We start from the raw sequence: 54,633 nt of genomic DNA, 5'->3' as shown, positions 1-54,633 counted from the left end.
AATACGACCATCGTCAACACCAGCCTGCCGTCCAATTTCCACAGTAGCCTGAGCTACGACGCCAATGACGTCTATCTCGACCTGACCTTGAATTTCGAGATTCTGTCCGGCCTCAACGGCAACCAGCAGCGCGTCGGCGACGCGCTGACCAATGTCTTCAACGCCAATGGCGGCATCGCCGCGGTCTACGCCACGCTGACGGCGGGCGGGCTGACGCAGGCCTCCGGCGAGTCGGCAACAGGTTCGCAGCAGATGACGTTCAACGCGATGAACCAGTTCATGGGACTGCTCACCGATCCCGCCGCGCAGCGTGACGGCGGGCCGGGTTCGGCCGGTGGCGCTGCCGGATTCGTCGAGGAGGATCAGGCCAGCGCCTACGCCGTACGCAAACGCGCCGACGCATTCGCGATGATGACAAAAGCCCGGCCGCAGACCTTTGCGCAACGCTGGAGCGTGTGGGCCGCGGGCTTCGGCGGGTCGCAGTCGACCGACGGCAACGCGGTGGTCGGCTCGAATGGAGCGACCAGCCGCATCGCCGGCACCGTGATCGGAGCCGACTATCTGTTCTCACCGCACACGTTGCTCGGCTTCGCGCTTGCCGGTGGCGGCACCGGCTTCGGCGTGAACGGCCTCGGGTCGGGCCGCTCCGACCTGTTCCAGGCCGCCGCCTATCTGCGACACACGAGCGGGCCGGCTTATCTGTCGGCGGCGCTGGCCTATGGCTGGCAGGACATCACGACCGATCGCACTGTGACGATTGCAGGCGCCGATCGCCTGCGCGCCGAGTTCGACGTCAATGCGTATTCCGGCCGTCTCGAGGGCGGCTATCGCCATGTCGGGCCATGGATCGGCGGGATCGGCGTCACGCCCTACGGCGCGGTGCAGTTCACGACGCTGGATCTGCCCGCCTATGCCGAGCAGGCCGTTGCCGGATCCGCCGCCTTCGCCTTGCGCTTCGCCGCCAGGAACGTCACGGACACCCGCGGCGAGCTTGGCTTGCGTACCGATAAATCCTTCGCCATGCAGGCTGGCGTGCTGACACTGCGCGGCCGCCTTGCGTGGGCGCATGATTTCAATCCGGACCGTTCGATTGCAGTGACCTTCCAAGCGTTGCCTGGCGCAAGCTTCGTCGTCAACGGCGCCGCGCAGGCCCGCTATTCCGGGCTCACCACGGCTTCCGTGGACATGAGCTGGCTGAACGGCTGGTCCGCGGCGGCGACGTTTGAGGGTGAATTTTCGGACGTCACCCGCAGCTACGCAGGCAAGGGCAGCGTTCGCTACGCCTGGTGAGCCGCCTCACGCATCCAGTGTGAAGCCGACGCGCAGCGTCACCTGGTAGTGACGGACCGTGCCGTTCTCGATGTGGCCACGCGTCTGCGTCACCTCGAACCATTTCATTTCGCGAATGGTTTTGGCGGCGCGGCTGATCGCGTTCTTGATCGCATCATCGATCGATGTGTCGGACGATCCAACGAGTTCCAGGATCTTGTAGACATGGTCTTTCTCGGCTGCGGGCATGTTCAGTCCTCCCTTGGCTCCGCTGCGACAGGCAGGACATCGTGCCTGCCGTGGAACGCCGACGCAGCGGGATCAATCTGAACGAGCGCCGGCGGTTTGGGTTCCATGATGCGGCTAACCCGCAGGCGCCGGCCGCGATGGGCGCTCACGCCCGGCGGCGTGACCGGATGTTGCGGAGGACCGGACGGGCTATTCCGGCAGGCGCGCCGGAGCGACGGCGGCCAGGCGTGTCGCGGTAACCGGCTGCGCGTTGCGCCAAAGCATTCGCAGCAGCATCGCAAGCAGTGCGATGAGGGCGATGCCGGCGATAGCGGGCTTGAAGCGCTCGTCGAGGCCGGCCGCAAGGCCGATCGATTGCAGCAGGCCGTAAGCGCCGGCCAGCATCACGAGCCCGTACATGATGCTGCGTTCACCAGGGCTGGTCACTTTGGGCAGATCGGGAAGGAGCAGCGCCAGGCCGATTCCCACGATGGGCAGATCGTAGTCATAAGCATAGGGGCTGATCATCACCGAGACGGTCGCCGCGACGCCGAGCGTGAAGGACGGAGGCATCCCACGGGCGATGCAAGTCACGACCGCAACGAGTGCCAGTCCGGCGACGGTGACCTGCCCCCAGAACGCGGCGCTGGCGGGGACGCCGGCATTGAATAGCGCCGCGTAGGCCGAGATCATTCGAAACAGGGGATACAAGCCCTGTTCCAGAAAGCCCGCCGACTCCCTGATCGCGCCCTGCCACGCGATCCAGATATGCGACCCGAAAGCCACGGTGCAGAGCAGGGAGCTCACGAGCACGACAATGGCGGCCGTGACGATCGTTGCCCAGCGGCGGGTCGCCAGCAGATACACACCGACCGCAATGGCGAGGTGCGGCTTGACGACCATGGCGCCGAGCGCGAGGCCTGCGAAAACCTTGCGTTTCTGCAGGTTGATGCAGACGAGCCCGATCAGCGCACCCGTGAGAAAGCCGTTTTGTCCGCAGCCGATCGTGGTCGCCATGGCTGGAAACAGCACGACGAGGGCCTGTGCGAAGTGCTCTCGCGCAATCGCGCGCAGCGTCATCAGATAGGCGGTGAGCGTCGCGGCGGTGAACACGAAATAGGCCGCCCAGGTGGGCAGGAATGCGAAGGGGGCCAGCAACAGGTCGAACTGTGGCGGGTAGGTCCACGGCATGAAACCGGTCGCGCCGCCTGACATCCCCGCCTGCATCTTCATGAACGCCGCGAATCGATAGGTCAGGTCGAGATCACCGAGCCAGACCCGCTGTGCGACGAGGTGAAAGGCAGCGAAATCGGGCACCTCGTGGCCGTGCCAGAAGCCCCACCTGAAGAACCAGTAGGTCTTGAAGCCCACGATGGCCGCAAGCGTCGCGAGAAGGCAGCGCACATACGTCGCTCGCCTTCCTGGCGAGGACTGAATTTGCTCCAGCGTCTTCGCGAGCACGCGTTCACTACCTCTGGCGACAGGGCGGCATCGCCGCCGATCCGCGCGCGAGATTGCCGCCTTAGTCTTAAGGGACGGTAACGAACCGGAAAGGATTTTGGCGGCTACCCGACATGCGCCGGCGGCGAGTCGGAAGCCAGCCACGCTGCGCGGTTGTGCCGGGAAGACACGATCTCCGGCAGATTCCCGTGCGATATCGAAATGTCCCTCCGAATTCGCCGGATCGCGTCGCGCAGCCCGCTTGTCCGCGGAGACGCGGAGGGGCTAGCTTGAATATCCTTCCTGCAGCTTCGAAGTGCGGTGATGAACGATCGTTGGGCGAAGGGTATTTTGATCACGATCGGTCTGTTGGCCGTGGCAGCACCCGTTGCCGCGCAGGACGATCTTCATGCCGCGCCCGGCATGATGTCGCTGCAAGTGACGACCGATCCTTCCATGATCGAATGTCGCAAGCTGGAGACGGTCAATCCCGACGCGCTCACGTTCCTGCCGCTGCGCCGGACGTTCAACGACGATTTCGACGATCATCCGCTCGCGAACGGACGCTGGGTGCCGCACTACGCCGGCGGCGCAGTCTGGCCGGAAGCGCGCTATTGGGGCGGCGACGGCTCCGACTTCAAGCGCAAGACCAGCGCCAATGGCGAGCAGCAGATCTATGTCGATCCGCGCTACGCCGGCCGCGCCGCGACGCCACTGGGGCTCGATCCGTTCAGGGTGAGGGACGGCGTGCTCTCGATCGTCGCCAGCCGCACGCCGCCGGAATTGAAGCCGGTGCTGTTCAACAACGAGTACGTCTCGGGAATCCTCACGACCCAGGGTACGTTCGCGCAGAAGCACGGCTATTTCGAAATCCGTGCCAAGGTACCGGTCGGCCACGCGGTATGGCCGGCGTTCTGGATGCTGGCGGACGATGGCGGCTGGCCTCCGGAGGTGGACGTGCTGGAAGGCCGCGGCGAGCGGCCGGGCGATCTCGTGATGACGACGCATTGGAGGATTCCGTCGACCCAGAAGATCCAGTCCTGCGGCTTCGACTTCGCGGTCGGCGACGCCTCGCACGCATTCCACAATTACGGTGTGCTGTGGGAGGAGGATCGTCTGGTCTATTTCATCGACCGCAGGCCGGTCTCCGACATCAAGGTGCCGATCGGCTTCGATGATCCCATGTACATGATCGTCAATCTCGCGATCGGCTCAAAGTTCTTTCCCGGCGTCGGTGCCGTCGATGCGCAATCGCCGCCGACGGTCGCATTCGAGATCGACCGGATTTCCGCCTATCAGATCGATAGGGAGCAGGCCCAGAGATAGGGACGGCTGACGAACTCTCTCGGCGGCGGCGCGCAAAGCGATCAAAGCGTAAGTGTGCTGGGACCCAATTAGCCGTCATATTAACCGAAAAAGCTCAATGATTTCGGTAGCCGCGGGAGCCCCTGCTGCCGGACGCCCGCCGGAATCCGGTTAAGGCCGTCGAGTTCGGATGTTGGGCCGGAGCAACTCTGCGCCGATTCAGACTGGTGCTGGATCGCAAGTCAAATTCAGCGCCACCGTGGTGAGAGACGCTTCGTTGCCCGCGAAATTGTGCGCCCAAGCGCATGACCCTCGGCCGAACTGATGTCGATTCGGTACGCCCAGCGCACCTTCGTTTGGCCAGTCCGACATTCGAAAAGATATATTATTCATATTGTTTTTAGACCTGAAGCGCTTATAAAGATGTACTTGAAATAGATCTTATTGCGCTGGTCATAGCAGAAGCGCGGCGGAAGGCAGGCCGATGACTCACGTCGTCACCGATAACTGCATCAAATGCAAGTACATGGACTGCGTCGAGGTATGCCCCGTCGATTGCTTCTATGTCGGCGAGAACATGCTCGTCATTCACCCCGATGAGTGCATTGATTGCGGCGTCTGCGTACCGGAGTGCCCGGCCGAAGCGATCTTTCCGGACAGCGATGTTCCGCCGAACTCACATTGGCTCGGTCTCAACCAAAAGCTTTCGGGTCTTTGGCCGAACATCGTCAAGAAGGGCGAACCGCCACATGACGCCGATGCCTGGAACGGCGTTCCCAACAAGTTTGCCGACCATTTTAGCCCGAAGCCGGATGAGCGCCTTGAGCTTCGATCTGTCGCCGAGGTCGCCGGCGGTGATCAATCAGACGTTGGTGCGACCAAAGGAGAAGACTAGGAATGTCCAGTGCAAACGCAAACGCTTCAATCATCGATGTACGCGAGCTTCCGCCAGCGCAGCGCCACCAGAAGATCTTCCAGCTCGTCAACGAACTCGCCGTGGGCCGATCGTTCACTCTCGTGAACGATCATGACCCGAAGCCGCTCTACTACCAATTGGAAGCGGAGTATCCGAAGCAATTCTCCTGGACCTATGTCGAGAGCGGTCCCGCCGTATGGCGCGTCGAGATCGGAAAACTCGCCAAGGCGGCCTGAAGGGCGCCGCGCGCACGGGGGCGAGACCATATCGCCTCGCTCCCGCGCAATTTCGAGGAAAGTCATGTTCGGCGCATCGCTGTCCAGATGGACGATGAGCTATTTTGCGGCCGCACTCTGTGCGCTGCTCGGCGCCGAGGTGCTGATGGCTGCTGGCGTCGGCTTTCCGAGCCAGCCGCTAGCTGCGCCACTGACCCTCGTTCTCGTTCACCTCGTTGCGATCGGCTGGCTCAGCCTCCTGTTGTCAGGAGCGCTCATTCAGTTCGTCCCGGTCCTCGTCGCCAAGCCGCTGGCCCATCCCGAATTGCCCGTCGTTGCGCTTGCGCTTCTGCTGGCCGGCCTCGGCAGTCTGCTTTTCGGATTTCTCGGTATGGCCGGGCTTTCCGTTGGCTCGATGCCCTGGTTGCCGCTCGGCGCCATCGGTCTCGCAGGCGGCTTCGCGCTCAATCTATGGAACCTCGGCCGCACCCTCTGGTCGGCGCGCCCTATCGGTCTGGCCGCCCGCTTCGTGGCGGTGGGTCTCGTGAGCCTCATAGGTGTCGTCACGCTGGGAACGATCTTCTCGCTAACGCTCAGTGGGTGGACGACCAATGCGGCCTTCTTGCGCCTCACGTCGGAGGGCATACCGCTTCACGCCGCACTGGGGCTTGGCGGCTGGCTCACCTTCACCGCCATGGGCGTGAGCTATCGGCTCCTCGCAATGTTCATGCTCGCGCCCGAGGCCGAACACCGAAGCAGCCGTATCGCACTTCTGGCCGGCACCGTGGCCATTCTGGTGATTCTGATCGGCGGTCCTGTCTGTATCCTGATCTTCGACCAAGGGGTGATCCACCCGCTGCTTGCAGCGTTCGCGCTCGCGCTCGTCAGCCTTGCTCTCTACGGGCAGGACATCGTGAGGCTCTATCGGACCCGCAAGCGACCGAAGATCGAGCTCAATGCGCGCGTGTTCGCCTGGGCGCTGGGTAGTCTCGGACTCGCCGTTTTGCTGTTAGTGGCCGCGTCGGCACGGGGGCCGACCGATCGCCAAATTGGAGGGGTGGTGTTTCTCTTCGTGTTCGGTTGGCTTACCGGGCTCGGCCTCGCGAAGCTCTATAAAATCGTGGCCTTTCTAACCTGGCTCGAATGTTACGGCAGGCTGTTGGGTAAACGTCCGACGCCGCGAGTGCAGGACCTCGTCGATGAATCGCGCGCCATGCCCTGGTTCTGGCTCTATTTCACAGGTGTCGGAGTCGCATCGCTGGCGGTGTTCTTAGGCGCGCCAATGGTGTTCCGGGGCGCGGCGTTCGCCATGCTCATCGCCACGGCGAGAATATGCTTTGAACTCGTTCTGACCCGCAATTTGACCGCGGTGCCGGCGGCGATGTTGCCTGACGGCTATCGCGCCTGGCCGCGGCTGCATCTGCCAATTCTGTAACGCCCGCGAAATGGAGGAATGACAAATGACACAAGCTTCCTACGAACTCGACGTTCGGCCGATTCTGCGCTCCGGCGGAGAGCCCTTCTCGGCCATCATGCAGGCCATCGATGGCCTGAGCACCGGACAAGCGCTCCGGTTGCTGGCGACGTTCGAGCCGGCGCCGCTCTACACGGTGCTGGGCAAGAAAGGATTCGACCATGCCGCACGAGAGATCGGTGGCGGCGATTGGGAGGTGCTGTTCACACCGCAAGCTCAAGCTGGAAGCGCTCAGCCGGCACCGGACGGCACTGCGACTTCAGGATGGCCCGAGCCCGTGCGTCAGCTTGACAATCGCGATCTCGATCCACCGGAGCCGATGGTGCGCACGCTTGCAGCCGTCGAAGAGTTGCAGCCGGGCGACGTATTGTGCGCTCTTCTGTGCCGCGAGCCGGTATTCCTGTTGCCGGAACTCCACAAGCGAGGATTCGAATGGCTGGGTGGCTTCGAGGCGGATCGGACGACGTACAAGCTCCTGATACGCAAGGGCGTCCAAAGGGAGGTGGCCGAATGACTGGCGCTGGCGATCTGGTTGAGCAAGTGCGCACGGCCCTTCGGGGGGTGATCGATCCCGAGATCGGCTTCAATATCGTCGATCTCGGGCTCGTCTACGATATTGCCGTCGCGGAGGACGGTGTGGCCCGGATCTCCATGACTACGACGACGAGGGGCTGCCCCGCGACCGGCTATCTCCGGGACGGCGCCGGTGAAGCAGCGCAGTCGATCGCCGGGGTTCAATGGGCCGATGTCCAGCTCACCTATGATCCACCATGGGCCCCGGACATGATGAGCCAGGCGGCGAAGGACTACTTGGGGGGTGGCCGATGACACGGGCCTCCCTCGGTCCCGGTCTCGACTACGCGGCGCTGACCCCGCTCATCTCGCCGCACGAGCAGATCAACTTGCTCTTGCTCGATGCCCTGCAGAAGCTTGCCGACGCCGGCGAGGTTGACTCAGCCTGCCGAGTTGCCGGCAAAGCCTGTGTCATCCTCCGCCGAACCGCGCCAAAGGATGAGAGGCGCTTCAACGCCTTGCTGCACCGCCTCGCGCGAAAGCTGTGATAGATCTCGTGGAGGTGGCCGGATCGCAGGCCGTCTAGAACTGGAAATGGAAGCGCTGCAGTTTGCAAAACATCGAGGCTATGTATACCTTTAGTCCTCTCCGGCCGCCGATTAGTCAATTTGGGATCCGCATGCGACTGACGAACTTTACCGACTACGCGCTCAGGCTTCTGATGTACGCGGCGGCCCATGACGATCGCCTGATCACCATCGAGGAAGTGTCCGAGGTCTACAAGATCTCGCGCGCGCACCTCATGAAGATCACGAACACCCTGACGCGGGCAGGTTTTTTGAAGGCCGTGCGGGGACGCTCCGGCGGTCTGACGCTGGCAAAGCCGCCGCGCAAGATAGGCTTGGGCAACGTCGTCCGCGCCACCGAACCCGATTTCGCACTGGTTGAATGCTTTGCCACGGGCAACCAATGCATCATCACACGAAGTTGTCGCCTGCGCGGCATCTTCCACGAGGGGCTTGATGCGTTCAATGCGGTGCTTGACAAGTACACGCTCGCCGACCTGATGCTTAGGCCCAAGGACTTTGGTGTCCGACCCGCAGCATGACCGGTAGCCGCTCCGACGCGCCTGTCAGGCGGCAAGCCTGGCGGGCAATGCTTCTTGCTCGGCGGCAGCTCGCCTCGCTGCCACCGCCATCCAATCGCGCAGAAGTCCCTTGTCCTCTTTCGAAAACGATGCCCGGCGTTTGACATCATCCAGTGTTTCGCCGGGGTGACATCGCTCAAAATCCTCGCGAATAAGCGACTCGAGAAGGGTCCTTTCCGCCTCGTTCGCCGGATTTACATGGTGATGGGAATTGCTCAACATTTCCGTTTCTCCATTGACGGGTCTTCACTCTAGTCACCGCAAGCATCGAAATGATCCATGCGGAGCATTCGCCAGTTCCGGCCGCAGCGATGATTTCCTGCCTCTCCGCGCGCGAGAGCCGGCCGTTGCGGGGGCCAACTCGGCTTACCACCCGCCATGAATAGCTGAACGGAATGTCGCAAGCTCAAAATCGACGGATCAGCCATGGTCTTCAGTCCCGCGGTCGAGCAGACGCAGGCGAACTCGCCAGAGATCGGGTCCCGTTTCCAGATATGACCAGCCGCAACGCGAGCCATGACGCGCCTCGAGTTGCAGCCGCAGCCGCCTCGGATCGTGATCCACCATGATCTGCAGCGAGTCATCCGGCGCGAGGTGCTCGAATAGGCGGAAGAGGATCGCATGACGGTATTGCGGGTCGATATCCGCAACGTTGATGACGCGTTCAGTGCAGTTCAATTCTGGCACGATCGGTCTCCTCAGGAGATATGCTCCGCGCAGGCGGCTGCGCGGGGATGTTGAGTCATCAATTCGAGGTCGCGAAACAACGCTTCGATATGGCGGATCAGCCGCTCCGACTGGGGCGGATCGACAAGTCTGTGCAGGACCGTATGGAAAAAGGGCTTCAGGATCTTTCCAGTGATCCCCCGCTCGGCGACCATCAGATCGACGATGTTCTTCCCAAGCGGAGAAAGCCCATCGCTTGTCGTCGCGGGATCGAGAATGGAGCTGATGGATCGTTCCACCTCGCTCCACTTGGCGTGCGAAATGTGGGTCAGTACGTTGCAGATATGCGGATGGGCGCGAAAAGACGCATAGATGCGGAAGGCGAGCTCGGTCGTCGAGAGCTTCGGGCGCAGCTCGCTTTTGGACACCCTAGTGGTCCGCGGCCGGGCTTGGGCCCGGAGTTTCGTACCGCGGGCCGGCCGCGCCATTGCTCGGGCTTCCAACTGGGCAGACACGGACATCACTTGACACTCCAGCTCTAAAAGATATATATAGAATATATCTTTAAACGTGCTTCGACAAGGGGAATCTCTAATGATCGAGAACCTCCAAAATGCTCTATCTCAAGCACCGTCCGATCGCGTCATAGGGTTCAGCGACGACACCTTTCTCGTGGACGCCGCACTCATTGGCGAACTTCTGCACGTGCCGGCAACCAGCGTGCCGATCCTGATGCGGGAGAGAAGGATCACGAGCATTTGTGAGCGCGGAACCGGGCAGGACGAAGGGGAGTTTCGCCTCACCTTCTTCTACCGTAGCCGCCGCGCACGGCTGATCACGGACGCGGCGGGCCGCCTCCTCCGTAGATCGGCGATCGATTTCGGTGACCGCCCAATACCGGACGCCCTGCGCCGGTCGGCCGGTTGACAGGCATGGCATTGCTCTAGGGAACAGGAGACGAGAGATGACTGATATTCATACCATCCATGGTGTGGACCTGCCTGGTGGCGACCTGGAAATCGCAAAGATGCCGGGGCATTGGTTGCTTGCCCGGCTCGGCAAGCGTGTCTTGCGTCCAGGAGGCCTCAAACTGACGCGGGCGCTGCTCGACGATCTGGCCATCAGTCCCGCGGACGAGGTCGTGGAGTTTGCGCCCGGTCTCGGCGTCACCGCCCGCATGATTCTGCAACACGAGCCACAGCGTTATACGGCAATCGAGCGCGACGCCCAGGCGGCGCGATGGACCGGCCGGCAGCTGCCGTCCGCTCCTCATATTTCGGTGCTCGTTGGTCGAGCCGACCAGACGCAGCTGCCCTCCGCGTCCGCTTCACTCGTCGTCGGTGAGGCGATGTTGAGCATGCAGACCGCAGAGCACAAGCGCCGGATCGTGGCCGAGGCCTTCCGGCTGCTGCGTCCCGGCGGCCGGTACGGCATTCACGAACTCGCTATCGTCCCGGACGACATGCCGCCCGACTTCCAGGGCGAAATAGATCGGGCGCTTTCGTCCGTCATCCACGTTGGCGCCCGGCCGCTACGCAGCCAGGAATGGAAAGCCCTCTTGCAGAGCGTCGGATTTCGCGTTGTCGCCCTCGGCCATGCGCCGATGCACTTGCTACGGCCGCTTCGGCTGATCGAGGACGAAGGCATTCTTGGAGCTTTGAGGCTGGCAAGAAATCTCATGAAAGACAACGCCGCGCGACGCAGGGTCATGGCGATGCGATGGGTGTTCGAGCGCTACCGGTCAAACCTGAGCGCTATCTACATGGTCGCGCAAAAGGACCCATAGCCGTCGCGGGGAGGTCGGCTCCGACGGGAAGCAGGGAGCGACGGTCCTGGTGGCAGCCGCTACCGGTTCCGTTCTGCGCGAGCGCCGGTCTTCAGGCTTTGGTCTGACTTTCCACATCATCCATAGCCGTCAATGCGAGGGCGCTATGGGCATAGGCACCACCGGCCCGCATCTCGGCTGCGACCCAAATTGCCTCCATCAGCTCCTGGCGCGTGGCGCCCTGGAGGAGCGCGGCCTTGGTGTGTCCCTTGATGCAGTAGGGACACTGCGTCACATGGGCCACTGCAACCGCAATCAGTTGCTTGGTCTTCGCCGGCAGCGCGCCGTCGGCAAACACTTGGCGGCTGAAGGCTTGGAAAGCTTTTTCGGTCTCCGGCGCAAGGTGTCGACGCTTTTCGGCAAGTTCACAGACTTTGCTCACCATCACGAGCTAAGTTTTCCAGAAGACAACAATCGAGGTTTTTTCGTCGGCCTCGGGCCGCTGGCGCTAACCTACATCCTCGAAGCGGGCGGATCGGGCTGTTTTCGACAGCACGTGGTTGCGCCTTACATAACCGCAGGAAAGTTGCACCTCGCTGCTGGTGCCCCAAGCTTCTTCTATCCGGTCTGCGCCGTCTGCTCAGCGCAAGCAGACGATGAATTGATCGACTTGGCCCTCGATGAGCTTCGTAACATCGCTTCGGTTGACCCGGTGGAGCCCAGATCCACTGCGATTAACCCATTGCCTCTATGAGCGTGCTTGCTTCCGTGAGCGTTCTCACGGGTGCGTGCTGCCAGCGTCTGGCGTGCGCCGGGGCCACTCGCGCGTCACGTCAAGAAAATGGCCACGATCATCCCAACGAGTGTCAGGACAAGGCCTGTGACCAACATCGGAACGAGACTGCTGCCGGAATAGGGATCGGTGTTGGCTTCATCTGTAACGGATTGGGCTCGATATCTCATGCTTTTGCTCCGTTCTGCTGCCGCTTGAACCTTTTGCCGAGACCGAGCATGACCAGTTCGCGTTTGCGACGCGGCATTCTAAAGTCTCTAAAATAGGTATTTGAGATATATATTATAGGAGTATGGTCGGCCCGCAAAGCTAAATTTGGAGGGCTCTCGAATGACGGACGTCTGGCTCCCATCGTTGAAGACTGATACTCCCCAGGCGGGCTTTGAGCTCGCCGTCAAGCTCTCGCGAATGGGCGTGAAGCTCACGCAGCCCTCCGAGCAGGTGAGATCGCATCTGCGCGCTGCTTACGAGCAGGATGCTGCACAGCTAATAACCGCATCTCACGTCATTGCGGTGCACTTCCAGACAGTCGCAGCTGCTAACAATTGGTGGCGGTAGCGAAGGTAGCCTGCCGCCCAGGATGCTTGCGGGGTGTCCACCCCGGAACGGGTTGGTTTCGGACTTTTCGGCCAGAATGTGTTTCCGATAATGACGCGCAGCGCGGAGCGCGCAGTGGCCCTTTGTCCCGCCGCGACCGGTTCTAAGCGCGAAGAAAGTGACACTGAATTGGGTCTAATTGAGTCCCAGCAGGCCGGGTGCCAACCCTACGGATCCAGCTCGGTATCCCAGTAGAGATAATCCAGCCAGCTATCGTGCAGATAGTTCGGCGGGAACAGGCGGCCGTTGCGGTGGAGCTGATGCACGGTCGGCGCGAACGCGCTCTGGCGTGGAAACATCTTGGCCTGCACCGGCGTCAGATTGCCCTTGCGCAGATTGCACGGCGAGCACGCCGCGACCACGTTCTCCCAGGTGGTCTGGCCGCCTTTGCTGCGCGGGATGATGTGATCGAAGGTGAGGTCTTCGGGCGAGCCGCAATATTGGCAGGCGAAACGATCGCGCAGGAAGACGTTGAACCGGGTGAAGGCGGGATGCGTGGTCGGCTTGACGAAGGATTTGAGCGAGACGACGCTCGGCAGCTGCATTTGCAGCGTGGGACTGTGAACCGCCTGATCGTAATGCGCGACGATGTTGACGCGGTCGAGGAACACCGCCTTGATCGCGTCCTGCCACGACCACAGAGACAGTGGGTAGTAACTCAGCGGCCGGAAGTCCGCGTTCAGGACCAGCACCGGCCAACTGCCTTGCGAGACATGTGCGTTCAAGTAACGCTCCCGGCCTCCAACATACGCTGCGAAGCAGCATGTGCTGACATACTACATGCAGCGTGACGGGATTGTGAAGCCCGTTGAGCGACTTATTCAGGCGCATGCAATGCGGCGGCGGGGTGGCGAAATGCTCAAAAACGCCGCGATTTAGGCGCCCGAACAGCGGACGTACCGAACGGCGCAGCCACACGCGCCGCCGCTGTCCTGGCGAAGGCCAGGACCCTTGCCGGCTCTCGCAAAACCGCTCTCGGTGGTAACGGGTCCTGGCTTTCGCCCGGATAACGTTGAGATACCTACTCCCGTACCCGCTCGAGCTTCTGCAAACACCGCGTGGAACGTACGACTGCCGGCATCTCCTGGTGCGGAAAGCTCGCTTTCCAATTGGTGACGCCGACTTCGCCGACATAGATGTCGCCCCTCGAATCCAGGGCGAGGCCGTGTGGCGCCAGGAATTTGCCGCTCGCAACACCCGGGCCGTCCTCGCCCCCGAGCCGCGCGATGCGTTTGCCTTGCGCATCGACGATCGACAGCCGCGGGCCGAGATTGGGCACATTGCGGTTGATGTCGAGGCCGGGGCCGAGCTCCCCGATCACGAAGGTCGGGCTCCCGGCCCCGCCGCCGCAGCACAGCGCGCAAGGACGGTGCAGATTGTTCCGCTGCGTCTCGTATTTGCCCTCGCCGTCGAAAACCTGCACGCGATGGTTCTCTCGATCGGCGACATAGACCCAGCCGTCGGAATCGGTGGCGATATTGTGCACGATGTTGAACTGGCCGGGATCGGTGCCGGGCTCGCCCCAACTCTTGATCAGCTTGCCGTCCGGCGTGAATTTATGCACGCGCGCATTGCCATAACCGTCGGAGACGTAGATATCGCCTTTCGGCGATAGCGCGGTGTGGGTGCAGCGGTGGAACGGCTCGCCGCTCATGAACGGCGCCGGCTTCTTGGGGATGCCGATCGTCAGCAGCACCTTGCCGTCGGTGGTGCATTTGCGCACGGTGTGGTCGCCGTCATCGGTGCAATAGAGATTGTCGTCGGCGTCGATGTGCAGTCCATGCGCGCGCGAGAACAGGCCTTCGCCAAAGCTGCGTAGAAAATTGCCATCGCGGTCGAGCACCACCATCGGATGGGCGCCGCGGTTGAAGACGTAGACGCGATCCTTGCTGTCGACCGCGACCGAGGCGACGTCGGTCAGCTGCCAGCCGTCCGGCAGCTTCGCGAAGTTGTCGACGACGCGGTAGCGGTGCTCGCCGGTGCCGAGAATGGCTGGCATGGATATTCCTTTCTGTCATTCCGGGGCACGCGAAGCGTGAACCCGGAATCCATTGTACAGCACATCTCGCGGATGGATGGATTCCGGGTTCGCGCTATGCACGCCCCGGAATGACGGGTGTGCCTACACCCGCCTCCAAAATCCCTTCCTCGATCGCCTTGATCTGGAGCGCGAGATATTTCGAGTTGATCCGGCACTGTGCGAGGCTGCCCGCGATGAACCACAGGCCGGGCTGTGCGGTGCGCGTATACATGTTGCGCAGCTCGAGACCGTCGCCAAATCCCCAGACCGGGCCGATGCGGTCGGCAATGCCGTCGCCGAACAGCTTTCGCACCAGATATTCCTGCGGCTTGTAGCCGGTTGAGAGCACGATGAGATCGGCTGCAACGGTGGTGCCGTCCTTCATCTGCGCACCGTCGGCCGTGAAGCCCTCAATGTCGGAAAACTGTTTCAGCCTGATCTTGCCTTCGACGATCAGGTTGGAGCAGCCGACGTTGAAATAATAGCCGCCGCCGCGGGTAAGGTATTTGAACTGCCAGCCGGTGCCGGCCTCGCCGAAATCGAGCCTGAAGCCGACGCGGGCGAGGCCGTCGAGCAGCTCCTTGTCGAGCTCCTTCGACTGCTCCGTCAGCATCACATGCGTTTTCTTCGCCAGCGGCGTCGGCATCGAGGTCGCAATCAGATCATTGTCCTCGAGCGTGCCCTCGTTGTAGGTCGCATAGGCGAGCTGCGCCGACGGCTCGATATTGGTGACCAGCGTCGGCGAGCGCTGTACCAGCGTCACCTCGGCCCCGCTGGAGCAAAGATCCTGCGCGATGTCGTGGCCGCTGTTGCCGGTGCCGATGACGATGGCGCGCTTGCCCTGCCAGTTCTCGCCGTCCTCATAGCGGCTCGAATGCAGCAGCGTGCCTTTGAAATTATCGAGGGTCGGAATGTCAGGCACGTTCGCGATGCCGCTGACGCCGGTCCCCATCACCACATGGCGCGGATGCATGGTGCGCTTGCTGCCGTCGGCGCGCCGCAGCGTGACCGTCCAGTGGCCCCTGGCCTCGTCATAGGCACCGCCCTCGAACTCAGTGCCGGTCCAGAAGTTCAGCTCCATGGCGTCGACATAGGCTTCGAACCAGTTGGCGAGCTTGTCCTTGGGGATATAGGTCGGCCAGTTCGGGGGGAACGGCATGTAGGGCATGTGATTGACCTGCACCTGGTTGTGCAGGGTGAGCGCGTGGTAGCGCTTGCGCCAGTTGTCGCCGATCCGCGCCTCGCGATCGACGATCAGGGTGTCGATCTTCAGCTGCTTCAGCCGTGCCGCGATGGCAAGCCCGGCCTGACCGCCGCCAACCACGAGCACGGTGGGATCGTGATCGGCATAGTCGCGTGAGGCGTTGCGCAGATCGAGCCAGTTCGGACCGCGGAAGTCGCGCGAATAGGCCTGACCGCGCGGCCGCGATGTGCCGAGCTGTTCCTCGAAACCCCTGAGCTCGTCGAGCGCGGTGAGGAGCGTCCACGCCTTCAGCCGCTCGCCGTCGGCAGGATCTGGCACGAGCCGCACGATGCCGCTGCCGCGCCCCGTCGCGGTTTCGAAGTCAAAGATGGCTTCGATGGTGTTGGTGCCGGCGCGCGTCACCCAGCGTGGTGGTGCGCGGTTGGGGGCGATCTTGAAGTTGGTTGGCGCTGCCTTTGGTGCGAATATGGTCAGCGCTTGTGCGACCTCCTCGCGGCCGGCAAGCGTCTGCAGGTTCCAGCTGAGCGCCAGCACGTCGCGCCAGAAGCACTCGGCCACGAACAGGCGGTCGAGCGCGGCTCGATCGGGCCTGCCAAGCGTGCGCTCGACCTCGTCGAGCCAGGCTTGCGCGGAAATGGCAATATCCTTGGTCTTGTCCAGCATGCGCGACCTCGTGCCGTCTTCGCGGCGTTTCCTCTCAAGCATGATCCGGAAAAGTGGGCAGCGGTTTTCCGGAGAGATCATGCTCTTATTATATGGGATCGAACGCTATACCGGTTCGATGGTGGTCGAAAGCGCTTTACCCGAGCAGCAAGAGCATGTGGCCCTGCTCAGGCGGAATGCGCTCGCGTCAGGCCGGCAGCACGCCCTCGCGCTTCTTCACCGCGCGATAGTAGCTCCACCACAGATGCGCGGCCGCGCCGCGCAGGGGGCGCCAGGGTTCGGCCAGCGGAGCCATCTGCTTTTCCGTCGGCCGCGCCTGCAGGCCGAGGCCAACCTTGATTCCTTCCTGCACGGCGAGATCGCCGGCCGGCCAGGCGTCGCCATGGCCGAGACAAAACAGCAGATAGACGTCGGCGGTCCACGGCCCGATGCCGGGCAGTGCGATCAGCGTGTGATGCGCCGCGTCGGCGTCTTCTTCGGCGAGCACGTCGAGGTTCAGCCGCTCCGCGGTGATCTCGCGCGCGAGATGTTTCAGCGTCTTGATCTTGGCGGCGGAAAGGCCGAGCCGCCCCAGCCGGTCGGTGCGGGCGCGGCGCACCGCGTCATGGTCGAACGGATTGAAGGCTGTGGACAGCCGTCCCCAGATCGCCGCGGCGCTGGCCGTGGAGAGCTGCTGCCCGCAGACGATGTGGGCAAGCCCGGCGAAGCCCGGCTCGCGCCGCCGTAGCGCCGGCATGCCCGCGATGTCCAGCACCGGCTTGAGGCGCGGATCGCGCTCGACCAGCGCGTGGATGGCCTCTTCGAGATCGGATTGGGTTTCGAGGTGGATTGTCATGATTGCACCGGCTCGCGGGAATGCGGGTTTCGCGTCCTGTGGACGGCTCGGGACGATAAGATTAAGACCATTCTATCGGGATCTCGGAAGCGCTGGATGACTTTGAGACGTATTCCTGGGGAGATGGACGGCGAGAAAGTCGCCCTGATCGATGCCATGCTGGACCGTGTCGTAGATGACTATCGCGTCTTCCTGCCGCTGGCGATCGAGAGCGGAAGCCGGGCTGGGGTTTCGCCTCGCCTGACAGCGATTATGACTGCCGCTTTGTCTATGTGCGCCGCGCGCTCGATCACATTACGCCGTGGGTCAGTCGCGATGTCATTGAACTCCCGTTCGAGGGGGATCTCGATGCCAATGGATGGGATTTGCGCAAGGCACTGCAACTCCTCTTGAAGGGCAATGCAGTGATTGTGGAGTGGCTGAACTCACCGGTCGTTTACCGGGGGCAGGAATGGTTCCGCGACGAGTTTCTGGCGTTTGCCAGAGAGGCCGCGAGCCGGGAGGCCGTCTGCCGCCACTATCTTCATCTGGGCGAGCGCCAGCGGCGAGTCTATTTCGGTGACGGGACGAGCGTTGTGCAAAAGAAGATCTTCTACGCACTTCGGCCCGCCGCCGCTTTACGATGGCTGCGCATGCGTCCTGCCGAAGCTGTGGCGCCTATGCATTTCCCTACCCTCATGGAGGAGTGCGACCCGCCGAGCGAACTGAAATCGGAAGTCGTCGAACTCATGGCCAGGAAGGCGATCACGCACGAACTCGGCTCGGCCCCCCTGACGGCTGCGGTGGCGAGCTTCATCGATTCGGAGTTCGATCTTGCCCGCGGGTTGTTTGAGGCCGGTAAGACAAGTGCATCGGACCAGACGATCCTTCGGGCAGAACAGTTTTATCGCGGCGTGGTTCAGCGCCTTGAGCGGGAGAGCGGCGCCAGTTTTCCGTTCCAACCCGCCTGATGCCACCCGTTTTCCGATTTGCCCCCAGCCCCAACGGCCACTTGCATCTCGGCCACGCCTATTCGGCGCTGCTGAACTTCGACCGCGCGCGAGAGACCGGCGGGCGGCTATTGCTGCGGATCGAGGACATCGATGCGGCGCGCTGCCGGCCGGAATATGAGGTAGCGATCGAAGAGGATCTCGCCTGGCTCGGCATGGCCTGGGAGACGCCGGTCCGCCGCCAGTCCGAGCATCTGTCCGACTATCGCGCCGCGCTGGAAAAGCTGTCCGCGCTCGGCCTTGTCTATCCCGCCTTCGAAAGCCGCGCCGAGATCGCAAGGCTGGTGGCCGCGCGCGAGGCCGACGGGCCGTGGCCCCGCGATCCCGACGGCGCGCCGCTTTATCCCGGCGACGCCAAATCGCTGCCGGCCGACCAACGGTCAAGGTTGATCGAAAGCGGTGCGCCTTATGCGCTGCGGCTCGACATGATGGCCGCCTGTCGCCGCGTCGCCGGGTTGACCTGGAATGAGCTGGGCGAGGGGCCCGATGGCGCGCACGGACTCGCGCCCGCGCGGCCCGAGGCCTGGGGTGACGTGATCCTGGCCCGCAAGGAGACGCCCACCAGCTACCATCTGTCCGTGGTCGTCGACGACGCCCTCCAGGGGATCAGCGAGGTTGTGCGGGGGCAGGACTTGTTTCACGCCACCTCCGTGCACCGTCTGCTGCAAGCCCTGCTCGGTCTGCCGAAGCCCGCCTACCGCCACCACGCCCTGATTCGGGATGGCGAGGGACGGAAGCTGTCGAAATCGAGCCTCTCGACCGGCCTGCGGGAGTTGCGCAAAGCCGGCGCATCGCCGGCCAGTATCCGCCGGTTGGTGGGATTAAACCAAGTTTCTCTGGGGGTTAGCGAAACGCCGCCGTGACTCCGGGGGTTCCGCCGTGCCATGCTTGCCTGACGGCCCGGGGTTCGAAGGGGATACTTCGAAGGGGAGTTATGGCGGCGAAAACGCGCGCAGCGCGCACTACGCGGACGTCCAGGCGAGTGGTTCGGAAGCGGTCCGTGCCAGCCGCGAAGGTGCGCAAGCGCAGCCCCAGGGCGGTCACGCCGGACGTGGTCCAGGCGGCCCTTGCCGCCTTTGCCCATGAGGTCCGCACCCCCCTGACCGGAATTCTGGCGATCAGCGATCTGCTCGCAACCTCCGATCTCGGCGAGCGGGAACGGCGCTGGGCGGACACCATCAAGGCCGGTGCCGAGCATCTGGCGAGCCTCGCCACCCTGTTCGTCGATGCCGCCAGAACCGGCAAGGGCCAGGGCGGCGGCACGCTGCGGCAGGATTTGTTCGACCTGCGGACGCTGGCTCGCAGCGCGGGCGATTCGCTCGCCGGCCGCGCCGCGGCCAAGGGCCTCCAGTCCCAGGTCGATATCTCCGAAAAGCTGCCGGGGCTGGTGGTCGGCGATCCCGTCCGCCTGCGCGCCGCGCTTGAGAACCTGATCGACAATGCCGTGAAATTCACCGAGCACGGCGGCGTGGCGCTCGCGGTCGCGCCCTGGCGTCCCGCCAAACGCAAGGCCAAGGCCAAGGCGAAGGGCAGGGCAAAGGGTAAGGCAAAACAGAGGAGCAAAGTCGGCGTCGCCTTCTCGGTCTCCGACAGCGGCATCGGCCTCGCCATGGCCGAGATCAAGCGGCTGTTCCGCCCGTTTACCCAGGCCAATGTCACCATCGCCTCGCGCTTCGGCGGCGCCGGCCTCGGGCTATCCTCGGTGAAGCAATTGGCGCGCGCCATGGGCGGCGACATCTCGGTTGCGCCGCGGCGCGGCGGCGGCGCCACCTTCACATTGACGGTGTCTCTGGATGCAACGGGATCGGGCAGGTCCCGCAAGTCGAAGGACGAAGCCGATGTTGACGCAATGGCCGCACTGCGCGTGCTCAGCGTCGAGGACAATCCGTTCGGCCGGGTCGTGCTCAACACCATCCTGACCGAGCTCGGCCATCATGCCGAGTTCATCGGGCGCGGAGAGGACGCGGTGAACCGGCTCGCGAAAGGCGCGTTCGACGCGGTGCTGATGGACATGGTGCTGCCGGGCATCGACGGGGTCGAGGCGATCAGGCGGATCCGCACCATGGCGCCTCCGCTGGCTCAGATCCCCATCATCGGCGTGTCCGGCCGTGGCGAGGACGAGGCGGCCTCGCGCCAGGCCGGCGCCGACGCCTTCCTGGTCAAGCCTGTGTCTCCGAGGGCTTTAGCGACTGCGCTGCTTGAAGCGAGACGCCGTGAGGAAGCCGCGACTTGATGATCGCGGCGTTGAGCTCGCCGCCGTAAACGAAGATCGCGGCGATGAAATACAGAAACACCAGCGCAATGATCACCGAGGCGAGCCCCGCATACATCGTCACGTAGTTGTTGGCGAAGCGCGCCAGATATTGCCCGAACACGATGCCCGAGATCAGCGAGGCCACGATGGTGAAGACGATGCCGGGCAGGATCTGGAGGAGGCCGCGCCGTCCGGCCGGCAGCCAGGCATGCAGGATCAGCAGCGCCACCACCAGCGCGCCGACGGTGATGCCGTAGCGCAGCCAGGTCAGGATGCTCTCGTTGGATTCGACGAACAGCGGAATGTAACGCCGCGCCGCCTCGATGACGAGCGGTCCGAGCACGATCAGGAACGCCATGGCGAGCGCGGTGAAAGCGGCGACCAGCGTGTAGCCGATCGATTCCAGCCGCAGCCAGTACCAGCGCCGCATCTCCACCACGGCATAGGCGCGGTTGAGCGCGACACGGAGCGCCTCGACGCCGTTCGACGCGAAGTAGACCGACAGGACCGCGCCGATGGTCAGCGCGCCGGAGCGGGTCGTGGTCAGCACGTCGTGGATTTCGCCTGAGAGCGAGTCGGCGACCTGACTGGGCCAGACCTGGAGCATCAGCCCGGCCGCCTGATCGGCGAGCTCCTTCGAGCCGAAGAATCCGGCGAGCGAGGTCAGCACGATCAGGAATGGGAACAGCGCCATCAAACTCGACAGCGCGATATGGCTCGCGATCGCCCAGCCGTCGTCGGCGAGGAACGTGTAGAAGGCATCCTCCACGACGACGTAGATGGTGCGGATGGCTTTCACGTGGCACCTACACCGCTTCTTCCTCTCCCCGCGCGTGGAGAGAGGTGAGGTGAGCAGGCGATTGGCGCAAATCGGGAGTCATTCCGCTACCATCTGATATTATTGGCCTAAAAGCCAGATCACGAAGCGCCCCGCAGTCATTCCGGGGCGCGCGTAGCGCGAGCCCCGAATCCATCCAGACCGCGGCGCAAGTGGCGCAATGGATTCCGGGCTCGATACGCCGGGCTTCGCTTCGCTCGGTCCCGCCCCATCGCCCCGGAATGACGGGGTGGGGAGATAGCGCATCTGCGCACACGGTGTTATCACCCCCCAATGGCATCTCTCCTGAGTACTTTCATCCTGCCGGTAGCAGCCGGCGCCGTGGCCGTGGTGCTGCTGCTTGGTCTCGTCAACATGATGCGCGGTGGCTCGCCCAACACCTCGCAGAAGCTGATGCGCTGGCGCGTGCTGCTTCAGTTCGTGGCGATCGTCGTCGCCATGCTCGCAGTCTGGGCGATGGGGCGCTAAATGGTCACGCTCAACCGCATCTATACGAAGACCGGTGACGACGGCACGACAGCGCTCGGAACCGGGGAGCGCCGTCCGAAATACGATCTGCGCATCGCGGCCTATGGGACGGTAGACGAAACCAATGCGGCGATCGGCGTCGTTCGTCTGTACACAAAGGACGCGCCCGAGCTCGACGCGATGCTTGGCCGTATCCAGAACGATCTGTTCGATCTCGGCGCCGATCTCGCTGTTCCCGAACGCGAGGGCAAGGCCGAACGGCTTCGGGTGGTGGCAAGCCAGGTCGAGCGGCTCGAGCGCGACATCGACGCGCTCAACGACAAGCTCGCGCCACTGACCTCCTTCGTACTGCCGGGCGGCACGCCTGCCGCCGCCTACCTCCACGTCGCCCGCACGATTTGCCGCAGGGCGGAACGGGTGATGGTGGAACTGGCGGCCCGGCCCGGCGAGCCCGTCGGGACGGCTGGCATCCATTATATGAACCGCCTGTCGGACTTCCTGTTCGTGGCCAGCCGTGCCGCTAACCATAACGGTGCCGGTGACGTGCTTTGGGTTCCCGGTCAGAATCGCTGACCCCGGGATCGCTGCCCATTGAGCCGCGCATTTCTGAGGTCTAAAATTTGGCCCCTGCGCGCGTTGACCGGGCCGGATCAGGCCTTTAGGTTCCGCGCCAGTTGATAACCCCCCTCCCAAATTGAGTGAAAGAGGATCGATGAAGGTCTTGGTGCCGGTAAAGCGGGTGGTCGATTACAACGTCAAGGTCCGCGTCAAGAGCGATGGATCGGGCGTTGAACTCGCCAACGTCAAAATGTCCATGAACCCGTTCGACGAAATCGCGGTCGAGGAAGCGCTGCGCCTGAAGGAAGCCGGCAAGGCGACCGAAGTCGTGGTGGTCTCCATCGGACCTGCGCAGGCGTCGGAGACGATCCGCACGGGTCTTGCCATGGGCGCCGATCGCGGCATCCTGGTGAAGGCCGACGGCATTGTCGAGCCGCTCGCTGTCGCCAAGATTCTGAAGAAGGTTGCGGAAGAAGAGCAGCCCGGCCTGATCATCCTCGGCAAGCAGGCGATCGACGACGACAGCAATCAGACTGGCCAGATGCTGGCCGCGTTGCTCGGCTGGTCGCAGGCGACATTCGCCTCGAAGCTCGAGGTCGAAGGGAGCGACTTCAAGGTCACCCGCGAAGTCGACGGCGGCCTGCAGACCGTGAAGCTGAAGGGACCGGCGATCGTCACCACCGATCTGCGTCTCAACGAGCCGCGTTATGCCTCGCTGCCCAACATCATGAAGGCCAAGAAGAAGCCGATCGCGGACAAGACCGTTGCCGATTACGGCGTCGACGTCACGCCGCGCCTCGAAGTTCTCAAGACGGCTGAGCCTGCGGGCCGCAAGGCTGGCGTCAAGGTCAAGGACGTCGCCGAGCTGGTGTCGAAGCTCAAGAACGAAGCCGGGGTGCTCTGATGACGACGTTGCTGATTGCCGAACACGAACACGAGGTCCTCAAGGACTCCACCAACAAGGCGCTCACCGCGGCGTCCCAGCTCGGCGGCGATGTCCATGTTCTGGTCGCCGGCGGCGGGCAGGGCACCAAGGCTGCGGCCGATGCGGCCGCCAAGCTTGCTGGCGTTGCCAAGGTGCTGGTCGCCGAAGGCGAGACCTATGCGCACGATCTCGCCGAGCCGCTGGCCGCGCTGATCGTCTCGCTGGCCCCGTCCTACGACGCGATCGTCGCACCCGCGACCTCGCGCTTCAAGAACGTGATGCCGCGCGTGGCTGCCCTGCTCGACGTCATGCAGGTCTCGGAGATCATCAAGGTGGTCGCGCCCGACACCTATGAGCGTCCGATCTATGCCGGCAACGCCATCCAGACGGTGAAGTCGAAGGACGCCAAGAAGGTCATCACGGTGCGCACCTCGACCTTCGCCGTCGCCGGTGAAGGCGGCAGCGCCGCCGTCGAGAGCGTGGCGGCTGCGGCCGATCCGGGCCTGTCGTCCTTCGTCGGCGAGGAAGTCGCCAAGAGCGACCGTCCCGAGCTGACCTCGGCCAAGATCATCGTCTCCGGTGGCCGCGCCATGCAGAGCCGCGAGAACTTCGCCAAGTACATCGAGCCGCTCGCCGACAAGCTCGGCGCCGGCGTCGGTGCTTCGCGCGCGGCGGTGGACGCCGGCTATGCGCCGAACGACTGGCAGGTCGGCCAGACCGGCAAGGTGGTGGCTCCCGAGCTCTATGTCGCGGTGGGCATTTCCGGCGCGATCCAGCATCTGGCCGGCATGAAGGACTCCAAGGTGATCGTCGCGATCAACAAGGACGAGGACGCGCCGATCTTCCAGGTCGCCGATTACGGCTTGGTCGCCGACCTCTACCAGGCGGTTCCTGAGCTGACCGACGCGCTCGCCAAGCTCGGCAAGTAAAAACGCGATAAAAACACCGGCCGGAGTGCTACACTCCGGCCGGTGTTTCTTTTTCGAGGCGTTTTCTTTGGCGTGGGGCACGCCGGGGAAGCGATCCAATCTAGGTTTCGAGCCAAGGTTCTGATTAAATCGGACCTCCCGGCTCGGGGAATTAAGCAGGCGCGATATGCGCGCCGTTCCGGTGGATGACATTATGGCGGCAGTGATCAAGAAGGTCGGCGTGATCGGCGCGGGGCAGATGGGCAACGGCATCGCGCATGTCGCGGCGCTGGCCGGCTTCGACGTGGTGCTGAACGACATCTCGGCCGACCGCCTCAAATCCGGCATGGCCACCATCAATGGCAATCTGGCGCGCCAGGTCTCCAAGAAGGGCGTCACCGAGGACGACAAGGCCAAGGCGATGGCGCGCATCTCGCTGGCCGAGAAGCTCGACGACCTCGCCGACTGCGATCTCGTGATCGAGACCGCGGTCGAGAAGGAAGAGGTCAAGCGCAAGATCTTCCACGAGCTCTGCGCGGTGCTGAAGCCGGAGGCGATCGTCGCTTCCGACACGTCCTCGATCTCGATCACGCGGCTGGCTGCTGCCACCGACCGGCCCGAGCGTTTCATCGGCATTCACTTCATGAATCCGGTGCCGCTGATGGAGCTGGTCGAGTTGATCCGCGGCATCGCCACCGACGATTCGACCTTCGAGGCGTCCAAGGAATTCGTTGCCAAGCTCGGCAAGCAGGTCGCGGTCTCCGAGGATTTCCCGGCCTTCATCGTCAACCGCATCCTGCTGCCGATGATCAACGAGGCGATCTACACGCTGTACGAAGGCGTCGGCAACGTCGAGGCGATCGACGCGGCGATGAAGCTTGGCGCGCATCATCCGATGGGTCCGCTGGAGCTAGCCGATTTCATCGGCCTCGATACCTGCCTCTCCATCATGCAGGTGCTGCATGAAGGGCTCGCCGATTCCAAGTACCGCCCGTGCCCGCTGCTGGTGAAATACGTCGAGGCGGGCTGGCTCGGCCGCAAGACCCAGCGCGGTTTCTACGACTACCGCGGCGCCAAGCCGGTTCCGACGCGCTGATCCGATCCGCTTCGTGACAATTCATGTCGCATTAACCCATCGCCCCTAGGCTGCGCTCGGTACGAGGGTTTGCGTAATGGACATGATGGCGATGGTCAGCACCATGCTGGCCGCTCAGCAAGGCGCGCTGCAGTCGAATATCTCGGCGACGCTGATGAAGCAGAACGCGGACGCGGAGAAATCCACCGTCCTGACGCTGCTCGGCGCCGGTCAGCCCTCGCTCGCCAATGTCGGCGCCGGCGTTGGCGGAAACCTCAACGTCACCGCCTGAACTCCTAAAACGATGCGGCGGCCTTGCCCGTCGCGGCCCGGAGCAGCTTGAGCGCGTCCTCGCTCGCCCATTCCGCCGGCCCCGCGATCGTCGCGATCTCGCAGCCCTGCGGGTCGACCAGCACCGAGGTCGGCATGCCGAGGGCCCGGCCTATGGCCTTAAGATCCTGAAATACCTTGGCTTTTTGGTCGTTGAAATAGCCGAGCCGGGTCAGATTGGCCTCTTTTAGGAAGGTCTTGGGTTTCTCGGGGTCGCGGGTGTCGATATTGATCGCCACCACCTCGAAATTCGGGCCCGCCAGCTTGCCCTGGAGTTCGTCCAGCGCCGGCATCTCCTTGCGACACGGCACGCACCAGGTGGCCCAGAGGTTCACCAGCAGCGTCTTGCCGCGGAAATCGGACAGCTTCTTCGGCTTGCCGTCGGCGTCCTCGAACGCCAGGTCAGGCAGCTTCAGGGGTACGCTCGCCATGGTCAGGGCCGCCACCTCGCCATGGGCGAGCGGAGCGATCTTCGAGGCCGTCGCCACCGCGGCCCGGCAGGCCGGATCGCCTGAGGGCGCCCGGCTCAGGCCCAGTACGTACAGGGCGGCGAAGCCGGCCAGCCCCCCGATCGCCACCGTGGCGATGACGAGGGGGATCCGGCGCGTGGCGGAGGGCTTCTGGTCGAGCATATCGTTTGTCATCCGGTCGCAGATATGGCTATCAGGGGCCTCTTAATACGGCTGGCTCCGGCCAGCAAACGTGGCTAGCTGCAGGCAAGGCGTGAGCAGGGGATCATGAGCAACAAGATGTGGGGCGGCCGGTTCTCGGAACGCCCCGATGAGATCATGGAAGAGATCAACGTCTCCATCGACGTCGATCGTCACCTCTTTGCCCAGGACATTGCCGCATCCAAGGCCCACGCCGCGATGCTTGCCAGCCAGGGCATCATCACGGCCTCTGATGCGAAAAATATCGGTAAGGGTCTAGACACGATTCTGTCAGAGATCGGCTCGGGCGGCTTCACGTTCAAGCGCGCGCTCGAAGACATCCATATGAATGTCGAGAGCCGCCTGTCGGAGCTGATCGGCCCGGCCGCCGGCCGCCTGCACACCGCGCGCTCGCGCAACGACCAGGTCGCGACCGATTTCCGTCTCTATGTCCGCGACATCCTCGACGAGACCGATGCCGCGCTCGCCACGTTCCAGGCGGCACTGGTCAACCGCGCGCTCGAACATGCCGCGACCGTGATGCCCGGCTTCACGCATCTGCAGACCGCGCAGCCCGTGACCTTCGGCCACCACCTGCTCGCCTATGTCGAGATGGCCGCGCGCGACCGCGGCCGTTTCCAGGACGCGCGCAAGCGGCTCAATGAATCGCCGCTCGGCGCCGCCGCGCTTGCCGGCACCTCGTTCCCGATCGATCGCCACGCCACTGCCAAGGCGCTCGGCTTCGATCGCCCGATGGCGAATTCGCTCGATGCGGTCTCAGACCGCGACTTCGTGCTGGAGACGCTGTCGGCGGCCTCGATCTGCGCCGTGCACATGTCGCGCTTCGCCGAGGAGATTGTGATCTGGACCTCGCCGCTGGTCGGCCTGATCCGGCTCAGTGACAAGTTCACCACCGGTTCCTCGATCATGCCGCAGAAGCGCAATCCGGATGCCGCCGAGCTCGTGCGCGCCAAGACCGGCCGCGTCATCGGCGCGCTCAACGGTTTGTTGATCGTGATGAAGGGCCTGCCGCTCGCCTATCAAAAGGACATGCAGGAGGACAAGCAGGGCGCCATGGAGGGCTTTGCCGCGCTGTCGCTGGCGATCCGCGCCATGACCGGCATGGTTCGCGATCTCGTCCCCGACGAGGCGAAGATGAAACTTGCTGCCGGCGAGGGCTATGCCACCGCGACCGATCTCGCCGACTGGCTGGTGCGGACGCTGAAGATGCCTTTCCGCGATGCCCACCACGTCACTGGCCGCATCGTGGCCAGGGCTGCCGAGGGCGGCGTGGCGCTGCATGAGCTGCCGCTCAAGGAGATGCAGGCGATCGAGCCCAGGATCACCAAGGACGTGCTCGGCGTGCTCTCGGTCGAATCGTCGGTGAAGAGCCGGACCAGCTTTGGCGGCACCGCGCCGAAGAACGTGGCGGCTCAGGCCAAGGCCTGGGTGAAGCGGCTGGAAAAAGAGCGAAAATCGGGCTGAGGGCAAAATTTCGCTTATGTTTCATGGTCATCCGGCTCTCGCCAGAGCGCGCCAATCTCTGTATGGTGCGGCCCGCGTAGTGGGGATTTCGTCGTGACGTCAAAGTTTCGCCCGGCCGGCTCGGGGTGGGCCATCATTGTCTTGAGCCTGACGGCGCTCGCGCTTGCCGGCTGCGGCCGCAAGGGCCCGCTCGATCTGCCGCCGACCGCCTCCAGCGCGTCCACGGCCAATGTCGCGGCTCCAACCGACACCGAGACCGAAGCCCAGAGGACGCCGAGCGTGTTCAATCCCACCTATGGTGCGGACGCCGCGCCGGCGGCGACCAAGGGCAAGAAGAAACCGTTTATCCTCGACCCGCTTCTGGACGAAAGACCCAGCCGCTAAGGCCGGGTAGCTGAGCCAATGCCATGAACCATTTCGACTATCGCAACGGCGTGCTGCACGCCGAGGCGGTGAGCCTGTCCGAGCTGGCCGCAGTCGTCGGCACGCCGTTCTATTGCTATTCGACCGCGACGCTGGAGCGCCATTACCGCGTCTTCACCGACGCCTTTGCCGGCGAGAAGGTGCTGGTCTGCTATGCCATGAAGGCGAATTCCAACCAGTCGGTGCTGCGCACGCTGGCGAAACTTGGCGCGGGCGCCGACGTCGTCTCCGGCGGTGAATTGAAGCGCGCGCTGGCCGCCGGCATCCCCGCCGGCAAGATCCTGTTCTCCGGCGTCGGCAAGACCGAAGACGAGCTGCGTGCCGCACTCGCCGCCGACATCCTCTGCCTCAACGTGGAATCCGAGCCCGAACTCGAGCTGTTGTCGCGGCTCGCGACCGAGATGGGCAAGACCGCGCGCATCTCGTTGCGCGTCAACCCGGACGTCGACGCCGGCACCCACGCCAAGATCTCGACCGGAAAATCCGAGAACAAGTTCGGCATCCCGATCGCGCATGCCCGCGAGGTCTATGCGCGCGCCGCCAAGCTGCCGGGCATCAAGGTGACGGGCACCGACGTGCATATCGGCAGCCAGATCACCGACCTCTCCAGCATGGAGACCGCGTTCCGCATCCTTGCCGAATTCGTGCAGACGCTGCGTGCCGACGGTCACGACATCAGCCACGTTGATTTCGGCGGCGGCCTCGGCATTCCCTATTACATGGACCGCGAGGCGCCGCCGGCGCCCGACGTCTATGCCGCCATGGTCAAGCGTGTCAGTCACAATCTCGGCTGCACGCTGATGTTCGAGCCGGGCCGCATGATCGTCGGCAATGCCGGCATCCTCGTCGCCAAGGTGATCTATGTGAAGCACGGTGACGGCAAGAACTTCGTCATCATCGACGCCGCGATGAACGATCTGATCCGGCCGACGCTGTACGAAGCCCATCACGACATCTTGCCGGTGACGCAAGCCGCGAAGGGCGCAGCCACCATCCTGGCCGACGTCGTCGGCCCGGTCTGCGAGACCGGCGACTATCTCGCATTGGACCGCGCCCTGCCGACGCCGAAGCCCGGCGATCTCATCGCCATCATGACCGCGGGCGCCTATGGCGCTGTGCAGGCAGGCACCTACAACACGCGGCCGCTGGTGCCCGAGGTGCTGGTGAAGGGCGATCAGTACGCCGTGGTGCGCCCGCGCATCGAGGTCGAGCAGCTCATCGCGATGGACAAGCCGGCACCGTGGTTGTGAGCCGGCGCCGCGCCAGTTCGTGTGGCTAACCAAAAAACTGCAAAACAACCCCATGCACAGTAGCCTTGGGGTTGCCTGAATGACACGCGGTGGTCCGGCGAAACTGCTTGATAGGCCACGCAAATCAGCAGTGTCAGCGCAATCGGCGTGAGCGCTACTTCTTTCCGCCCACGACGACCCCCGCCTTCTTCTCGATTGGCTTGATCGCCGCGGTGAAGTCGGAATCGGCGCCTTCCGCACTGATGATCGTCTCCCACAGTCGCCCGACCGCATCCGCGACCTCCATCGACAGGCCGAGCGACTTCATCTCCTCAAGCGCCAGCCGCACGTCCTTCACCATCAATCCCGTGGCGAAACCGAAGTCGAAAGTTCGCGGCAGCACCGAGCGCGGAAACTTGTCGCGGCTGGCGGTGTTCATGCCGGAGCCGGCGTTGATGACGTCGATCATCACGGCGGGATCGAGACCGGCCTTGACGCCCATCACCACGGCTTCCGACGTCGCCACCATCGCGGTGGCCGACAGGAAATTGTTGGCGAGCTTCATGGTCTGCGCCGCGCCCGGTTTCTCGCCGATGAAGAACACCTTCCCGATCACGTCGAGCGCGGGCTTGAGCAGCTCGAACTCCGCTTTCGGCCCCGACACCATCACCGCCAGCGTTCCCTTCTCGGCGCCGCCGACGCCGCCGGATACGGGGCAGTCGATCTGCACGATGTTGCGTTTCGCCAGGAGGCCGTGAATCTTCGAAGCCATCGTCGAGCCGACGGTCGACAGATCGATGAAGCGTTTGACGCGGCTCCCCTCGATCACGCCGTTCGCGCCCGTGGCGACCTCGAGCGAAGCCTGCAGCGAGGGCAGGCTCGCCATCACGGTCTCGACCTGGTCGGCGACGTCCTTCGGTGATGTGGCAGCAGTCGCGCCGCGGGCAGCGAGCTTGTCCGTGACCTCCTTGCGCGCGTCGAACACGACGAGCTTGTGGCCTGCCTCGATCAACCGCCGCGCCATCGGGAAACCCATGTTTCCGAGGCCGATGAATCCGATGTCCATGGTGTTTCCTTTGTTTGTTGTTGTGCGTGAGAGCAGGGTCACGTTTTGAGCTCGTCGTCCCGGGGCATCGCGAAGCGATGAGCTCGAGACCTATAACCCCAGGCATCGTGATGCGAGAGGGCAACTCCGAATCCTCGTAACCATGGTTTTGGATCCCGGGCTCGCGCTTTGCGCGCTCCGGGACGACGGAGACGAGGGACCGGCCTCACACCTTGCCGTCGATCTCCGCGAACACCTCGCGCGCGATGCGGAAGCTGTCGACCGCGGCCGGCATGCCGCCGTAGATCGCGACCTGCATCAGGATCTCGCGGATCTCGTCGCGGCTGACGCCGTTGGTGAGCGCGCCTTTCAGATGCGCGCGAAACTCGTGCTGGCGGTTGAGGATCGCGATCATGGCGATGTTGAGCATGCTGCGGGTCTTGCGCGGCAGCTCCTCGCGGCCCCACACCGTACCCCAGCAATATTCGTTGAGCATCTCCTGGAACGGCCGGTTGAAGTCGTCCACGTTCTTCAGGGCGTTGTTGACATAGGCCTCGCCCAGCACCGCTTTGCGGACTTCCAGGCCCTTGTCGTGCATCTTCTTGTCCATGGCGTTCCCTCTGTTTCCCTTGGATGGCGGCGCGGAAATTACGGGGTTGCGGTGGGCCAGTCACGTCCTCGTGTTATGCGGGAAAAGGGGGCTCTCCCGTACGGGAACGGATGCCTCAGTGCTGCCGTTGTGGTAGGCTTCTCTCCCGGGCAACCTGGAGAGTTGATTGAACGGCGTCACACCCGACCCGTCAGACCCGATCCGCGATGGCGACGCTCTGTCGCGGCTGAAGCTGGCGCAGGCCCTGCAACGGGCCACCTATGCGATCGCGTGGGAACGTGCCTGGCCGCATCTGGCTCGGCTGTTGACGGTTGTCGGCCTGTTCCTGGTGGTGTCCTGGGCCGGCCTGTGGCTGGCGCTGCCGTCCGTCGTCCGGGCCATCGGTCTCGTCCTCTTTGCCGGCATCGCCATTGCCGCCCTTGTTCCCTTGATTCGTTTCCGCTGGCCGCGTCGCGAAGAGGCTCTGGCCCGGCTCGACCGCGGCTCCGGCATCCGTCACCGCCCGGCCACGACGCTCACGGACACGCTGACCTCGCAGGACCCGATCGCGCAGGCGCTGTGGCAGGCGCAGCGCGAGCGCACACTGGCCTCGCTTAAGCGCATCCGTGCCGGTCTGCCGCATCCGCGCCTTGCCTTGCATGATCCCTGGGCGTTGCGCGCGCTGGTCATGGTGATGCTGGTCGCGACCTTCTTCGCCGCCGGCAGCGAGCGCGCGATGCGGCTCGGAGCCGCTTTCGACTGGAACGGCGTGCTGGCACCGAGCAACGTTCGCGTCGATGCCTGGGTTACCCCGCCGCTCTACACCGGCAAGCCGCCGATCATTCTGTCGGCCGCCAACAAGGAGGCCGCGGCGCTGCCCGCCAGCGGTCCGCTCGCGGTGCCCGCCGGCTCGACCCTGATCGTGCGCTCGTCCGGCGGCAGCCTGGATGTCGCCATCTCCGGCGGCCTCAAGGAGGTCGCACCCACCGAGGCCGCGCCTAAGGGCACCAACGAGAAGCACTTCACCATCGCGGGCGACGGCAACGCGCATGTCCGCGCGCCCTCGGGCCAGCCGCAATGGGCCTTCACGGCGATGCCGGACCGCGCGCCGACGATCGCGCTCGCCAAGGATCCCGAACGTCAGGCCTATGGCGCGTTGCAGCTGTCCTACAAGATCGAGGACGATTACGGCGTCACCGCCGCCGCCGCGCAGATCGTTCCGCGCGCCGCCGAAGGCACGGAAGGGACCAAGGACGCGACCAGGGATACCGACGGCAAGGCCGCGCGGCCGCTGTACCAGCCGCCGCAATTTCCGCTCACACTGCCCAATGCGCGGACCCGCAACGGCGTCGGCCAGACGGTGAAGGACCTCAGCGAGGATCCCTATTCCGGCGCGGATGTCACGCTGACCCTCACCGCCAAGGACGAGGCCGGCAACGAGGCGAAGAGCGAGCCCTTCAACATGCGCCTGCCGGGGCGGCTGTTCACCAAGCCGCTCGCCCGCGCGCTGATCGAGCAGCGCCGCATCCTCGCGCTCGACGCCAACAGGAATTCCGACGTCTACACCGCACTCGACGCGCTGATGATCGCGCCCGAGATGTTCACACCGGAAGCCGGCCAGTATCTCGGCCTCCACAGCGTCGCGCGCCAGCTCGAGGCGGCACGCACCGACGACTCCCTGCGCGAGGTCGTGGCGAGCCTGTGGGCGCTGGCGGTGACGATCGAGGACGGCAACATCAGCGACGTCGCCAAGGCATTGCGCGCGGCGCAGGACGCGCTCAAGCAGGCGCTTCAGCGCGGCGCCAGCGACGAAGAGCTCAAGAAGCTCATGGACAATCTGCGGACCGCGCTGGACAATTACATGCGCCAGTATGCGCAGCAGATGCGCAACAATCCGCTGGCGCGGCCGGCCGTCGGCCTCGACGACCAGATGAAGCGGATCGAGCGGCTGATCCAGCGCGGCAACCGTGACGCGGCCGCGCGCGAGCTGGACCGGCTGGCGCGTTTGCTGGAGCGGCCTCCAGGGCCGCCCAGCGCCGAGCAGCGCGAGATGGACGAGATCGCGCGCGAGCTCAACGATCTGCTCCGCGAGCAGAACGCGCTTCGGGACGAAACCGACCGCCAGAGCAAGGACGCCAAGCGCGGTCCGCGTACCAAGCCTCTGCCGCCCAAGGTCGCGGAGATCCTGCGCAAGTCGAGAGAGCTGCGGCAGAAGACCCGTGGCGCCACCAGCGATCAGCTGGAGGATCTGGCAAAGCAGCAGGAAGCCTTGCGTGAAGAGCTCAAGACCTGGCGTGAATCCCAGGGGAGCAGATAGCTCATGAAGCACATCTCGATCTGGCAAAACGGGAAGACACGGGGAGGGCTTGCGACGGCATGCCTCGCCCTTGTGCTATCCTGTTCCACGGCTTCGCTCTGCCTGGCGCAGTCGTCGCGCGCCGACCAGAAGAGTCTGGACGCGCTGCTCGACAGCGCCGATCGGTCGATGAAGCAATCTGCCGACAGCCTGAAGGACAAGAACACGGACGAAAGCGTCGGCCAGCAGTCCAAGGCGATTCGGGACATGGAGAAATATCTCTATCCCGATCCAAACGATCCATCGGCCCAGCGCGAGGGGTCTCAGGATACTCAGGGCCGCCAGGAGCAATTGAAGAAGCGGCTTGAAGCCCTCAAGAAGAAGCTCGCCGAGATGGGCCTGCAGCAGGATGGTCAGAAAGGCCAGCGCGGGCAGAAGCAGCCGGGGCAGCAGGGCCAACAAGGACAGCAGGGCCAGGGTCAGGACGGCGACCAGGATGGCGATGACGGCTTCGACGCCGCCGAGAACGCCATGGGCGACGCCGGCAATCAGATCGGCGAAGGCGATGCCGATGGTGCGACGGCATCGCAGGGCAAGGCCATCGACGCCCTGCGCAAGGGTATGCAGGATCTGGCCGACTCGATGGGCGGGCAGCAACAGGGCGAGGGCCAGGAGCCGGGCGACGGCGAGGGCCCCGGCCAGGCTGTCGGACGCCAGCAGGGCAACGGCGAACGGACCGACCCGCTGGGTCGGCCGCTCCGCGGCAAGGAATATAGCGACGACTACACGGTCAAGATTCCTGGGGAGATCGACGCCCAGCGTGCCCGCCGCATCCTCGAAGAGCTCCGCCGCCGCCTGAGCGATCCGGCGCGTCCGCAGATCGAGCTCGATTATCTCGAGCGTCTGTTGAAGGATTTCTGAGCGGCGATCGTAGATGGGGTAACGGGCCGGCCGCCCGCTCGCTACGGCGCGATTTGGAAGCGCGCTCGCGAGCGGCCTGTTGGATGGAAGGCGGTCGTCCCTCAAATTGATGGTGTTTAACGGAGTCGGGCAAGCCCGCTCCAAGCATCATGAGGGACGACCGTGTACCACTATGCAGGAATTGACGTGTCTTTGGAATGCTCGAGCGTTTGCCTGGTGGATGGAGCGGGCAAGATTTTGCGCGAGACGAAGGTTTTGAGCGAGCCGGAGGCTCTGATCGGGTGGTTCGGGTCGCTGGGGCTGACGTGCGAGCGGATCGGTCTGGAGGCAGGTCCGTTGTCGCAATGGCTGTACGCGGCGATGCGGGATGCAGGACTTGCGGTCGAGCTCTTGGAGACGCGGCACGTGCGCGATGCCTTCAAGGCAATGCCGGTGAAGTCAGACCGCAACGATGCGCGCGGGATCGCCCAGCTGATGCGGCTGGGCTGGTTCCGGCCGGTGCACTGCAAATCCGTTGCATCGCAGGAGACGCGGGCCATTCTGACGGCCCGCAAGCTGCTGCAGTCGAAGCTGCAGGATGTCGAGAACAGTCTGCGCGGCGTGCTGCGGGGCTTCGGCCTGAAGGTCGGTAAGACCACCGAGCGCACCTTCGCCGAACGTATCCGGGAACTCGTCGCCGGTCACCCCGGACTTGAGCTGGTCGCCAAGGCGCTCCTCCAGGCCCATGCCGTGCTACTCCAGGAGTTCAAGAGCCTGGACAGGCACACCCAGAAGCTCGCCAGAGCGCAGCCCTCCGCCAAGCTCCTGATGACGACGCCTTCCGTCGGTCCGATCGTGGCGCTCACCTATGCTGCGGCGATCGACGATCCGAAGCGCTTCCGTTCCTCGAAGGCCACTGGCGCACACTTTGGTCTGACCCCAAGGAAATACCAATCAGGAGAAACCGACTATACCGGCCGCATCAGCAAGATCGGCGACGCCTCCGTACGCGAGGCGCTCTACCAGGCGGCTCACGTCATGCTGACCAAGCCGCTGAAGAATTGTTCGGCGCTCAAGAGCTGGGCCATGCGGATCGCCAATCGGGCCGGCATGCGCAAGGCCAAGGTCGCCCTGGCACGCAAGCTTGCCGTCATCCTGCATCGCATGCTCGCCGATGCCAAACCCTTCAACCCCGAGGTCAAAAACAAGGCCAAGGTCATCGCCATGGCCGCAACTTAAACAAGGAAGCATCAATCGGTTCTGGGGGAGTCACGACATCAGGCTCTCCCTGAGCGAGGTCCCTAGCCGGGACGATGGATCCGGTCAGGCCGCCATCCGGGAAGTGGGTCATAACCACGCTTCCGTAGATTGGCCGGCCGGCTCCTCAAATGCACCCCATCAGGCGACGGCCTTCGCGCCGATCCCGTACAGAAGCAAGTGCCCGGCAACAGGATCGCGCAAAAAGGGATTGACTAACCAGGGCCCGTTACAGAAGCCCGGATGGAGCGCAAGCGTAATCCGGGACTGCTGTCGCGCGGAACTTCCCGCATTCCGCTGCGCGCCATGCGGGCTACGATATCGGAGCCGCTACCCCTTCTTCGCCGCCAGCGCGTCCGCCACCGCCGTGCGGATGTCCGCGACCGAGAACGGTTTCGTCACGACGTCATGCACCAGCGCGTTCAAGTTCGAGGCGCGCTCGCGCTGATCGGCAAATCCGGTCATCAGCAAAATGGTCAGATCGGGAAAGTCGCGCGCGACGGAGAGGGCGAGTGCGATGCCGTCCATCACCGGCATCTGGATGTCGGTGAGCAGAAGATCGAACGCGCCGTCCTCGCGGGTCAGGATCTCCAGCGCCTCGGCGCCGTCCTGCGCGGTAATGGTCTCGTGGCCGTCCATGGCGATGGCGCGCGCCACCAGCTGGCGCATCGAATCCTCGTCGTCGGCGATCAAGACTTTCGGCATCAGACCAACCCTTGGGACGAGCCTTCCCCTGCGGGACCCTGCGAGGCTGATTATACGCTGCCGCCGGCAATGTCGCGCCGGTTGAAGAAGCGAACGTCGATATTGCGGCCCTCCGGCGGCGGCGAGGCGAGACGCGACCGGAAGAAGGCGCGCTCGCCGGGCTGCAGCACGGTCTGCTCCAGCACGGTATTCCAGGCGTAGATCTCGGCGCCCTGCGCGTCGCGCACCGCAAAGCGCAAGCGCGGGATATCGAGCGGCTTCTTGCCCTGGCCGACAATGACGCCCTCGATCACCAATACCTGTTTACCCTCCACGGTCTCGCTGGAGAGCTTGACATCCCTGAAGGCCAGCCCGCGCAGGTTCACCTCAAAACCGACCATCTTGTAGAATGCCGCCGTCTGCGGCAGCAGCCGCACCATGTCGCCGCGCCAGATCACCAGCGCCAGCACCAGCGCGCCCATGGCGGCGCAGGCGGCCGGCAAGCCAAGATAGGATTTTCGCGGAGGCGTGGCGGCGACCGGGCGGCTCACCCGCGCCCCGCGGCGGGGGAACAGGCTACGGAACCAGGACTGGTGCCGGGCGCCGGCGACATCTTCCTCGGCGGAACGGGCGGTCGCTGACCACTGGTCCTCAATCTCCTTGGCGTCCTCGGCCGGCCAGTCGCTGGCGATCGACGGACTGTCGACCACAGGCGTATCAGCGGCACCGTCGTCCTCGGCGTAGGAGTTCCACTCTGCGGCGAGGTCGGACTGGTCGTCGCCCCGACTGGCTGCAGCCATGGCCGGGACGGAGGCCTCCTCGATGGCATCCTCGGCATAGGCGACCCAGGTCTCCTTGCAGCGGGAGCAACGGACCGTCCGGCCGTTGGCCCCCAGGCTTCCAAGCTTGATGGCGTAGGATGTCGTACAATGGGGGCAGACGATATGCATGGACACGAGCCTTGATGCACGGACAGGTCTTGACGATGCCCCGGTCCGGGAGAGCCGGGCACTCCAAATGCTACAGGCCGACCGTTAACGAACCGGAAACCATAACGGCCGCACAACCCCTTGATCGCGTGTGGCGGAGCGTCGCGGCGCGGCTGTCGCCACCTCTCGAACGGAGCTGAACTTGGTTCGGTTCGAAAATGTCGGATTGCGTTACGGTCTGGGGCCGGAGATCCTGCGCGACCTCAATTTCCAGATCCCGGCGCATTCGTTCCAGTTCCTCACCGGCCCGTCCGGCGCCGGCAAGACGTCATTGCTGCGCCTGCTGTTTCTGTCGCACCGGCCGACGCGGGGCCTCGTCAATCTGTTCGGCCACGACGTCTCGCAACTCGGCAAGGACGAGATCGCCGACCTGCGCAAGCGCATCGGCATCGTGCTCCAGGATTTCCGCCTGCTCGACCACATGACGACGTATGAGAACGTGGCCCTGCCGTTCCGCGTCATGGGCCGCAGCGAGTCGAGCTATCGCAAGGAAGTCATCGATCTCCTGAAATGGGTCGGGCTTGGCGAGCGCATGGACGCCTTGCCGCCGATCCTGTCGGGCGGCGAGAAGCAGCGTGCGGCGATCGCACGCGCGGTGATCTCGCGGCCGCAGCTCCTGCTCGCGGACGAGCCGACCGGCAGCGTCGATCCGACGCTCGGGCGCCGCCTGCTGCGGCTCTTCATCGAGCTCAACAAGTCCGGCACCGCCGTCATCATCGCCACCCACGACATTGCCCTGATGGACCAGTACGAGGCGCGCCGCTTCGTGCTGCATCAGGGGCGGCTGCACGTCTATGAGTAGGATCGACGAGCGCGGCGTGCTGGTCGACCTCGGACAAGAGCGTCCGCAGCTTCCGGCCAGGGCGCGTAACATGTCGCCGATCGTGCCGCGCGCCTCGATCCAGGGCCGCGCGCTGGTCGCCGTCGTCGCCATCATGACGTTCCTCGCCTCGATGACCACGGGCGCGGTGCTGCTCGTTAGCGCCTCCGCCGCCGAATGGCAGTCGGACGTCGCGAGCGAAATCACCATCCAGGTCCGCCCGCAGTCCGGCCGCGATCTTGATCGCGACACGGCCGCGGTGACTGAGGCGATGCGCGCGCAAGCCGGCATCGTCGAAGTCAAGCCGTTCACCAAGGAAGAGAGCGGCAAGCTGCTCGAGCCCTGGCTCGGCACCGGATTGTCGATGGACGATCTGCCGGTGCCGCGCATGATCATCGCACGCGTGCAGCCGGGCACGGCGCTCGATCTCGGCGCCTTGCGCGCCCGCGTGACCCAGGCGGCCCCAAGCGCCAGCGTCGACGACCACCGCGCCTGGATCGAGCGGATGCGCTCGATGACCAATGCCACGGTGCTCGCGGGTCTCGGCATTCTCGCGCTCGTCATCATCGCCACCATCATCTCGGTCTCGTTCGCGACTCGCGGCGCCATGGCGGCGAACCGCCCGATCGTCGAGGTCCTCCATTTCGTTGGCGCCGGCGACCGCTACATCGCCAACCGCTTTCTGCGTCATTTCCTCCGCCTGGGGCTGGAGGGCGGCCTGATTGGCGGCGGGGCCGCCATGCTGGTGTTCGGCTTCTCCGAGTCGATCGCCGGTTGGTTTTCCGGTACTCCCGTCGGCGACCAGTTCGCCGCGCTGCTCGGCACCTTCTCGCTGCGGCCGTCGGGCTATGCCGTGCTCGCGGTGCAGGCGGTGCTGATCGGCGCCATCACCGCCGTCGCCTCGCGCCAGACACTGTTCGCGACGCTGAATGATGTGGATTGAGGTTTCTTCGCCTCTCCCCGCTTGCGGGGAGAGGCGGAATTCGCGCTGAAAGCGCGGATTCCGGGTGAGGGGGACTCTCCGCGAATCCCACTGCCACCGCCCGGGCGGAGAGCCCCCTCACCCCAACACTCTCCCCGCAAGCGGGGCGAGGGCGCGCATCACCGACGCGGATAGAGTTGTTATCCGTTGCGTTCGCGGAGCCCGACAAACCGGACTCCACTTCGCCTCAAAACGTCCTAAAATCATCCGGGGAAGGGATCACCGACATCACATGACCTCGCCGACCGACGATCGATCGCCGAAATTGCCGCGCGGCTGGCTGCGCGCGGCATTGGTGTCGACGATCGCGCTCGTCTTCGTCGGCGCGGCGGCGGGGTTCATCGCGTTCCTGTCGCAATTGCGCGGCGCCGAGATCGCGCCGGACCGGAAGGCTGACGGCATCGTGGTGCTGACCGGCGGCTCTTCGCGGGTCTCGGATGCGATGGAGCTGCTGGCGGCCGGCTACGGCAAGCGGCTGCTGATCTCCGGCGTGCACCCGACCTCGACGGCAAGCGACATCTCGCGGACGCTGCCGGAGAACCAGTCCTTCATGCATTGCTGCGTCGATCTCGACCGCACCGCGGTCTCGACCCGCGGCAACGCGGCCGAGGCGCGGCGTTGGGCGGATGGGCGCGGCTTCAGGTCGCTGATCGTGGTCACCTCGAACTATCACATGCCGCGCGCGCTGGTGGAATTCTCGCACGCGATGCCGGAGACGATTCTGATCCCGTTCGCGGTGGTCGGTGAGAAATGGCGCGAGGAGCCGTGGTGGACCTCGGCCTCGACGCTGCGGCTGTTGCTGTCCGAATATGTCAAGTACATCGCGGCCGAGCTCAGGGTCCGGCTGGAGGATTTCGGGATTGACCTTTCGCCCGAGATGTCGGAGCAGCCTCCCGGGCTGCAGCCGAAGCGGCCTGCCACCGCACAGGCCAATTGACCGGCAATTAATCGGCAAATTAATCGGATCGTCGATGTTCTTGATTTTCTTGCGCTCGCTGGTGTTCAACGTCCTGTTCTACACAGTGCTGGTGTGCCTCGCGATCGTGGCGCTACCGACCTTCGCATTGCCGCCGCGCGCCATGCTGACGGTCGCGAGATGGTGGGCGACGGCGACGCTGTTCTTGATGCGGGTGGTTTGCAACATCAAGGTGGAATTCCGCGGCCAGGAGAAGATCCCGCAGGGACCACTGGTGATCGTGGCGAAGCATCAATCGTTCTGGGAGACCTTCGTGCTGCCGGGCTTCTTCAATCGCCCGATCTTCATCCTCAAGCGCCAGCTCATGCAGATCCCGGTGTTCGGTCAGTTCCTGGTCAAGACCGGGATGATCGCGATCGACCGCAAGGCCGGCGTGAAGGCGCTGCTCGACATGACGCGCCGGGCGCGCGATGCGGTGCGCGGCGGCGGGCAGCTCGTGATCTTTCCGGAAGGCACGCGCCGGGCCCCGGGCGCTCCGCCCGACTACAAAACCGGCTTTGCGCAGATCTATTCATCCTGCGGCGTGCAGTGCCTGCCGATCGCGCTCAATTCCGGCCTGTTCTGGCCGCGCCGCACCTTCATGCGCTATCCCGGCACGCTGGTGGTGGAGTTCCTCGATCCGCTGCCATCGGGCCTGCCGAAGGACGAGTTTCTCTTCCGCGTGCAAGCCGCGATCGAAGACGCGACCGGACGTCTCGTCGAAGCGGGTCGCAGGGAGCAGGAGCAGCTCATCGGCGCATCGCCGAGCTACGCGCCGTCGGAGAGCTAGAGCGGTTCATCGATTGATTGAATCGGGAGGGATTCCGTCGGGCGGCGGTTTGTGATTCAAGATGCTGGCTGGATCGGAGGCCAGCATCAGATGGTCCGACCTCTTTCGAATGATCTTCGTGAACGAGCCGTGAAGGCGGTGGAATCCGGCGAGAGTTGCCATGCTGTGGCGGCCCGGTTCGATGTTGCAGTGTCGTCCGTCGTGAAGTGGAGGCAGCGCTATCGCGCGACGGGTTCGGTGGCGCCGGGCAAGATGGGCGGTCACCGTAAGCCGGTTCTGGGGCCGCATCGAGCGTTCATCGTGGAGCGGATCAGGCAGACGCCACATCTAACGCTGCACGGGCTGAAGGACGAGCTTGCCGCGCGAGGCGTGAAAGTCTCACACCATGCGGTATGGACCTTCCTGCGACGCGAAGGTCTCAGCTTCAAAAAAAACACTGTTCGCCCTTGAGCAGGGTCGCGCCGACGTCGCGCGGCGGCGGCAGCGCTGGCGCAGCTTGCAGGATCGCCTCGATCCAAGCCGCCTGGTGTTCATCGACGAGACCTGGATCAAGACCAACATGGCCCCGTTGCGCGGCTGGGGATCCAAGGGCGAGCGGTTGCGCGGCTTTGCGCCGCACGGTCACTGGCGAACCCTGACCTTCCTCGGTGCCCTACGCTCTGACCAGCTCACTGCGCCTTGCGTGTTCGACGGACCGATCAACGGCGAAAGCTTCCGCGCCTATGTCGAACAGCAACTCGTCAAAGTGCTCAAACCGGGCGACATCGTCGTCATGGATAATCTCGGTAGCCACAAGTCCCCGACCGTCCGGCAGATGATCCGGAAAGCCGGCGCAAGACTGTGGTACCTGCCGCCGTACTCACCCGACCTCAACCCGATCGAGCAAGTCTTCGCCAAGATCAAGCACTGGATGCGCATCGCACAGAAGCGCACGATCGACGACGCCTGCGACCACATCGGCAACCTCGTCAGAAGCGTTCTGCCCAGCGAATGCAGCAACTACTTCGTTAATGCCGGATACGCTTCTATCAAAAAATGAAACGCTCTAACGGTTCTCTCGATCTTCCGCGGCAGCGGGGGCGCGCGAGGAATGCGCCTCCCCATGCAGCATCAATGCGAGCTGATGCAATTGCATATCGCGAAAACCTTCGGCCTCGATCGCCTTCACCGTCGAGGTGACATAGTCGCGGTTGGCGCCGGACTGGCCGTGGCCCTGGAGCACGTGGCGATGCTGATCGGCGAGCGACAGGCGGCCGGCATATTGCACATGGCCGCGGTCGACGACGTAGGTGAGCGCGGAGACGCGCTGCCGCGCATCTCCCTCCAGCCACACCGAGCGGATCACTTCGCGATAGACCGAGGTGACCTGCTCGCGCTCGCGCAGATAGGCGACGACGTCGGCGCGCTTTTTCTCCGCGACACGGAAGGCGATGCCGCGGCAGGCGCCGCCGCGGTCGAGCCCGAGCACCAGCCCCGGCTTTTCCGGCGTGCCGCGATGCACGAAGGAATAGACGCAGAGCGCGCGATGTTCGCCGACCAGCCGCGCCGGGACGCGTTCCTCGAATTCGAAGCCCGGCCGCCACATCAACGAGCCGTAACCGAACACCCAGAGGTCGCCCTTGGCTGTGCTGACGGAGGGGAGGGTGATTTCCGACATTTCGGGCACGGCTACCAGAAGCGCGCCCCCAAGCGAAGCGAATTCTCCGCCTTTCGTCCCAGCCGAACCTCGCTTACATTTGCCATCATCTGGGGTCAAAGGGTCGCCGCATGTCCGATATGACCGTTGCCGCAGGCCGGCGCTCCCGCCGGGGCCTTTTCATCGCACCCGTTCTCCTCCTGATCCTCGCGGTCGCGTGGAGCTGCTTCTGGTTCTATGCCGCATCGCAGGCCGAGGTGGCGGCAGATGCCTGGCGCGCGCAGGAGGCTAAAGCCGGCCGCATCTATGATTGCGCCAAGCGCTCGATCGCGGGCTTCCCCTTCCGCTTCGAGGTCCAGTGCTCCGGCGCCAGCGTCGCGCTGGTGTCGCAGAACGCGAGCAAGACGCCGTTCACGGCGAGGCTCGACAACATCCTGGTCGTCGCCCAGGTCTACGATCCCAAGCTCGTCATTGCCGAGTTCTCCGCGCCGGCGACGCTGACTGACGGCGTTACCCAGAACACCTTCGTGGTGAACTGGAGCAAGGGTCGCAGCAGCGTGGTCGGCCTGCCGGCGATCCCGGACCGCGCCTCCATCGTGTTCGACGATCCCACCATCAACCGTCTCGACGGCACCGTGCAGGTGCCGCTCGCGCGCGCCAGGCAGGTCGAGCTGCACGGACGTCTCGCGGACGGATCGCCGGCCGATCATCCCGTGATCGAGACCGTGGCCCACATCGCGCAGGGCAGCATCCAGGGTATTCATCCCTTGCTGGCCGAGCCGTTCGAGGCCGACACGCGCGCGAAGATCACCGGCCTCTCCGACTTTACGCCAAAGCCTTGGCCGCAGCGCTTCCGCGAGATCCAGGCCGCCGGCGGCCATATCGAGATCGTGCAGTCGCGCATCCAGCAGGGCGAGATGATCGCGATCGCGGCCGGCACGCTCGGACTCTCGGCCAATGGCCGACTCGACGGCGAGCTGCAGATGACGGTGACCGGCCTCGAGCGCGTGATTCCGGCGCTCGGCATCGAGAAGATGCTGGAAGAGGGCGTGCCGCAGGCAACGCTCGACCGCGTCGCGCCTGGCGTGAAGTCGCAGGACCTCAACAATCTCTTCGGCGCGCTCGACCGCGCCGTGCCCGGCCTCGGCAAGGTCATCAAGCAGAACGCCAATGCCGGACTTGCTGCCGGCATCAATTCGATCGGCACCGAGAGCACGCTGGAAGGCAAGAAGGCCCGCAGCTTCCCGCTGAAATTCGTCGACGGCGCCGTGCTGCTCGGCCTGGTCAAGGTCGGCCAGATCCCGCCGCTCTATTAGGGGCGGCTCGGCCCGCCACACGCTCCAACGAGGAGCGCTACGGCTTCTTCAACGCCGCAAGCGGCCGGCCGAAATCAGGCGCGGCCGAATCCTGGCCGATCTCGACGATGCCGCGGCGGATCGCGCGGGTGCGGGTGAAGTGGTCGAACAGCGCCTCGCCGTCGCCGCGGCGGATGGCGCGGGTGAGCTTTGCCAGATCCTCGGTGAAAGTGCCGAGCATCTCCAGCACGGCCTCCTTGTTGGCGAGGAAGACGTCGCGCCACATCGTCGGATCGGAGGCCGCGATGCGGGTGAAGTCCCGAAAGCCGCCGGCGGAGAACTTGATGACCTCGGACTCCGTCACCTGCGCCAGTTCGTCGGCGGTGCCGACGATGGTGTAGGCGATCAGATGCGGCAGATGGCTGGTGATCGCGAGCACGAGATCATGATGATCCGGGCTCATCACCTCGACCTTGGCGCCCATCGCGGCCCAGAACGCGCGCAGGCGATCGGTGGCTGCCGCGTCGACGCCTTCCGGCGGCGTCAGGATGCACCAGCGATTGATGAAGAGCTCGGCGAAGCCGGAATCCGGCCCCGAATGTTCAGTGCCCGCGACCGGATGGGCCGGCACGAAATGAACGCTCTTCGGCAGATGCGGCGCCATGTCCCTGACGATCGCGCCCTTGACCGAGCCGACGTCGGAGACGATCGCGCCCGGCTTGAGATAATCAGCGATCTCCTGCGCCACCGGCCCGCAGGCACCGACGGGAATGCAGAGGATGACGAGATCGGCGTCCTTCACGGCTTCCGCATTGGTCGCCACGACCTGGTCGACGATGCCGAGCTCGAGCACCCGCGCGCGCGTCTTCTCCGAGCGCGCGGTGGTGACGATCTCGGAGGCCAGGCCCTGGAGCTTCGCAGCGCGCGCGATCGAGCCGCCGATCAGGCCGAAGCCGATCAGCGCGACGCGCTGGAAGTGCGGCTGAACGCTCATTTGCCGGCCATGAAATCGCGCAGGCCGTCGACGACGAGGCGATTGGCCTCTTCGGTGCCGATGGTCATGCGCAGCGCATGATGCAGACCGTAATTCTTCAACCCGCGCAGCACGAGGCCCCGCTTGGTGAGATACGCGTCGGCGTCGTCCGAGGTCTTGCCCTTGTCGGCCGGAAAGTGGATCAGCACGAAATTCGCGACGCCCGGCGTCACCTTCAGCCCGAGCTTGCCGATCTCCTCGGCCAGCCAGTTGCGCCAGGTCTCGGTGAACTGCTTCGACATCGCCTGGTGCGCGGTGTCCTCGATCGCGGCGACGGCTGCGTACATCGCCGGGGTCGACACGTTGAACGGACCGCGGATGCGGTTGACCGCGTCGATGATGTGCTCGGGGCCGAACATCCAGCCGATGCGCAGCGCCGCAAGGCCATGAATCTTGGAGAAAGTGTGCGTCACCACGGTGTTCTCGGTGGTGGCGACGAGCTCGATCCCCATCTCGTAATCGTTACGCGAGACGTAGTCGGAATAGGCGGCGTCCAGCACCAGCAGCACATGCGAGGGCAGGCCGGCGCGCAGGCGCTTGACCTCGTCGAACGGAATATAGGTCCCGGTCGGATTGTTCGGGTTGGCGAGCCAGACCAGCTTTGTCTTCGGCGTCACCGCCTTGAGGATGGCGTCGACGTCGGTGGTGAGGTTCTTCTCGGCTGCGACCACGTTCTTCGCACCGACCGCCATGGTTGCGATCGGATAGACCAGGAAGCCGTGCGTGGTGGAGATCGCCTCGTCGCCATGGCTGAGATAGGTGTGGGCGAGCAGGTTGAGGATCTCGTCCGAGCCGGCGCCGCAGATGATGCGGTTGGGATCGAGGCCGAAGCTGCGGCCGATGGCTTCACGCAGCACGCGCGAGGTGCCTTCCGGATAATCCTCCAGATGATCCGCTACGCTCTTGAAGGCCTCGATCGCCTTCGGCGAGGGCCCGAACGGCGTCTCGTTGGCCGAGAGCTTGAACACCTTGCGGCCCGGCTCGGCGACCGGGCTCTTGCCGGGCGTGTAGGGCGCAATATCGAGAATGCCGGGATTCGGCACGGGGCGTGACATCTTCAACTCCGGATAGGCTAAGGCGGTTCGCGATTTACGATTTCGGCCCGGTCGGGGGCACCGTATAGCGCGTTGCGTGGCTGCCGACGAGGGCCGTGGACCGCACCGAGGCCCCCGCTTCGATCAGGGCAGCCTTGATTTTGTCGATGCTGGTCGCGCTCGTGACCGAGACCAGCAGCGCCGCGCCGTCGAAGGCGGTATCGGGCACGCCACGATCTCGGCGAGCGGTGACAGCGCGCGCGCAACGTCGGCGTTCCACCCGGACACGCGCACGCTGAAGGTCTCGACCTCCGTCACCAGGGCGCTGTCGGCGACGCGCGAGATGGCGAACACCGGCAGCGCTGCCGGATGGTCGGCGCGCTCGACGAAGGGCAGCCGCGCGATGATCTTTGGCGCACCCGCTGCTTCCAGCTCCAGCCACCACGGCGTGCGGCTCGAGGTCGCCGAGACCAGCGCCAGATCGCCCTTGGATTTCGCCACCGCCTCGACCGCCGCCTGCGCACTGAAATGCGCGACGTAGGGCACCGTGAAGCCGAAATGGAAACGCGCGGAATCGCGCATGGCGGGCTCGCTCACCGAGATGTCGGCATGCACGGAGAACGGCGCCTGGACATAGGTGAAGGTCGAGATGATGACGCGCCAGATGCTCTCGACCGTGTCGAGCGGCAGGATGCCGCGATGACGCTGCACGAGGTCGCGCATCATCGCGGCCTCGCGTGCCGGGCGGAATGCCGAGCCGACCTCCTGGGTCTGCTTCACCTGAATCAGGCGGTCGATGATGTCGCCGCGCTGCATCAGCAGGCGGTGCATGCCCTCGTCGATCGCGTCGATCTCCTTGCGCAATTCCTGGAGCGATGGTGGCGCGGGCGGACGTTGGGACATATCTGGCAAGGGAGTGTTGAGAGGCGTTCCAATGCGGGCCGGCCAAGTTGACTGATATGGTCGGGCCCGCTGCTGTCGAGGTCCTGATTAGGCAGTCGGAGCCGCGAAAGCAAAGAGAAATGCAAAAGGAAATTGGCCCTGCTCCGCGGCCCGGTGAAGGGCTATTTTGGTTAATCCGGACCGCGACTTGACGAAAACCGCCCAAGACAGTAGTTTTTGCTTGTTCCGTGGTCATTTGAGCCGGCCGGCTTGCAGCCACGTTAAAAAACTCGCTAAACAGGCCGGGGACGCTTCCGATCCCGGCCGAACCTATCGTTCAGGCCGGGTTTTTCATGGCCTGAATCCAGCGCCGGCTTGGCAGCCGGTCGCAAACGAGGTCGATGATGGTTGGCGTCAAGTCGATTCCGAGTCCCGCGATCAGTGCCGACGACCGGTCGCATGAGGTGGATCATCCGAGTTCGCAGCTTGCGCAGTTCGGCGGGGACCAGCCGCTGCGGCTCGATTGCGGCGTCGATCTCACCCCGTTCCAGATCGCCTACCAGACCTACGGCGAGCTCAACGCCGATCGCTCCAACGCGGTTCTGATCTGCCATGCGCTGACCGGCGACCAGCATGTCGCCAATTTGCATCCCGTCACCGGCAAGCCAGGCTGGTGGGAGACCCTGGTCGGCCCCGGCCGGCCGCTCGATCCCAGCCGCTACTTCATCATCTGCTCCAACGTGATCGGCGGCTGCATGGGCTCGACCGGGCCGGCCTCGATCAATCCCGCCACCGGCAAGGTGTGGGGGCTGGATTTCCCCGTCATCACCATTCCCGACATGGTGCGCGCGCAGGCGATGCTGATCGACCGGCTCGGCATCGATACGCTGTTCGCCGTCGTGGGCGGCTCGATGGGCGGGATGCAGGTGCTGCAATGGACCGCGGCCTATCCCAGGCGCGTGTATTCCGCGCTGGCGATCGCCTGCGCGACGCGGCACTCGGCGCAGAACATTGCCTTCCACGAACTCGGCCGCCAGGCCGTGATGGCCGATCCCGACTGGCACAATGGCGGCTACGCCGATCACGGCATCCATCCGCATCGCGGGCTTGCGGTGGCGCGCATGGCCGCGCACATCACCTATCTCTCGGACGCGGCGCTGCATCGCAAGTTCGGCCGCCGCATGCAGGACCGCGAGCTGCCGACCTTCTCGTTCGATGCCGACTTCCAGGTCGAAAGCTATCTACGCTACCAGGGCTCGTCCTTCGTCGAGCGGTTCGATGCCAATTCCTATCTCTATCTGACGCGCGCGATGGACTATTTCGATATCGCCGGCGATCACGGCGGCGTGCTGGCGAAAGCGTTTGCCGGCATCCAGACGCGCTTCTGCGTCGTCTCCTTCACCAGCGACTGGCTGTTCCCGACCTCGGAATCGCGCGCGCTGGTGCATGCGCTGAATGCGTCGAGCGCGCGGGTGTCGTTCGCCGAGATCGAAACCGATCGCGGCCATGACGCCTTCCTGCTCGACGTGCCCGAATTCCTCGACATTTCCCGCGCCTTCCTGCAATCGGCCGGCAAGGCGCGCGGGCTCACCGGCAAGGAGGGCTAGCGATGTCCGTACAGGAAGTGCTGCCCCTGGACGGCCTCACCACGGAGCGGCGCGGCCAGTTTCGCGCCGATCATCTGCTGGTTGCCGGAATGGTCAAGCCGGGCTCGAAAGTACTCGATGTCGGCTGCGGCGAGGGCGACCTGCTCCAGCTGCTGGAGACCCGCGGCATCGACGGCCGCGGCATCGAATTGTCGCGCGAGGGCGTCAACCGCTGCGTCGCCAAGGGGCTCGCGGTGGTGCAGGGCGATGCCGACACCGACCTCGTCAACTATCCCGACGACGCCTTCGACTACGTGATCCTGTCGCAGACGCTGCAGGCGACACGGCAGCCCAAGGTGGTGCTGGAAAATCTACTGCGCATCGGTCGCCGCGCCATCGTCTCGTTCCCGAATTTCGGTTTCTGGCGGATGCGGCTCCAGCTCCTGGTGGGCGGCCACATGCCGCGCACCGAGAATCTGCCGGCAAGCTGGTACGACACCGCCAACATCCATTTCTGTACCATCAAGGATTTCGTCGAGCTCTGCGATGCGATCGGTGTCAAGATGGAGCGCGCCGAGGCGCTCGATCTCTACGGCCGCCCGCTGCGGCTGCGGATGCCGTGGTGGGTGTGGAACCTGTTCGGCGAGCAGGGCGTGTTCCTGCTGACGCGCGGGCAAGGGAAGTAGCTCGTCTGTCATTCCGGGGCGCACGAAGCGCATCCCGGAATGACGGGCTTAACCGACCGCCAGCGACCTCGGATCGCGCACCGGCCAGCGCCCGGCTTCCACCAGCGTCACGAACCGCTCCACGCTCTCGTTGAACAACGCGGGCTCTTCCAGGTTGAGCACGTGGCCCGACTTCGGAAACATCGCGAGCCCCGCCGCGGGCAGGTGCTTCTTCAGGAACAGGCTCGGCCCGACGCACGGATCGTCCTCGTCACCGCAGATGATCAGAGCGGGCGTGAACGCCTTCTTGATTGCGTCGGTCATCGCAAAGATCGACGGACGGCCGCCCTGGAAGCCGCGCATCGTGTTCGCCGAACCCTTCGCGTCATGTCGCGCCAGCGCGGCGTAGAAATCAGCGTGGCCGCGTGGGTCCTTGACCAGGAAGGGAATCCGGCTCGGCGCCTCCCGCGTGACTTTTGCCACTTCCGCCGAGCCTGATGTCTCGAACTGCTCGGCATTGGCGCGGCACTGCCTGCGCCAGGCGTCGAGGTTTTCGATCTCCGAGCCGGAGCCGACGCCAGCCAGCGTCATCGACAGCGCGCGCTGCGGTGCGTTCAGTCCGATCTGGAGCGACGAATAGGCGCCCATCGAGAGGCCAACGAGATGCGCGCGTTCGATCTCGAGGTGATCGAGCACGGCGAGCGCGTCGGTGTAGAAATGCTGATAGCTGTAGACTTCACCATCAGGCACATCCGACGGCGTGTAACCGCGCGCCGAATAGGTGATGCAACGGTGGCCGCGCGAGAAATAGCGCATCTGCGGCTCCCAATTGGTGTAGTCGGCCGCGAACTCGTGCAAAAAAATAATCGGCGTTCCCTGACCCGCCTCCTCGAAATAGATGCGGACGTCGTCCCTGGTCGTGGCGTGGGGCATTAACCGTTTCCCTCTCTTCAAGCCGCCTTTGCAGGATCGCAGTTAATGCTGTTGTCCGCAATGCGGCAGCATTAATCATCGCAGCCATTCGCGGCGCCGCGTCTTTTTCTCGCCACATCGGGCGGCTTAACGGCCAGACGGATGTCGGCCGTGCACGGGCCGATCGGGAACTGGGGGTGTCAACGAAGGATGAAGAATGTTCGAGTTGTTTGCGTCTCGCCTGTCGCGTTGTGTTGTCGCGCTGGCGCTCTTCTTCGCGGCGGTCGCCGCGTTTTCCTCTCCGGCCTCGGCTCGGCCGCATCATCGTCATAGCGCAGAGCGGCACGCTCACGTGCATCACGCCAGATATCATCATTATCGCCACCATGCCCGCAGCTCGCGCTTCGAGCGCAGCGCGGCGCAGCTGCAGGCGAGCGGCTTCGCGGACACCCAGGCCAGCTACAATCCGAACGCCAACAGCGGCATGGCTGCAAGCGGCGGCTTCGGCGGCGGATCTGGCCTCGTGTCCGAGGCACGCCGCTATGTCGGCGGCAATCCGACCGGGCGCGGCAGCCTGTGGTGCGCGCGCTTCATGAACATGGTGCTCGAGAAAACCGGCCACCATGGCACCGGATCGGACATGGCGAATTCGTTCGCGCGTTACGGCACGCGTGTCTCCGGCCCGCAGGTCGGCGCCATCGCGGTGATGTCGCGCGGCCGCCGCGGCGGTCATGTCGGCATCATCACCGGCGTCGACGCGCAGGGCAATCCGATCATGATTTCCGGCAACAACGGCAATCGCGTTCGCGAGGCGCCTGTCTCGCGTGGCCGGATCTATGCGTATGTGATGCCGAACTGAGACGGAGCCGTAACGACGGTCTCGTAGGGTAGGCAAAACGAAGTGTGCCCACCAGTTCTCTCCGCTCGGCGAGATGGTGGGCACGGCGCAAGAGCGCCTTTGCCCACCCTACGGCAGCGGTGCCAGCTCAAACCAATCTCGGTTCTTCCACCGCCACCGCATCCCCCAAGCCGATCTCGCCATCGGCGATCACCTCGGCATAGATGCCGCAATCCATGTGGCCGAGATTGCGCGAGAGCGTCGGCGGAATCTCGAGATCGCGCACGGCGGTCTCGGGATCGACGTTGACGGCCGGGCAGCGGACGATACGCTTGACCACTTTCAGCCGGGCCTGGCCGATTGCAAGCGTCTGGTCGACGAGGTCGAGCTCTGACCAGGCCGGCCAGCCCTTCACGTAGAGATTGCCGCGGAAGCGCAGCGGATGCACGGCGGCGCCGAGCATGGTCTCGATGGCGCGGACGCTGCCGAGATTGATGATGGACACGACCTTGCGGGCGACGTCGGAAAAACTGTGGTCGCGTCCTGACAGGATTTTTGGCGGCCCCTTCAGCTCCGGCTGAAAATTCTCGCGGAAGTACTCCTCGATGGCGGCGCGCCCGGCTTCGGTCTCCAGATCGCCGCTGGCGACGATCTGGCCGTCCCTGCGGATGGTCAGGCGGTTGGTCGCGTCCTCGAACCGGCTGTCAAGGGACGCCAGCCGCTCATTGCGCGCCAGCATCAGGAACTGGATTTTCGGCTTCCACTGGGGCTGTTCGGGATCGAACCCGCTCGGGCCGTTCTCGATGGCGTAGCGGCGGTCGGCGGGCAAGGTCTGGCCGGCCCGCAACAGGACGCGGGGCAGAGGCTCCGGCGTCAGACCCTTGATCGGGTAGCGGTAAAGGCTGGCGATTTCGGCGGTCTGTCTGGCTGTCATGACGCTACTTAGGGGATTCGCGCCGGTGGCGCCAAGCACGCGAATCCGCGCACGAAATTGTGAACTCGCCTCTTCCGATCCAAGGACACGCTTCCCACATTTGGGTCAGGTCGACGCCAGTGCCGGCTGATAACGACCGCTGCCGGTTGACCAACGTCAATATGGCCGGCGGAAACCCAGTGAAGATGCCGTTTGGGGTGCCTTAGAGGGCTCCAGGGGCAGGCCGAGGGAAAGACAACGAAATGAACATCGACAAATATACCGAACGTTCCAGGGGCTTCATCCAGTCCGCGCAGTCGCTTGCGGTGCGCGAGGGGCATCAGCAGTTTTCGACCCTTCACGTCCTGAAGGTGCTGCTGGACGACAATGAGGGGCTGGCTGCCGGTCTGATCGACCGCGCCGGCGGTAATTCCCGCGCAATCCTGCAGGCGACCGAGGACGCCCTCGGCAAGGTGCCGAAGGTTTCCGGCGGCGGTGCCGGCCAGATTTACCTCGCGCCCGAGCTCGCCCGTACCTTCGACGCCGCCGAAAAGGCCGGCGAGAAGGCCGGCGACAGCTTTGTCACCGTCGAGCGGCTGCTGCTCGGCCTCACGCTGGAGAAGACCAGCGAAGCCGGCGTAATCCTCAGCAAGGGCGGCGTCACCCCGCAAAATCTCAATGCGGCGATCGAGGCGCTGCGCAAGGGCCGCACCGCGGACTCGGCAACGGCCGAGAACGCCTATGACGCGCTGAAGAAATATGCCCGCGACCTGACCCAGGCTGCGCGCGACGGCAAGCTCGATCCGGTCATCGGCCGCGACGAGGAGATCCGCCGTACGATTCAGGTGCTGTCGCGCCGGACCAAGAACAATCCCGTCCTGATCGGCGAGCCCGGCGTCGGCAAGACCGCCATCGTCGAAGGGCTCGCATTGCGCATCCTGAATGGCGACGTGCCGGAAGGCCTGAAGGACAAGAAGCTGCTGTCGCTCGACATGGGCTCGCTGATCGCGGGCGCCAAATACCGAGGCGAATTCGAGGAGCGGTTGAAAGCCGTTCTGCAGGAGGTCACCTCGGCCGAGGGCTCGATCATCCTGTTCATCGACGAAATGCATACGTTGATCGGGGCCGGCAAGGGCGACGGCGCGATGGACGCGTCGAATTTGCTGAAGCCCGCGCTAGCGCGCGGCGAGCTGCATTGCATCGGTGCGACGACCCTGGATGAGTACCGCAAGCACGTCGAAAAGGACGCCGCGTTGGCGCGCCGGTTTCAGCCGATCTTCGTGCCGGAGCCGACGGTCGAGGACACCATTTCGATCCTGCGCGGACTGAAAGACAAGTACGAACAGCACCACGGCGTGCGGATCACCGATTCCGCATTGGTGGCCGCGACCACGCTGTCGAACCGCTACATCACCGACCGCTTCCTGCCGGACAAGGCCATCGACTTGATGGACGAGGCGGCCGCGCGGCTGAAGATGCAGGTCGATTCCAAGCCGGAAGAGCTCGATTCGATGGATCGGGAAATCATCCGGCTGAAGATCGAGCAGGAAGCCTTGAAGAAGGAGAGCGATGCCGGTTCGAAGAGCCGCCTGCAGACGCTGGAGAAGGAGCTTGCCGAGCTCGAGGAAAAGTCGTCCGCGCTGACGGCACGCTGGAGCGCCGAAAAGAACAAGCTCTCCGACGCCCAGAAGCTGAAGGCGGAGCTCGACGGCTTGCGCGTCGATCTCGCCAACGCCCAGCGCCGCGGTGAATTCCAGAAGGCCGGCGAGCTGGCCTATGGCCGGATCCCGGAGCTGGAGAAGCAGCTTGCGGATATCGAGGCCAAGGAAAATTCCGGCGAGATGATGGAAGAGGCTGTCACCGCCAACCACATCGCGCAGGTGGTCTCGCGCTGGACCGGTGTGCCCGTCGACAAGATGCTGGAGGGCGAGAAGGAGAAGCTCCTGAAGATGGAGGGGCAGCTCGGACAGCGTGTCGTCGGCCAGGCCGAGGCGGTGCGTGCCGTCGCAACCGCCGTGCGCCGCTCCCGAGCAGGCCTGCAGGACCCGAACCGGCCGATGGGCTCGTTCATGTTCCTGGGGCCCACCGGCGTCGGCAAGACCGAGCTGACCAAGGCGCTCGCGGAATATCTATTCAACGACGAGACCGCGATGGTTCGCCTCGACATGTCCGAGTACATGGAGAAGCATTCGGTCTCGCGGCTGATCGGCGCGCCTCCGGGCTATGTCGGTTACGACGAGGGCGGTGCGCTCACCGAAGCGGTGCGGCGCCGGCCCTATCAGGTGGTGCTGTTCGACGAGATCGAGAAGGCGCATCCTGATGTGTTCAACGTCCTGTTGCAGGTGCTCGACGACGGCCGACTGACCGACGGGCAGGGCCGCACCGTGGATTTCCGCAACACGCTGATCATCATGACCTCGAACCTCGGTTCGGAATTCCTGGTGAATCAACCGGAGGGCGAAGACACGTCAGCCGTGCGCGAGCACGTGATGGCGACGGTGCGGACGCATTTCAGGCCGGAATTCCTGAACCGCGTCGACGAGATCATCCTGTTCCATCGCTTGCAGAAGAGCGAGATGGGCCGGATCGTCGAGATCCAGTTCAGCCGGCTCGAGAAGCTTCTGACCGATCGCAAGATCGTGCTGACGCTCGATGGCAAGGCGCGCGACTGGCTCGCCGAGAAGGGCTGGGATCCGGCCTACGGCGCAAGGCCGCTGAAGCGGGTGGTCCAGCGCTACGTCCAGGATCCGCTCGCCGAGATGATCCTGGCGGGCGACATAAAGGACGGAGATGCGGTCGCGATCTCGTCCGAAGGCAACGTGCTGACCTTCAACGGCAAGGCTCCGCAGACCGCGGAAATCGCCCAGTTCGAGGCGCCGGTATCGAAGCGCAAGCTGAACTGATCGCCGCTGCCCGAAAATCACAAAGGCCCCGGAGAGGTTTTCCACTCCGGGGCCTATTCGTTCTGACGTGCTGTCTGTACGTGAGACCTACCGGTTCGTCACCTGCAACGGTCCACCCGTCGCATCTGACATCCTCGCGATGGCGCCGTTGCGGCCGCTCATCATGCCGTCGAGGCGGTCGCGCTCCTTCTCGAAGCCTGCCATCATCGGACCTTCCAGCGAACGGCCGCGCGGCAGCTTCACGCGCATCGGATCGACGAAGCGGCCGTTGACCAGGATTTCGTAATGGACGTGCGGGCCGGTCGACATGCCGCTGGAGCCGACGAAGCCGATGACCTGGCCCTGCCGCACCTTCTTGCCGGGCTCCATGCCCTTGGCGAAAGCCGACATGTGGCCGTAGGCGGTCTCGTAGCCGTTGGAATGCTTGATGCGGATGTATTTGCCGTA

58 protein-coding genes, 2 pseudogenes and 1 riboswitch (2 of these 61 cut by a window edge) are annotated in these 54,633 nt (G+C 64.3%); of the genes and pseudogenes, 37 read left to right on the top strand and 23 right to left on the bottom strand.

Annotated elements, in window-relative coordinates:
- Positions 1-1,290, top strand: partial view of an autotransporter domain-containing protein gene (locus WHZ77_RS30510; protein WP_375311321.1) — the 3' end only. The gene continues 1,959 nt to the left of window position 1, outside the view; 1,290 of the gene's 3,249 nt are visible here — the last part of the coding sequence; its start codon lies beyond the left edge, outside the window; it ends in the stop codon at positions 1,288-1,290.
- A gap of 6 nt (positions 1,291-1,296) precedes the next feature.
- Here WHZ77_RS30510 and WHZ77_RS30505 read toward each other — a convergent pair whose 3' ends face one another.
- Together WHZ77_RS30505 and WHZ77_RS30500 are read right to left on the bottom strand one after the other, a co-directional pair.
- Positions 1,297-1,518, bottom strand: a complete 222-nt coding sequence (locus WHZ77_RS30505) for a dodecin (RefSeq protein WP_151644710.1) — start codon at positions 1,516-1,518, stop codon at positions 1,297-1,299.
- A gap of 189 nt (positions 1,519-1,707) precedes the next feature.
- The gene (locus WHZ77_RS30500; protein ID WP_375311320.1) at positions 1,708-2,958 is read right to left on the bottom strand and encodes a glycosyltransferase family 87 protein; all 1,251 of its coding nucleotides are present in this window, start codon (positions 2,956-2,958) and stop codon (positions 1,708-1,710) included.
- Positions 2,959-3,261: 303 nt separating this feature from the next.
- On the opposite strand from WHZ77_RS30500, the gene WHZ77_RS30495 reads away from it, so the two are divergent.
- The 8 genes and pseudogenes from WHZ77_RS30495 (at position 3,262) to WHZ77_RS30460 (ending at position 8,468) form a co-directional block, all read left to right on the top strand.
- A complete protein-coding gene (locus WHZ77_RS30495) occupies positions 3,262-4,263 on the top strand; it encodes a family 16 glycosylhydrolase (protein ID WP_375311319.1) in 1,002 nt (333 codons plus the stop codon).
- A gap of 463 nt (positions 4,264-4,726) precedes the next feature.
- Positions 4,727-5,059, top strand: a pseudogene (gene fdxA / locus WHZ77_RS30490) (ferredoxin FdxA); the annotation flags it as partial.
- Between the two features lie 80 nt (positions 5,060-5,139).
- The gene (locus WHZ77_RS30485; RefSeq protein WP_151647710.1) at positions 5,140-5,394 is read left to right on the top strand and encodes a DUF2249 domain-containing protein; all 255 of its coding nucleotides are present in this window, start codon (positions 5,140-5,142) and stop codon (positions 5,392-5,394) included.
- Between the two features lie 64 nt (positions 5,395-5,458).
- Positions 5,459-6,808, top strand: a complete 1,350-nt coding sequence (locus WHZ77_RS30480) for a hypothetical protein (RefSeq protein WP_375311318.1) — start codon at positions 5,459-5,461, stop codon at positions 6,806-6,808.
- Between the two features lie 25 nt (positions 6,809-6,833).
- Positions 6,834-7,361, top strand: coding sequence for a DUF2249 domain-containing protein (locus WHZ77_RS30475; RefSeq protein ID WP_375311317.1), 528 nt, complete (start codon positions 6,834-6,836; stop codon positions 7,359-7,361).
- Entirely contained in the window at positions 7,358-7,675 is a 318-nt protein-coding gene (locus tag WHZ77_RS30470) for a metal-sulfur cluster assembly factor (RefSeq protein ID WP_375311316.1), read from the top strand. The genes WHZ77_RS30475 and WHZ77_RS30470 overlap by 4 nt, the downstream gene beginning before the upstream one ends.
- Complete coding sequence (locus WHZ77_RS30465; RefSeq protein WP_375311315.1) at positions 7,672-7,908, top strand: hypothetical protein; 237 nt, start codon at positions 7,672-7,674, stop codon at positions 7,906-7,908. Before WHZ77_RS30470 ends, WHZ77_RS30465 begins: the two co-directional genes overlap by 4 nt.
- Before the next feature lie 131 nt (positions 7,909-8,039).
- Positions 8,040-8,468 (top strand): RrF2 family transcriptional regulator, encoded by a 429-nt coding sequence (locus WHZ77_RS30460; RefSeq protein ID WP_375311314.1) that lies wholly within the window; start codon positions 8,040-8,042, stop codon positions 8,466-8,468.
- Between the two features lie 24 nt (positions 8,469-8,492).
- Here WHZ77_RS30460 and WHZ77_RS30455 read toward each other — a convergent pair whose 3' ends face one another.
- The 3 genes from WHZ77_RS30455 to WHZ77_RS30445 form a co-directional block, all read right to left on the bottom strand.
- On the bottom strand, positions 8,493-8,729 hold the full coding sequence (locus WHZ77_RS30455; RefSeq protein WP_375311313.1) for a hypothetical protein: 237 nt from the start codon (positions 8,727-8,729) through the stop codon (positions 8,493-8,495).
- Between the two features lie 198 nt (positions 8,730-8,927).
- The gene (locus WHZ77_RS30450) at positions 8,928-9,194 is read right to left on the bottom strand and encodes a DUF2249 domain-containing protein (protein WP_375311312.1); all 267 of its coding nucleotides are present in this window, start codon (positions 9,192-9,194) and stop codon (positions 8,928-8,930) included.
- Between the two features lie 11 nt (positions 9,195-9,205).
- Positions 9,206-9,601: a hypothetical protein gene (locus tag WHZ77_RS30445; protein WP_375311311.1), complete on the bottom strand. Its 396-nt coding sequence runs from the start codon at positions 9,599-9,601 to the stop codon at positions 9,206-9,208.
- Positions 9,602-9,767: 166 nt separating this feature from the next.
- Here WHZ77_RS30445 and WHZ77_RS30440 point away from each other — a divergent pair, with 166 nt between their 5' ends.
- Both WHZ77_RS30440 and WHZ77_RS30435 read left to right on the top strand, forming a co-directional pair.
- Complete coding sequence (locus tag WHZ77_RS30440) at positions 9,768-10,100, top strand: DUF6522 family protein (protein ID WP_375311310.1); 333 nt, start codon at positions 9,768-9,770, stop codon at positions 10,098-10,100.
- Positions 10,101-10,137: 37 nt separating this feature from the next.
- Positions 10,138-10,959 carry a methyltransferase domain-containing protein gene (locus WHZ77_RS30435; RefSeq protein WP_375311309.1) on the top strand — a complete coding sequence of 274 codons (822 nt, stop codon included), beginning with the start codon at positions 10,138-10,140 and terminating at the stop codon, positions 10,957-10,959.
- A gap of 91 nt (positions 10,960-11,050) precedes the next feature.
- Here WHZ77_RS30435 and WHZ77_RS30430 read toward each other — a convergent pair whose 3' ends face one another.
- On the bottom strand, positions 11,051-11,383 hold the full coding sequence (locus WHZ77_RS30430; RefSeq protein WP_375311308.1) for a carboxymuconolactone decarboxylase family protein: 333 nt from the start codon (positions 11,381-11,383) through the stop codon (positions 11,051-11,053).
- A gap of 678 nt (positions 11,384-12,061) precedes the next feature.
- Here WHZ77_RS30430 and WHZ77_RS30425 point away from each other — a divergent pair.
- Positions 12,062-12,289, top strand: coding sequence for a hexameric tyrosine-coordinated heme protein (locus WHZ77_RS30425; protein WP_375311307.1), 228 nt, complete (start codon positions 12,062-12,064; stop codon positions 12,287-12,289).
- Positions 12,290-12,495: 206 nt separating this feature from the next.
- On the opposite strand, the gene WHZ77_RS30420 is transcribed toward WHZ77_RS30425, so the two are convergent.
- The 4 genes from WHZ77_RS30420 to WHZ77_RS30405 form a co-directional block, all read right to left on the bottom strand.
- Positions 12,496-13,053: an HNH endonuclease gene (locus WHZ77_RS30420; RefSeq protein ID WP_375311306.1), complete on the bottom strand. Its 558-nt coding sequence runs from the start codon at positions 13,051-13,053 to the stop codon at positions 12,496-12,498.
- 296 nt (positions 13,054-13,349) lie between these two features.
- A complete protein-coding gene (locus tag WHZ77_RS30415) occupies positions 13,350-14,327 on the bottom strand; it encodes a peptidyl-alpha-hydroxyglycine alpha-amidating lyase family protein (protein ID WP_375311305.1) in 978 nt (325 codons plus the stop codon).
- Positions 14,328-14,421: 94 nt separating this feature from the next.
- Positions 14,422-16,215, bottom strand: a complete 1,794-nt coding sequence (locus WHZ77_RS30410; protein WP_375311304.1) for a flavin-containing monooxygenase — start codon at positions 16,213-16,215, stop codon at positions 14,422-14,424.
- Positions 16,216-16,402: 187 nt separating this feature from the next.
- Positions 16,403-17,050, bottom strand: a complete 648-nt coding sequence (locus WHZ77_RS30405; protein ID WP_375311303.1) for a DNA-3-methyladenine glycosylase family protein — start codon at positions 17,048-17,050, stop codon at positions 16,403-16,405.
- 272 nt (positions 17,051-17,322) lie between these two features.
- On the opposite strand from WHZ77_RS30405, the gene WHZ77_RS30400 reads away from it, so the two are divergent.
- The 3 genes from WHZ77_RS30400 (at position 17,323) to WHZ77_RS30390 (ending at position 20,272) form a co-directional block, all read left to right on the top strand.
- Positions 17,323-18,000 (top strand): DNA polymerase beta superfamily protein, encoded by a 678-nt coding sequence (locus WHZ77_RS30400; protein WP_375311302.1) that lies wholly within the window; start codon positions 17,323-17,325, stop codon positions 17,998-18,000.
- Positions 18,000-18,902 carry a tRNA glutamyl-Q(34) synthetase GluQRS gene (gene gluQRS / locus WHZ77_RS30395; RefSeq protein ID WP_375311301.1) on the top strand — a complete coding sequence of 301 codons (903 nt, stop codon included), beginning with the start codon at positions 18,000-18,002 and terminating at the stop codon, positions 18,900-18,902. Before WHZ77_RS30400 ends, gluQRS begins: the two co-directional genes overlap by 1 nt.
- Before the next feature lie 71 nt (positions 18,903-18,973).
- Complete coding sequence (locus tag WHZ77_RS30390) at positions 18,974-20,272, top strand: ATP-binding protein (RefSeq protein WP_375311300.1); 1,299 nt, start codon at positions 18,974-18,976, stop codon at positions 20,270-20,272.
- Here WHZ77_RS30390 and WHZ77_RS30385 read toward each other — a convergent pair.
- The gene (locus tag WHZ77_RS30385) at positions 20,199-21,092 is read right to left on the bottom strand and encodes a YihY/virulence factor BrkB family protein (protein WP_375311299.1); all 894 of its coding nucleotides are present in this window, start codon (positions 21,090-21,092) and stop codon (positions 20,199-20,201) included. The genes WHZ77_RS30390 and WHZ77_RS30385 overlap by 74 nt on opposite strands.
- A gap of 312 nt (positions 21,093-21,404) precedes the next feature.
- On the opposite strand from WHZ77_RS30385, the gene WHZ77_RS30380 reads away from it, so the two are divergent.
- From WHZ77_RS30380 to WHZ77_RS30355, 6 genes are all read left to right on the top strand, one after another.
- Positions 21,405-21,599, top strand: coding sequence for a twin transmembrane helix small protein (locus WHZ77_RS30380; protein WP_015688858.1), 195 nt, complete (start codon positions 21,405-21,407; stop codon positions 21,597-21,599).
- Positions 21,600-22,172 carry a cob(I)yrinic acid a,c-diamide adenosyltransferase gene (locus WHZ77_RS30375; protein WP_015688857.1) on the top strand — a complete coding sequence of 191 codons (573 nt, stop codon included), beginning with the start codon at positions 21,600-21,602 and terminating at the stop codon, positions 22,170-22,172.
- A 139-nt stretch (positions 22,173-22,311) separates the two neighbouring features.
- Complete coding sequence (locus WHZ77_RS30370) at positions 22,312-23,061, top strand: electron transfer flavoprotein subunit beta/FixA family protein (RefSeq protein ID WP_375311298.1); 750 nt, start codon at positions 22,312-22,314, stop codon at positions 23,059-23,061.
- A complete protein-coding gene (locus WHZ77_RS30365) occupies positions 23,061-24,011 on the top strand; it encodes an electron transfer flavoprotein subunit alpha/FixB family protein (RefSeq protein WP_375311297.1) in 951 nt (316 codons plus the stop codon). Before WHZ77_RS30370 ends, WHZ77_RS30365 begins: the two co-directional genes overlap by 1 nt.
- Before the next feature lie 193 nt (positions 24,012-24,204).
- Positions 24,205-25,086, top strand: a complete 882-nt coding sequence (locus tag WHZ77_RS30360) for a 3-hydroxybutyryl-CoA dehydrogenase (protein ID WP_041749092.1) — start codon at positions 24,205-24,207, stop codon at positions 25,084-25,086.
- A gap of 76 nt (positions 25,087-25,162) precedes the next feature.
- Positions 25,163-25,357 (top strand): hypothetical protein, encoded by a 195-nt coding sequence (locus WHZ77_RS30355; RefSeq protein WP_211400368.1) that lies wholly within the window; start codon positions 25,163-25,165, stop codon positions 25,355-25,357.
- A 4-nt stretch (positions 25,358-25,361) separates the two neighbouring features.
- Here WHZ77_RS30355 and WHZ77_RS30350 read toward each other — a convergent pair whose 3' ends face one another.
- Positions 25,362-26,027: a TlpA family protein disulfide reductase gene (locus WHZ77_RS30350; protein ID WP_375311296.1), complete on the bottom strand. Its 666-nt coding sequence runs from the start codon at positions 26,025-26,027 to the stop codon at positions 25,362-25,364.
- A 105-nt stretch (positions 26,028-26,132) separates the two neighbouring features.
- Here WHZ77_RS30350 and argH point away from each other — a divergent pair, with 105 nt between their 5' ends.
- From argH to lysA, 3 genes are all read left to right on the top strand, one after another.
- Positions 26,133-27,530, top strand: a complete 1,398-nt coding sequence (gene argH, locus WHZ77_RS30345; RefSeq protein WP_375311295.1) for an argininosuccinate lyase — start codon at positions 26,133-26,135, stop codon at positions 27,528-27,530.
- 93 nt (positions 27,531-27,623) lie between these two features.
- A complete protein-coding gene (locus tag WHZ77_RS30340) occupies positions 27,624-27,914 on the top strand; it encodes a lipoprotein (protein WP_015688850.1) in 291 nt (96 codons plus the stop codon).
- A gap of 23 nt (positions 27,915-27,937) precedes the next feature.
- A complete protein-coding gene (gene lysA, locus WHZ77_RS30335; RefSeq protein WP_375311294.1) occupies positions 27,938-29,203 on the top strand; it encodes a diaminopimelate decarboxylase in 1,266 nt (421 codons plus the stop codon).
- Positions 29,204-29,357: 154 nt separating this feature from the next.
- On the opposite strand, the gene WHZ77_RS30330 is transcribed toward lysA, so the two are convergent.
- The gene (locus WHZ77_RS30330) at positions 29,358-30,248 is read right to left on the bottom strand and encodes an NAD(P)-dependent oxidoreductase (RefSeq protein WP_375311293.1); all 891 of its coding nucleotides are present in this window, start codon (positions 30,246-30,248) and stop codon (positions 29,358-29,360) included.
- 205 nt (positions 30,249-30,453) lie between these two features.
- Entirely contained in the window at positions 30,454-30,837 is a 384-nt protein-coding gene (locus WHZ77_RS30325) for a carboxymuconolactone decarboxylase family protein (protein WP_375311292.1), read from the bottom strand.
- A gap of 166 nt (positions 30,838-31,003) precedes the next feature.
- On the opposite strand from WHZ77_RS30325, the gene WHZ77_RS30320 reads away from it, so the two are divergent.
- From WHZ77_RS30320 to WHZ77_RS30310, 3 genes are all read left to right on the top strand, one after another.
- On the top strand, positions 31,004-33,133 hold the full coding sequence (locus WHZ77_RS30320) for a TIGR02302 family protein (RefSeq protein ID WP_375311291.1): 2,130 nt from the start codon (positions 31,004-31,006) through the stop codon (positions 33,131-33,133).
- Between the two features lie 3 nt (positions 33,134-33,136).
- Positions 33,137-34,033: a DUF4175 family protein gene (locus tag WHZ77_RS30315; RefSeq protein WP_375311290.1), complete on the top strand. Its 897-nt coding sequence runs from the start codon at positions 33,137-33,139 to the stop codon at positions 34,031-34,033.
- Between the two features lie 162 nt (positions 34,034-34,195).
- Positions 34,196-35,251: an IS110 family transposase gene (locus WHZ77_RS30310; protein ID WP_375309069.1), complete on the top strand. Its 1,056-nt coding sequence runs from the start codon at positions 34,196-34,198 to the stop codon at positions 35,249-35,251.
- Positions 35,252-35,599: 348 nt separating this feature from the next.
- Here WHZ77_RS30310 and WHZ77_RS30305 read toward each other — a convergent pair whose 3' ends face one another.
- Both WHZ77_RS30305 and WHZ77_RS30300 read right to left on the bottom strand, forming a co-directional pair.
- Positions 35,600-35,974: a response regulator gene (locus WHZ77_RS30305; protein WP_375311289.1), complete on the bottom strand. Its 375-nt coding sequence runs from the start codon at positions 35,972-35,974 to the stop codon at positions 35,600-35,602.
- A gap of 50 nt (positions 35,975-36,024) precedes the next feature.
- On the bottom strand, positions 36,025-36,903 hold the full coding sequence (locus WHZ77_RS30300) for an MJ0042-type zinc finger domain-containing protein (protein ID WP_375311288.1): 879 nt from the start codon (positions 36,901-36,903) through the stop codon (positions 36,025-36,027).
- Positions 36,904-37,084: 181 nt separating this feature from the next.
- On the opposite strand from WHZ77_RS30300, the gene ftsE reads away from it, so the two are divergent.
- From ftsE to WHZ77_RS30275, 5 genes are all read left to right on the top strand, one after another.
- Positions 37,085-37,744, top strand: a complete 660-nt coding sequence (gene ftsE, locus WHZ77_RS30295; RefSeq protein ID WP_015688842.1) for a cell division ATP-binding protein FtsE — start codon at positions 37,085-37,087, stop codon at positions 37,742-37,744.
- The gene (locus WHZ77_RS30290) at positions 37,737-38,705 is read left to right on the top strand and encodes a cell division protein FtsX (protein WP_375311287.1); all 969 of its coding nucleotides are present in this window, start codon (positions 37,737-37,739) and stop codon (positions 38,703-38,705) included. Before ftsE ends, WHZ77_RS30290 begins: the two co-directional genes overlap by 8 nt.
- A 271-nt stretch (positions 38,706-38,976) precedes the next feature.
- Entirely contained in the window at positions 38,977-39,681 is a 705-nt protein-coding gene (locus tag WHZ77_RS30285; protein ID WP_375311286.1) for a YdcF family protein, read from the top strand.
- Between the two features lie 34 nt (positions 39,682-39,715).
- Positions 39,716-40,489, top strand: a complete 774-nt coding sequence (locus tag WHZ77_RS30280; protein ID WP_375311285.1) for a lysophospholipid acyltransferase family protein — start codon at positions 39,716-39,718, stop codon at positions 40,487-40,489.
- Positions 40,490-40,579: 90 nt separating this feature from the next.
- Positions 40,580-41,528, top strand: a protein-coding gene (locus tag WHZ77_RS30275) for an IS630 family transposase (protein WP_375309229.1) whose coding sequence is annotated in 2 segments (ribosomal slippage) — positions 40,580-40,915 and positions 40,917-41,528 — 948 coding nt in all. Because the reading frame shifts where the segments join, the coding sequence is not laid out codon by codon here.
- Between the two features lie 6 nt (positions 41,529-41,534).
- On the opposite strand, the gene WHZ77_RS30270 is transcribed toward WHZ77_RS30275, so the two are convergent.
- Entirely contained in the window at positions 41,535-42,146 is a 612-nt protein-coding gene (locus WHZ77_RS30270; RefSeq protein ID WP_375311284.1) for a gamma-glutamylcyclotransferase, read from the bottom strand.
- Positions 42,147-42,256: 110 nt separating this feature from the next.
- On the opposite strand from WHZ77_RS30270, the gene WHZ77_RS30265 reads away from it, so the two are divergent.
- On the top strand, positions 42,257-43,441 hold the full coding sequence (locus tag WHZ77_RS30265; RefSeq protein WP_375311283.1) for a DUF2125 domain-containing protein: 1,185 nt from the start codon (positions 42,257-42,259) through the stop codon (positions 43,439-43,441).
- 37 nt (positions 43,442-43,478) lie between these two features.
- On the opposite strand, the gene WHZ77_RS30260 is transcribed toward WHZ77_RS30265, so the two are convergent.
- The 3 genes and pseudogenes from WHZ77_RS30260 to WHZ77_RS30250 form a co-directional block, all read right to left on the bottom strand.
- Positions 43,479-44,414: a prephenate/arogenate dehydrogenase family protein gene (locus WHZ77_RS30260; protein WP_375311282.1), complete on the bottom strand. Its 936-nt coding sequence runs from the start codon at positions 44,412-44,414 to the stop codon at positions 43,479-43,481.
- Positions 44,411-45,508 carry a pyridoxal phosphate-dependent aminotransferase gene (locus WHZ77_RS30255; RefSeq protein WP_375311281.1) on the bottom strand — a complete coding sequence of 366 codons (1,098 nt, stop codon included), beginning with the start codon at positions 45,506-45,508 and terminating at the stop codon, positions 44,411-44,413. The genes WHZ77_RS30260 and WHZ77_RS30255 overlap by 4 nt, the downstream gene beginning before the upstream one ends.
- A gap of 34 nt (positions 45,509-45,542) precedes the next feature.
- Positions 45,543-46,390, bottom strand: a pseudogene (locus tag WHZ77_RS30250) (chorismate mutase).
- Positions 46,391-46,607: 217 nt separating this feature from the next.
- A riboswitch (SAM riboswitch) is annotated at positions 46,608-46,687 on the top strand.
- Between the two features lie 86 nt (positions 46,688-46,773).
- Here WHZ77_RS30250 and WHZ77_RS30245 point away from each other — a divergent pair.
- Together WHZ77_RS30245 and metW are read left to right on the top strand one after the other, a co-directional pair.
- Positions 46,774-47,976 carry a homoserine O-acetyltransferase gene (locus WHZ77_RS30245; protein ID WP_375314849.1) on the top strand — a complete coding sequence of 401 codons (1,203 nt, stop codon included), beginning with the start codon at positions 46,774-46,776 and terminating at the stop codon, positions 47,974-47,976.
- Between the two features lie 2 nt (positions 47,977-47,978).
- Positions 47,979-48,641, top strand: coding sequence for a methionine biosynthesis protein MetW (gene metW / locus WHZ77_RS30240; RefSeq protein ID WP_375311280.1), 663 nt, complete (start codon positions 47,979-47,981; stop codon positions 48,639-48,641).
- Positions 48,642-48,689: 48 nt separating this feature from the next.
- Here the strand turns inward: metW and WHZ77_RS30235 are convergent, their stop codons facing one another.
- Positions 48,690-49,553, bottom strand: a complete 864-nt coding sequence (locus WHZ77_RS30235; RefSeq protein ID WP_375311279.1) for an alpha/beta fold hydrolase — start codon at positions 49,551-49,553, stop codon at positions 48,690-48,692.
- 196 nt (positions 49,554-49,749) lie between these two features.
- Here WHZ77_RS30235 and WHZ77_RS30230 point away from each other — a divergent pair, with 196 nt between their 5' ends.
- On the top strand, positions 49,750-50,391 hold the full coding sequence (locus WHZ77_RS30230) for a TIGR02594 family protein (RefSeq protein ID WP_375311278.1): 642 nt from the start codon (positions 49,750-49,752) through the stop codon (positions 50,389-50,391).
- 127 nt (positions 50,392-50,518) lie between these two features.
- On the opposite strand, the gene WHZ77_RS30225 is transcribed toward WHZ77_RS30230, so the two are convergent.
- A complete protein-coding gene (locus WHZ77_RS30225) occupies positions 50,519-51,304 on the bottom strand; it encodes an MOSC domain-containing protein (protein WP_375314848.1) in 786 nt (261 codons plus the stop codon).
- A 242-nt stretch (positions 51,305-51,546) separates the two neighbouring features.
- On the opposite strand from WHZ77_RS30225, the gene clpB reads away from it, so the two are divergent.
- Positions 51,547-54,186 (top strand): ATP-dependent chaperone ClpB, encoded by a 2,640-nt coding sequence (clpB, locus tag WHZ77_RS30220; RefSeq protein ID WP_375311277.1) that lies wholly within the window; start codon positions 51,547-51,549, stop codon positions 54,184-54,186.
- A gap of 87 nt (positions 54,187-54,273) precedes the next feature.
- Here clpB and WHZ77_RS30215 read toward each other — a convergent pair whose 3' ends face one another.
- A protein-coding gene (locus WHZ77_RS30215) for a peptidoglycan DD-metalloendopeptidase family protein (RefSeq protein ID WP_375311276.1) crosses the window boundary here: on the bottom strand, positions 54,274-54,633 show its 3' portion. 1,719 nt of this gene lie beyond the right edge of the window; only the last 360 of its 2,079 coding nucleotides appear in the window; its start codon lies beyond the right edge, outside the window; its stop codon occupies positions 54,274-54,276.

Origin of the sequence: Bradyrhizobium sp. A5 (assembly GCF_042076515.1) — a bacterium.
In the GTDB taxonomy this organism is placed as follows: domain Bacteria; phylum Pseudomonadota; class Alphaproteobacteria; order Rhizobiales; family Xanthobacteraceae; genus Bradyrhizobium; species Bradyrhizobium cosmicum.
This window is presented reverse-complemented; position numbering and strand designations above follow the sequence as displayed.

Coding starts and splice junctions, on each gene's coding strand:
- WHZ77_RS30505 (WP_151644710.1), bottom strand. CDS start 1,518: ATGCCCGCAGCCGAGAAAGACCATGTCTACAAGATCCTGGAACTCGTT.
- WHZ77_RS30495 (WP_375311319.1), top strand. CDS start 3,262: ATGAACGATCGTTGGGCGAAGGGTATTTTGATCACGATCGGTCTGTTG.
- WHZ77_RS30485 (WP_151647710.1), top strand. CDS start 5,140: ATGTCCAGTGCAAACGCAAACGCTTCAATCATCGATGTACGCGAGCTT.
- WHZ77_RS30480 (WP_375311318.1), top strand. CDS start 5,459: ATGTTCGGCGCATCGCTGTCCAGATGGACGATGAGCTATTTTGCGGCC.
- WHZ77_RS30475 (WP_375311317.1), top strand. CDS start 6,834: ATGACACAAGCTTCCTACGAACTCGACGTTCGGCCGATTCTGCGCTCC.
- WHZ77_RS30470 (WP_375311316.1), top strand. CDS start 7,358: ATGACTGGCGCTGGCGATCTGGTTGAGCAAGTGCGCACGGCCCTTCGG.
- WHZ77_RS30465 (WP_375311315.1), top strand. CDS start 7,672: ATGACACGGGCCTCCCTCGGTCCCGGTCTCGACTACGCGGCGCTGACC.
- WHZ77_RS30460 (WP_375311314.1), top strand. CDS start 8,040: ATGCGACTGACGAACTTTACCGACTACGCGCTCAGGCTTCTGATGTAC.
- WHZ77_RS30455 (WP_375311313.1), bottom strand. CDS start 8,729: ATGTTGAGCAATTCCCATCACCATGTAAATCCGGCGAACGAGGCGGAA.
- WHZ77_RS30440 (WP_375311310.1), top strand. CDS start 9,768: ATGATCGAGAACCTCCAAAATGCTCTATCTCAAGCACCGTCCGATCGC.
- WHZ77_RS30435 (WP_375311309.1), top strand. CDS start 10,138: ATGACTGATATTCATACCATCCATGGTGTGGACCTGCCTGGTGGCGAC.
- WHZ77_RS30430 (WP_375311308.1), bottom strand. CDS start 11,383: ATGGTGAGCAAAGTCTGTGAACTTGCCGAAAAGCGTCGACACCTTGCG.
- WHZ77_RS30425 (WP_375311307.1), top strand. CDS start 12,062: ATGACGGACGTCTGGCTCCCATCGTTGAAGACTGATACTCCCCAGGCG.
- WHZ77_RS30415 (WP_375311305.1), bottom strand. CDS start 14,327: ATGCCAGCCATTCTCGGCACCGGCGAGCACCGCTACCGCGTCGTCGAC.
- WHZ77_RS30410 (WP_375311304.1), bottom strand. CDS start 16,215: ATGCTGGACAAGACCAAGGATATTGCCATTTCCGCGCAAGCCTGGCTC.
- WHZ77_RS30405 (WP_375311303.1), bottom strand. CDS start 17,050: ATGACAATCCACCTCGAAACCCAATCCGATCTCGAAGAGGCCATCCAC.
- gluQRS (WP_375311301.1), top strand. CDS start 18,000: ATGCCACCCGTTTTCCGATTTGCCCCCAGCCCCAACGGCCACTTGCAT.
- WHZ77_RS30390 (WP_375311300.1), top strand. CDS start 18,974: ATGGCGGCGAAAACGCGCGCAGCGCGCACTACGCGGACGTCCAGGCGA.
- WHZ77_RS30380 (WP_015688858.1), top strand. CDS start 21,405: ATGGCATCTCTCCTGAGTACTTTCATCCTGCCGGTAGCAGCCGGCGCC.
- WHZ77_RS30375 (WP_015688857.1), top strand. CDS start 21,600: ATGGTCACGCTCAACCGCATCTATACGAAGACCGGTGACGACGGCACG.
- WHZ77_RS30370 (WP_375311298.1), top strand. CDS start 22,312: ATGAAGGTCTTGGTGCCGGTAAAGCGGGTGGTCGATTACAACGTCAAG.
- WHZ77_RS30365 (WP_375311297.1), top strand. CDS start 23,061: ATGACGACGTTGCTGATTGCCGAACACGAACACGAGGTCCTCAAGGAC.
- WHZ77_RS30360 (WP_041749092.1), top strand. CDS start 24,205: ATGGCGGCAGTGATCAAGAAGGTCGGCGTGATCGGCGCGGGGCAGATG.
- WHZ77_RS30355 (WP_211400368.1), top strand. CDS start 25,163: ATGGACATGATGGCGATGGTCAGCACCATGCTGGCCGCTCAGCAAGGC.
- WHZ77_RS30350 (WP_375311296.1), bottom strand. CDS start 26,027: ATGCTCGACCAGAAGCCCTCCGCCACGCGCCGGATCCCCCTCGTCATC.
- argH (WP_375311295.1), top strand. CDS start 26,133: ATGAGCAACAAGATGTGGGGCGGCCGGTTCTCGGAACGCCCCGATGAG.
- lysA (WP_375311294.1), top strand. CDS start 27,938: ATGAACCATTTCGACTATCGCAACGGCGTGCTGCACGCCGAGGCGGTG.
- WHZ77_RS30330 (WP_375311293.1), bottom strand. CDS start 30,248: ATGGACATCGGATTCATCGGCCTCGGAAACATGGGTTTCCCGATGGCG.
- WHZ77_RS30325 (WP_375311292.1), bottom strand. CDS start 30,837: ATGGACAAGAAGATGCACGACAAGGGCCTGGAAGTCCGCAAAGCGGTG.
- WHZ77_RS30315 (WP_375311290.1), top strand. CDS start 33,137: ATGAAGCACATCTCGATCTGGCAAAACGGGAAGACACGGGGAGGGCTT.
- WHZ77_RS30305 (WP_375311289.1), bottom strand. CDS start 35,974: ATGCCGAAAGTCTTGATCGCCGACGACGAGGATTCGATGCGCCAGCTG.
- WHZ77_RS30300 (WP_375311288.1), bottom strand. CDS start 36,903: ATGCATATCGTCTGCCCCCATTGTACGACATCCTACGCCATCAAGCTT.
- WHZ77_RS30290 (WP_375311287.1), top strand. CDS start 37,737: ATGAGTAGGATCGACGAGCGCGGCGTGCTGGTCGACCTCGGACAAGAG.
- WHZ77_RS30285 (WP_375311286.1), top strand. CDS start 38,977: ATGACCTCGCCGACCGACGATCGATCGCCGAAATTGCCGCGCGGCTGG.
- WHZ77_RS30280 (WP_375311285.1), top strand. CDS start 39,716: ATGTTCTTGATTTTCTTGCGCTCGCTGGTGTTCAACGTCCTGTTCTAC.
- WHZ77_RS30270 (WP_375311284.1), bottom strand. CDS start 42,146: ATGTCGGAAATCACCCTCCCCTCCGTCAGCACAGCCAAGGGCGACCTC.
- WHZ77_RS30265 (WP_375311283.1), top strand. CDS start 42,257: ATGTCCGATATGACCGTTGCCGCAGGCCGGCGCTCCCGCCGGGGCCTT.
- WHZ77_RS30260 (WP_375311282.1), bottom strand. CDS start 44,414: ATGAGCGTTCAGCCGCACTTCCAGCGCGTCGCGCTGATCGGCTTCGGC.
- WHZ77_RS30255 (WP_375311281.1), bottom strand. CDS start 45,508: ATGTCACGCCCCGTGCCGAATCCCGGCATTCTCGATATTGCGCCCTAC.
- WHZ77_RS30245 (WP_375314849.1), top strand. CDS start 46,774: ATGGTTGGCGTCAAGTCGATTCCGAGTCCCGCGATCAGTGCCGACGAC.
- metW (WP_375311280.1), top strand. CDS start 47,979: ATGTCCGTACAGGAAGTGCTGCCCCTGGACGGCCTCACCACGGAGCGG.
- WHZ77_RS30235 (WP_375311279.1), bottom strand. CDS start 49,553: ATGCCCCACGCCACGACCAGGGACGACGTCCGCATCTATTTCGAGGAG.
- WHZ77_RS30230 (WP_375311278.1), top strand. CDS start 49,750: ATGTTCGAGTTGTTTGCGTCTCGCCTGTCGCGTTGTGTTGTCGCGCTG.
- WHZ77_RS30225 (WP_375314848.1), bottom strand. CDS start 51,304: ATGACAGCCAGACAGACCGCCGAAATCGCCAGCCTTTACCGCTACCCG.
- clpB (WP_375311277.1), top strand. CDS start 51,547: ATGAACATCGACAAATATACCGAACGTTCCAGGGGCTTCATCCAGTCC.